The 40,413-nt window shown below is 48.4% G+C and carries 37 protein-coding genes, 1 other RNA gene and 2 other annotated features; of the genes, 19 read left to right on the forward strand and 19 right to left on the reverse strand.

The features are described from left to right. The first annotated feature begins 110 nt into the window (after nucleotides 1–110). From ffs to B9Y59_RS06205, 7 genes are all read left to right on the forward strand, one after another. Nucleotides 111–209, forward strand: an RNA gene (gene ffs / locus B9Y59_RS06175) — signal recognition particle sRNA small type. A gap of 197 nt (nucleotides 210–406) precedes the next feature. Next, entirely contained in the window at nucleotides 407–2,041 is a 1,635-nt protein-coding gene (dnaX, locus tag B9Y59_RS06180) for a DNA polymerase III subunit gamma/tau (RefSeq protein ID WP_054323019.1), read from the forward strand. A gap of 99 nt (nucleotides 2,042–2,140) precedes the next feature. Further along, nucleotides 2,141–2,491 carry a YbaB/EbfC family nucleoid-associated protein gene (locus tag B9Y59_RS06185; protein ID WP_054323018.1) on the forward strand — a complete coding sequence of 117 codons (351 nt, stop codon included), beginning with the start codon at nucleotides 2,141–2,143 and terminating at the stop codon, nucleotides 2,489–2,491. A gap of 3 nt (nucleotides 2,492–2,494) precedes the next feature. Continuing rightward, nucleotides 2,495–3,097: a recombination mediator RecR gene (gene recR, locus B9Y59_RS06190; protein WP_054323017.1), complete on the forward strand. Its 603-nt coding sequence runs from the start codon at nucleotides 2,495–2,497 to the stop codon at nucleotides 3,095–3,097. 200 nt (nucleotides 3,098–3,297) lie between these two features. Beyond that, on the forward strand, nucleotides 3,298–3,792 hold the full coding sequence (locus tag B9Y59_RS06195) for an RNA polymerase sigma factor (protein ID WP_054323016.1): 495 nt from the start codon (nucleotides 3,298–3,300) through the stop codon (nucleotides 3,790–3,792). Then, nucleotides 3,789–4,667: an RsiV family protein gene (locus tag B9Y59_RS06200; protein ID WP_082402041.1), complete on the forward strand. Its 879-nt coding sequence runs from the start codon at nucleotides 3,789–3,791 to the stop codon at nucleotides 4,665–4,667. Before B9Y59_RS06195 ends, B9Y59_RS06200 begins: the two co-directional genes overlap by 4 nt. Before the next feature lie 108 nt (nucleotides 4,668–4,775). Further along, entirely contained in the window at nucleotides 4,776–5,453 is a 678-nt protein-coding gene (locus B9Y59_RS06205) for a Crp/Fnr family transcriptional regulator (protein ID WP_054323015.1), read from the forward strand. 3 nt (nucleotides 5,454–5,456) lie between these two features. On the opposite strand, the gene trxA is transcribed toward B9Y59_RS06205, so the two are convergent. From trxA to nth, 11 genes are all read right to left on the reverse strand, one after another. After that, a complete protein-coding gene (trxA, locus tag B9Y59_RS06210) occupies nucleotides 5,457–5,771 on the reverse strand; it encodes a thioredoxin (RefSeq protein WP_054323014.1) in 315 nt (104 codons plus the stop codon). 263 nt (nucleotides 5,772–6,034) lie between these two features. After that, nucleotides 6,035–6,499, reverse strand: a complete 465-nt coding sequence (locus B9Y59_RS06215) for a metallopeptidase family protein (protein ID WP_085532411.1) — start codon at nucleotides 6,497–6,499, stop codon at nucleotides 6,035–6,037. 25 nt (nucleotides 6,500–6,524) lie between these two features. Further along, nucleotides 6,525–7,211 carry a precorrin-2 C(20)-methyltransferase gene (gene cobI, locus B9Y59_RS06220; protein WP_085532413.1) on the reverse strand — a complete coding sequence of 229 codons (687 nt, stop codon included), beginning with the start codon at nucleotides 7,209–7,211 and terminating at the stop codon, nucleotides 6,525–6,527. Nucleotides 7,212–7,284: 73 nt separating this feature from the next. Further along, a complete protein-coding gene (trpA, locus tag B9Y59_RS06225) occupies nucleotides 7,285–8,073 on the reverse strand; it encodes a tryptophan synthase subunit alpha (protein WP_143255246.1) in 789 nt (262 codons plus the stop codon). Next, entirely contained in the window at nucleotides 8,060–9,253 is a 1,194-nt protein-coding gene (trpB, locus tag B9Y59_RS06230; protein WP_054323012.1) for a tryptophan synthase subunit beta, read from the reverse strand. Before trpB ends, trpA begins: the two co-directional genes overlap by 14 nt. Further along, nucleotides 9,250–9,903 carry a phosphoribosylanthranilate isomerase gene (locus B9Y59_RS06235; protein WP_085532417.1) on the reverse strand — a complete coding sequence of 218 codons (654 nt, stop codon included), beginning with the start codon at nucleotides 9,901–9,903 and terminating at the stop codon, nucleotides 9,250–9,252. Before B9Y59_RS06235 ends, trpB begins: the two co-directional genes overlap by 4 nt. Beyond that, nucleotides 9,900–10,679: an indole-3-glycerol phosphate synthase TrpC gene (trpC, locus tag B9Y59_RS06240; protein WP_085532419.1), complete on the reverse strand. Its 780-nt coding sequence runs from the start codon at nucleotides 10,677–10,679 to the stop codon at nucleotides 9,900–9,902. Before trpC ends, B9Y59_RS06235 begins: the two co-directional genes overlap by 4 nt. 12 nt (nucleotides 10,680–10,691) lie before the next feature. After that, nucleotides 10,692–12,377, reverse strand: a complete 1,686-nt coding sequence (locus tag B9Y59_RS06245; RefSeq protein WP_330395893.1) for a bifunctional anthranilate synthase component II/anthranilate phosphoribosyltransferase — start codon at nucleotides 12,375–12,377, stop codon at nucleotides 10,692–10,694. Then, a complete protein-coding gene (gene trpE / locus B9Y59_RS06250; RefSeq protein ID WP_085532421.1) occupies nucleotides 12,349–13,815 on the reverse strand; it encodes an anthranilate synthase component I in 1,467 nt (488 codons plus the stop codon). The genes B9Y59_RS06245 and trpE overlap by 29 nt, the downstream gene beginning before the upstream one ends. Before the next feature lie 56 nt (nucleotides 13,816–13,871). Beyond that, nucleotides 13,872–14,144: a binding site (T-box leader), on the reverse strand. Nucleotides 14,145–14,233: 89 nt separating this feature from the next. Beyond that, complete coding sequence (locus B9Y59_RS06255) at nucleotides 14,234–14,758, reverse strand: cysteine hydrolase family protein (protein WP_085532423.1); 525 nt, start codon at nucleotides 14,756–14,758, stop codon at nucleotides 14,234–14,236. Further along, on the reverse strand, nucleotides 14,755–15,417 hold the full coding sequence (gene nth, locus B9Y59_RS06260) for an endonuclease III (RefSeq protein ID WP_054323006.1): 663 nt from the start codon (nucleotides 15,415–15,417) through the stop codon (nucleotides 14,755–14,757). The genes B9Y59_RS06255 and nth overlap by 4 nt, the downstream gene beginning before the upstream one ends. Before the next feature lie 182 nt (nucleotides 15,418–15,599). On the opposite strand from nth, the gene B9Y59_RS06265 reads away from it, so the two are divergent. The 5 genes from B9Y59_RS06265 to uraA all read left to right on the forward strand — a co-directional run bounded on the left by B9Y59_RS06265 (nucleotide 15,600) and on the right by uraA (nucleotide 21,624). Continuing rightward, nucleotides 15,600–16,259, forward strand: a complete 660-nt coding sequence (locus B9Y59_RS06265; RefSeq protein WP_085532425.1) for a TraX family protein — start codon at nucleotides 15,600–15,602, stop codon at nucleotides 16,257–16,259. A 178-nt stretch (nucleotides 16,260–16,437) separates the two neighbouring features. Continuing rightward, entirely contained in the window at nucleotides 16,438–17,691 is a 1,254-nt protein-coding gene (gene glyA / locus B9Y59_RS06270) for a serine hydroxymethyltransferase (RefSeq protein WP_054323004.1), read from the forward strand. Nucleotides 17,692–17,880: 189 nt separating this feature from the next. Further along, on the forward strand, nucleotides 17,881–19,155 hold the full coding sequence (locus tag B9Y59_RS06275) for a replication-associated recombination protein A (protein ID WP_085532427.1): 1,275 nt from the start codon (nucleotides 17,881–17,883) through the stop codon (nucleotides 19,153–19,155). Nucleotides 19,156–19,303: 148 nt separating this feature from the next. Continuing rightward, nucleotides 19,304–19,960: a flavin reductase gene (locus tag B9Y59_RS06280; protein ID WP_054323002.1), complete on the forward strand. Its 657-nt coding sequence runs from the start codon at nucleotides 19,304–19,306 to the stop codon at nucleotides 19,958–19,960. Between the two features lie 356 nt (nucleotides 19,961–20,316). Then, nucleotides 20,317–21,624: a uracil permease gene (uraA, locus tag B9Y59_RS06285; protein WP_054323000.1), complete on the forward strand. Its 1,308-nt coding sequence runs from the start codon at nucleotides 20,317–20,319 to the stop codon at nucleotides 21,622–21,624. 201 nt (nucleotides 21,625–21,825) lie between these two features. Here the strand turns inward: uraA and B9Y59_RS06290 are convergent, their stop codons facing one another. Then, the gene (locus B9Y59_RS06290) at nucleotides 21,826–22,575 is read right to left on the reverse strand and encodes a hypothetical protein (RefSeq protein ID WP_054322999.1); all 750 of its coding nucleotides are present in this window, start codon (nucleotides 22,573–22,575) and stop codon (nucleotides 21,826–21,828) included. Nucleotides 22,576–22,703: 128 nt separating this feature from the next. After that, nucleotides 22,704–23,753 carry a threonine aldolase family protein gene (locus B9Y59_RS06295; protein WP_242967266.1) on the reverse strand — a complete coding sequence of 350 codons (1,050 nt, stop codon included), beginning with the start codon at nucleotides 23,751–23,753 and terminating at the stop codon, nucleotides 22,704–22,706. 176 nt (nucleotides 23,754–23,929) lie between these two features. Here B9Y59_RS06295 and B9Y59_RS06300 point away from each other — a divergent pair, with 176 nt between their 5' ends. The 4 genes from B9Y59_RS06300 to B9Y59_RS06315 all read left to right on the forward strand — a co-directional run bounded on the left by B9Y59_RS06300 (nucleotide 23,930) and on the right by B9Y59_RS06315 (nucleotide 28,486). After that, nucleotides 23,930–24,373, forward strand: coding sequence for a YaiI/YqxD family protein (locus tag B9Y59_RS06300; RefSeq protein WP_054322998.1), 444 nt, complete (start codon nucleotides 23,930–23,932; stop codon nucleotides 24,371–24,373). Between the two features lie 12 nt (nucleotides 24,374–24,385). Then, nucleotides 24,386–25,774, forward strand: coding sequence for an MATE family efflux transporter (locus tag B9Y59_RS06305; RefSeq protein WP_085532431.1), 1,389 nt, complete (start codon nucleotides 24,386–24,388; stop codon nucleotides 25,772–25,774). A 197-nt stretch (nucleotides 25,775–25,971) separates the two neighbouring features. Then, nucleotides 25,972–27,393: an NAD(P)/FAD-dependent oxidoreductase gene (locus tag B9Y59_RS06310; RefSeq protein WP_085532433.1), complete on the forward strand. Its 1,422-nt coding sequence runs from the start codon at nucleotides 25,972–25,974 to the stop codon at nucleotides 27,391–27,393. Between the two features lie 79 nt (nucleotides 27,394–27,472). Next, the gene (locus B9Y59_RS06315; RefSeq protein ID WP_054322996.1) at nucleotides 27,473–28,486 is read left to right on the forward strand and encodes a hypothetical protein; all 1,014 of its coding nucleotides are present in this window, start codon (nucleotides 27,473–27,475) and stop codon (nucleotides 28,484–28,486) included. 138 nt (nucleotides 28,487–28,624) lie between these two features. On the opposite strand, the gene B9Y59_RS06320 is transcribed toward B9Y59_RS06315, so the two are convergent. Further along, complete coding sequence (locus B9Y59_RS06320) at nucleotides 28,625–29,455, reverse strand: MerR family transcriptional regulator (protein ID WP_085532436.1); 831 nt, start codon at nucleotides 29,453–29,455, stop codon at nucleotides 28,625–28,627. A 91-nt stretch (nucleotides 29,456–29,546) separates the two neighbouring features. Between B9Y59_RS06320 and B9Y59_RS06325 the strand changes: the two genes are divergently transcribed. Then, nucleotides 29,547–30,950, forward strand: coding sequence for an MATE family efflux transporter (locus tag B9Y59_RS06325; RefSeq protein WP_085532438.1), 1,404 nt, complete (start codon nucleotides 29,547–29,549; stop codon nucleotides 30,948–30,950). A 70-nt stretch (nucleotides 30,951–31,020) separates the two neighbouring features. Here the strand turns inward: B9Y59_RS06325 and B9Y59_RS06330 are convergent, their stop codons facing one another. From B9Y59_RS06330 to B9Y59_RS06350, 5 genes are all read right to left on the reverse strand, one after another. Continuing rightward, entirely contained in the window at nucleotides 31,021–31,317 is a 297-nt protein-coding gene (locus B9Y59_RS06330; RefSeq protein WP_175055197.1) for a hypothetical protein, read from the reverse strand. A 49-nt stretch (nucleotides 31,318–31,366) separates the two neighbouring features. Continuing rightward, nucleotides 31,367–31,615 (reverse strand): IreB family regulatory phosphoprotein, encoded by a 249-nt coding sequence (locus tag B9Y59_RS06335; protein WP_054322992.1) that lies wholly within the window; start codon nucleotides 31,613–31,615, stop codon nucleotides 31,367–31,369. 298 nt (nucleotides 31,616–31,913) lie between these two features. Beyond that, nucleotides 31,914–34,298 carry a phenylalanine--tRNA ligase subunit beta gene (gene pheT / locus B9Y59_RS06340; protein WP_085534539.1) on the reverse strand — a complete coding sequence of 795 codons (2,385 nt, stop codon included), beginning with the start codon at nucleotides 34,296–34,298 and terminating at the stop codon, nucleotides 31,914–31,916. A gap of 37 nt (nucleotides 34,299–34,335) precedes the next feature. Beyond that, nucleotides 34,336–35,358, reverse strand: a complete 1,023-nt coding sequence (pheS, locus tag B9Y59_RS06345; RefSeq protein ID WP_054322991.1) for a phenylalanine--tRNA ligase subunit alpha — start codon at nucleotides 35,356–35,358, stop codon at nucleotides 34,336–34,338. 69 nt (nucleotides 35,359–35,427) lie between these two features. Next, nucleotides 35,428–35,663 (reverse strand) — a binding site (T-box leader). A gap of 60 nt (nucleotides 35,664–35,723) precedes the next feature. Further along, nucleotides 35,724–36,716: a LacI family DNA-binding transcriptional regulator gene (locus tag B9Y59_RS06350; protein WP_054322990.1), complete on the reverse strand. Its 993-nt coding sequence runs from the start codon at nucleotides 36,714–36,716 to the stop codon at nucleotides 35,724–35,726. A 309-nt stretch (nucleotides 36,717–37,025) separates the two neighbouring features. Here B9Y59_RS06350 and malQ point away from each other — a divergent pair, with 309 nt between their 5' ends. Both malQ and glgP read left to right on the forward strand, forming a co-directional pair. Next, nucleotides 37,026–38,522 (forward strand): 4-alpha-glucanotransferase, encoded by a 1,497-nt coding sequence (gene malQ / locus B9Y59_RS06355; protein ID WP_085534541.1) that lies wholly within the window; start codon nucleotides 37,026–37,028, stop codon nucleotides 38,520–38,522. Between the two features lie 16 nt (nucleotides 38,523–38,538). Next, the coding region (gene glgP / locus B9Y59_RS06360; RefSeq protein WP_085532440.1) for a glycogen/starch/alpha-glucan family phosphorylase at nucleotides 38,539–40,413 on the forward strand (1,875 nt) is incomplete at its 3' end.

Here is a 40,413-nt window from a genome sequence, read left to right on the forward strand (position 1 = left end):
AGGATATAAGGAAGGCCTTGCGTTTTTGCGTAGAATAAGCTATAATATCTCAAGTCAGGGACAATCCCTGGAGAAGCAAGGCAGGAATGCGTGTAACAGGATATGCAGGCGGGCGGGCTCTGTGCGACGGAGCGCCGTGAACCATGTCAGGCGGGGAACCGAGCAGCATTAAGCGGAAGGGCCCGTGCGATGCAGGTGGTCTGTTCGTCTGCATATCCCGTTACACGATACCGTCGCAAGGCGGCTGTCCTTGCTTTCCGTTTGTTTACGGACTGTCTTGAGATGCGGGAGAATAATTGTGTTTTTCAAGAGAATGCGAGTATTCCATGGAAGAAAGCAGATGAACAGAAATACAATTATTTGAAAGGAAACTCCCATTCGCGATCATTCAGAGGGAGGTGCGCATATGTATAAGGTTTTGTACCGAAAGTGGCGGCCCCAGGTTTTTGCAGATGTGGTGGGACAGCCGCAGGTCACCATAACGCTCAAAAATGAGTTGATGGCAGGCCGAATTGCACATGCGTATCTGTTTACTGGGTCGCGTGGAACAGGAAAGACCACCTGCGCAAAAATACTAGCAAAAGCAGTCAACTGCCTTGATCTGCACGACGGCGACCCGTGTGGGAACTGTGAGATATGCCGCGGAATCGAAAGTGGTTCTGTGATGGATATTGTGGAGATCGATGCGGCCAGTAACAACGGTGTGGACAATATCCGTATGCTGCGAGAAGAGGCCAATTTTACTCCTGCCGCAGCCAAATATCGCGTTTATATCATCGACGAAGTGCACATGCTTTCTACGGGTGCATTTAATGCGCTTTTAAAGACGTTGGAGGAACCGCCAGAGCATGTTATCTTCATTTTAGCAACTACGGAAGTACACAAGCTCCCTGCGACCATCTTGTCCCGGTGCCAGCGGTTTGACTTCCGGCGCATTCCCCCACAGGAAATTGCTGGACGTTTGACCTATGTAGCGGAGCAGGAAAACGCGGTTTTGGAAGAACAAGCGGGACTCTTGCTTGCCCGTTTAGCGGATGGCGCTTTGCGGGATGCGCTTTCGCTCTTAGATCAATGTCTGGGACGAAGCAAACAGGTCACCTTGGAGGTCGTTCAGGAGACGGTGGGGCTGGTTGGCAGAGATCACCTCTTTGCACTGTCTGAGGCTGTGCGTGGACACGACTCTTCTTCCGCCTTGGAGACGATTGACCGACTGTACAACGCGTCCAAGGATATGGCCCGCCTTTGTGAGGAGCTTTCTGCGCACTACCGCGGGTTAATGCTGATTAAAACGATGAAGGATGCGCGGGGAATTCTTGCCGTGCCGGATGACGAATTTGCTCGGATGACAAAGCAGGCGCTTTCAACTCCTCTCCCGGAGATTTTGCACAGTTTGGACACCTTACAGGGTGCGTTGGACAAGATGTATCGTGGCGGTGACCGCCGTGTCGAAATGGAAATGGCTTTGATTAAGCTGTGTTCCCCAGAGTTGGATGATTCGAATGCAGCGTTGGTTCGGCGCATTGAAGCACTAGAACGCGGAATTCATCGGCCGGGTGTTTCAGCCCTAAAGCAGGCAATACCGGTTGCGGAGGAACCGACCGAGCCAGTCCTGAAAGAAACTTCCGAGGAAAGTTCTTTGCAGGAAGTGGTTTCGGAACAGGTTGCGCAAGCTTCTATCGCTCCACCGGAGATTTCCCAAACCAAAAAGCCGTTGGAAGAGGGCGCAAAGCGTTTGGCAGAATGGCCGGAAATTCTGCGAATCTTAAAGGAGTATTCCGTAGCAATTTCTGCGGCGTTTACTGGGTCTTCTGCTTATGTAAATGGGGATTATGTGTTGATCGACGCCAAGGAGATGGCTTTTGAGTTGCTTCGAAAATCCGCACAGCGCGATAAGATGCGCGAAGCAATCCAACAGGTGACGGGACGGGTGTACAAGCTCGGTCCTTATCGCGCCAGAAAAGAGGAAGAGGCTGAAGTCGATCCCCTGCTGAAATTAGCTGGTGAAGCTGAAGAGGCGGGAATTCCAGTGACACGGACATAAATCGTGTAAGTAGACGGAACAAACAAAGCAGTTCTCATGAATTTGATGTTATAGAAAGCCTGCAAGGGCAAAGAATATTTTGAAAAGGAGTTTTGACTTATGAAGGCAAGATTACCACAGGGATACGGCGGGGGCGGTGCTGCAAATATTCAGCAGTTGGCTCGTCAGGCCCAGAAAATTCAGGAGGAGATGGACGCAGCCAGCGCAGAGCTGGATAAGAAGTTATATACGGCGACTTCCGGCGGAGATGCTGTTAAGGCAACGGTCACCGGCAGTTTGGAAGTGCAGTCCATCGAGATCAAACCCGAAGTGGTTGATCCAGAGGATGTAGAAATGTTGGCGGACTTGGTCCGTGCAGCGGTCAACGAAGCGCTTCGCTCTGCTTCAGAGGAAAAGGCGGAAAAGATGGAGAAGATTTCCGGCGGTTTTAACATGCCGGGACTCCTGTAAAATATGCCCTCTTATAACGTTGCACCGCTGTCGCGTCTGATCGAGCAGTTTGAGAAATTGCCCGGCATTGGACACAAAAGTGCCCAGCGGTTGGCCTATTATGTGTTAGGCTTATCCAAGGATGGGGCGGAAGCTTTTGCTAATGCCATATTGGATGCACATGAGAAAATTCACTACTGCAAAATCTGTTGTAACTTGACCGACCAAGAGTTGTGCCCCGTTTGCCGAAACGAAGCGAGGGATCGATCCATCATTTGTGTGGTGGAAGACCCCCGCGACGTAATTGCTTTGGAGCGCACGAATGAATTCAATGCCACTTACCATGTCCTACACGGGGTAATTTCCCCGCTCAGTGGGGTAGGGCCGGATCAGCTCTGTATTAAGGAACTGTTGGCTCGCGTCCATGGAGGTGGGGTGAAGGAGGTCATTATGGCTACCAATCCTACAGTGGAAGGAGAAGCGACGGCGATGTATATCTCCCGTCTTCTCAAGCCGCTCGGTGTACGAGTGACGCGTTTGGCTTATGGAATTCCGGTTGGCGGCGATTTAGAGTATGCAGATGAAGTGACCCTTTCTCGTGCAATCGAAGGGCGCAGTGAGATTTAAACCAAATAAGCAATCCCCGGTGTGAATGGAGAAATCCATCCGTACCGGGGATTTTCTTTGTTATACATTTACCAAAAGAGTGTTTTTCTTTTAAAGTATTGGCTCGGGGCTCTGTGGGGAAAATTTTGTGCCGGGCTGACTTTTGCCGAGTTCCATTGGTCTAAAGATTAGAACGGAAACAAGACGAAGGAGGGTCTTTTATGAAAGATCCATTGCGTGAAGAGATCATCGGGTATTTATTGACGAATCAGGAAAAATTTTACCGGCTTGCATTTTCCTACGTCCATAACCCGGATGCCGCGCTCGATGTTGTACAAAATGCGATTGTTAAAGCTTTGGAACATTACAACTCCATTCGAAACATCAAATACATAAAGACTTGGTTTTATAGGGTGCTGGTCAATGAGTGTTTGACCGCACTTCAAAAGGGAAAAAGAGAGTGTGCTTATGAACCGGAAGATCTACAGCGCATACAGGACCAGCCGGTCGAGGAAAACCATCAGGCAATGGAGATCTATGAGCAGGTGCAAAAACTGCCTGAGGAGATGAAAACAGTGGTGATTCTCCGTTTTTATGAGGATTTCTCTTTGGCAGAGATTGCTGAAGTTACAGGGGCAAAGCTCAGTACGGTCAAATACCGTCTCTATGCTGGACTAAAAAATATTAAAGCTACTTTTGAGGAGGGATTGGCATGAACAAAGAAGATCGTATCCGTGACTCAAAGAAAATATATGATGCGACGGAAATTCCAAATGGACTTTCAGAGGTGGTTCAAAAGGCAATCCAACAGACCAATAAAAAGGGAAAGGTGATTCAGATGAAACGATATGGGAAACGAATCGCTGCTACGGCGGCATGCCTGGTGATTGGATTTATCGCAGCGCTGAATATCAGCGAACCCTTTGCCGCAGCAGTTGCCAAGGTACCAGTGGTGGGAGAACTCGTTCAGGTTGTAACGTGGAGAAGCTATGTTTATCAGGATGACGATAAAACAGTTCAGGTAGAAGTCCCACAGATCGAAGGACAAGAGAATAACAGCGCGGTAACCGATGTCAATGCGCAGATTCAGAAGATCGTAGCAGACTATGAGAAACAAGCGGAACAAAATATTGCAGAATACAAAGAAGCATTTTTGGCGACCGGGGGCACCGAAGAAGAATTTACAGAGAAGGGAATACAAGTAGATGTACAATACAATGTGAAATATCAATCGGACACACGTTTATCTCTAGAACTTATTGCAAATGAGAACTGGTGCAATGCGTATAATGTGCAATATTTCTACAATATCGATTTGAAGAACGAAAAAACGTTGACGCTTGAAGACATTCTTGGAGAGGATTACATTTCAATAGCCAATGAAAGCATTCGTGAACAGATGCAGAAACGGATGGAAGACGATGAAAATCTTGTCTATTGGGATGGCAGCGATGGGATAGAGGGATTTACAACAGTGGATGAAAACACCAAATTCTATTTAAATGAAAAAGGCAATCCGGTTGTTGTATTCGCTCCTTATGAGATTGCCCCTGGTGCGTTTGGAGCACAGGAGTTTGAGATTATTCTATAAATAAACCTCCGATGGAAATTTCCCATCGGAGGTTTTTCCATACTTTTTCCTTTTTCTCTGACAATTATGATATACTGAATAAAAGGTGCAGAGCAAGGAGGGTTGGATATGGAACCGCTGGACCAAAACTTCTATACAGAAGTTTTTCCATTTTGGAAAGGACTAACGCTTGTGGAGCAACAAAAAATCATATCACATACAAAGCGCTATGTGTATGAAAAAGGGCACCGCATCCACAGTGGACTAAAGGAATGTACGGGTGTACTCGCAGTGAAACGAGGGCAACTGCGGGCGTACCTGATGTCCGATGAGGGAAAGGAAATCACTTTATACCGCTTGATCGACGGAGACGTTTGTTTTCTCTCAGCGTCGTGTATTTTAAAAAATATCTCCTTTGAGATTTATGTGGATACAGAATGTGAAACGGAACTGTATCTCATACAAGCTTCTGCATATGACGCCCTGGGGAAAACGAATCTGGCAGTGCAAACCTTTTTACAGGAAACGATTTCTGCGCGATTTTCGGATGTGATGTGGGTGGTTGAACAGATTGTTTTCATGAAGTTTGATCGCCGGCTCGCTATTTTTTTGCTGGAACAAGCTGCACTGGAAGGTGGGGACACGATCACACTTACGCACGAACAGATCGCACGCCATATGGGAAGTGCTCGAGAGGTCATTTCACGCATGTTGAAATATTTCCAAAGCGAAGGTTTGGTAAAGGGGTATCGTGGGGGGATCCGTCTACTGGATCGGAAAAGGTTGAATATTCTGGCGAATGAATAAGGTTTAAACAGGAAGCATCTGTTTGATTTGCTCCTTGGCTTTTAAGCCAACGGATTGATCGACCACTTTGCCTTCTTGAATCACCAGAAGCGTAGGGATGCTCATTACGCCAAAAGCTGAAGCCAACTCGGGTTCTTCGTCGATATTGATCTTACAGACCTTAGCAGAGTCCTTTAACTCCTGCGCAATTTGATCGATCATGGGGGATACCATCCGGCATGGACCACACCAAGGAGCCCAGAAATCGATTAAGACCGGAAGCGAGGTGTTTAGCACCTCCTGTGCAAAAGTTTCTTTTGTCAGGTGAAGAACAGACATAAGTACGTCTCCTTTCGTGTTGTTTGATTTGTTCTTAGTATATGAAAAATGCGCTCAAAGTTCTGTGATCAAATCACCAAAGGCAAAGTCCGCTGTGTACCAGTTCTAAAGTACACAGCGGACTTTTGTAGATTCTGTATGTTGTCGCGGGAAATATATCGAACAGGGAACCAAAACGCCTACCAAACGGGCAGGACAATAGCGATCACTTGGGAAGGGCGAAATGGATTCCAACGAAATAGTAGCATTCCTTCAGCAGATCCCTATTTGTGAGGCCATGACCACCAGTGGAAATGTTTTCCCTCCGAACGCCCTTTTTTATAGGCCCTCTGCCTAGACTCCTCTGGGGTTTTGTGTGCCTGCATTTCTTCCAAATAATCTGCAAGCCAAGCTTCATCCTCCAGATCAAGCCCGTTTTCGCCAGCCAATGCCTCCACATGATGACGGAATTCATGTCGGAGCGTATCGCGCAATTCACGGCGCAACTCCAACGGGGATAAATCTCCGCATACAGGTTCAATGGAACCATAATAGATCACGATGCTTCTGCCCAAGTAAGGATCTTCGCAGTACTCGCCCAAAATGTAGAGGTCTTCCCCTGGGAAATCGGGGTCTTGTTTGGCTTCGGGAAGCAAGCAGACACCGCCATTGAGTTCTTGAAAAAAGGCATCCGGGAGTTCGTCCATCAATTCCGCCAGTATTTGTTCTGCTTTTTCAATGGGAACCATGTTGCGTCTTCTCCTTTCCTGGATATTATGATTCTTTGACGATCAGCAAAGTGAAGTATCCTGCCGTATCTTCGGATTCGATCAAGGTGGGAAAGATGGTTTCCCCTGGCAACCCACAGTTTTGCACAACGCGGGTGCGCTCTGCAACCCCCTTTTTGAGCAAAAGCTGTTTCACTTGCCCAAATTGCTTTCCACTTTTCATCAGCACTTTCACACCCGGGGCATCTAGCTCCGGTTCGGTACAGGGATAAGAGGCGGGGAGAATCCGCAGGGGTTGATCTGCTTCGGTCAGACTTTCCCCGAGGGATGCCGCGGCCGCACAAAAGGATGGTACCCCGGCTACCATCTGATACGAAAACCCCATTGCACGAATTTGGTTCTGTATGTACATACAGGTGGAATAGATCGATGGATCGCCTAGTGTGAGAAGCGCAATATCCTGATTTTTTTTCAACTCTTCTGCAACTTGTCCGGCCGCTACCCGATGGCTTTCCTGTAAGATCTCCGGATCGCGTGTCATGGGAAGGTGCAAGGAAAGGCACGGTTTCCCAGCTATTTCTGGAATAGCTTGTTCGGCGATGCGATAGGATGTACTATCCCGTCCGCCGGGGGCTGCAAGGATCGGGCAACTGCGAATGAGGCGCTCTGCTTTGCGTGTAAGAAGTTCTGGATCACCTGGACCAACGCCAATGCTATATAAAACTCCCGCCATGGTTTTCATTCCTCCAATGTTGTCTAAGAATTCGGAGTTTATGATACCATGGCGGGCGAGAAATTGTAAAGGATTATTGATCCAACGCTGCACGAAGAGAAGCGGCGAAACTTCCGACGGGCTCAACACAGTCCTTCCCATATTGTGCCACCATTTTTACAATAGCGCTGCCGACGATCACACCGTCGCAATAAGCGCTCATCTTTTTTGCCTGCTCCGGCCCGGAAATTCCAAATCCCACCGCATAGGGAACCCGTGCATATTGACTAATCGTACCGAAAAAGGCGTCAAAATCGGTGGTAAACGTTTTGCGCGTGCCAGTGACGCCAGTGGAAGAGACACAGTATAGGAAACCTTGTGCAGAACTAGCAATTGCGGCAATGCGTTCGTGCGATGTGGGCGCTACCATACGGATAGAGTAAACGCCTGCACGGTCTGCGAAGGCCTGAATTTCATCTCTTTCTTCGAAAGGCATGTCGGGAACAATGACACCGTCGACCCCGCATTCAGCACACAGCTGAAAAAAGCGCTCTGTACCAAATCCGAAGATGCTGTTGATATAGAGCATCAACAAAAGGGGAATCTGTGTCTTTTTCCGAAGACGTTTGACCAAATGAAAGATGTCCACCAGCTTGGTTCCATTTTTTAGGGAACGGACACTGGCCTCTTGAATAACGGGTCCCTCAGCGATTGGATCGGAAAACGGAACCCCCAATTCAATGATATTAGCTCCGGCGGATTCCAATTGCAGGACCAGCTGTTCAGTAGTATCCAATCCCGCATCGCCGGCCGTTACAAATGGAATCAGCGCTTTGCGGCCCTGCTTTTTGAGTCCCTGAAATGTTGCGTCAATCCTGTTCATTGAGCTGTACCCCCCTGTATCTTGCCACTTGGTAGACATCCTTGTCGCCTCGTCCGGATAGGCAGATAATGATGCTTTGATCGTTACGCATAGTCGGAGCAACCTTGCATGCCAATGCAACGGCATGTGCGGACTCAATCGCCGGGATAATTCCCTCCATTCGGGAGAGATATTCAAAGGCGCGGACGGCCTCCTCATCGGTGATGGCAAAGTATTCACCGCGCCCGGTTTTAGCCAGTTGGGCATGTTCCGGTCCAATACCCGGATAATCCAGACCAGCGGAGAGGGAATAGACCGGTGCAATCTGGCCTTCCTCATTTTGTAAGAAGATCGATTTCATGCCGTGAAAGATTCCCGTACGGCCTCTGGTGATGGTTGCTGCAGTACGGTCGGTGTCAACCCCTTCGCCAGCTGCCTCGGCGCCGAGTAGCCGTACCGATGTGTCCGGAATAAAGTCGTAAAACATCCCCATCGCATTGGAGCCGCCGCCCACACAGGCGCAAACAGCGTCCGGCAGCTTGCCCTCACGTTCCATTAGCTGGCGCTTGGCCTCCACACCGATGATTTTTTGAAAATCGCGCACCATTTGTGGATAGGGATGGGGGCCCATCACAGAACCGATCAAATAATACGTGGTGTCGATATTAGTCGTCCAGTCCCGCATGGCCTCGTTAATTGCATCTTTCAGGGTCGCAGTTCCACTGTTGACCGGCGTTACCTTTGCACCAAGCAATTCCATCCGATAAACATTGAGCGACTGGCGTTCCACGTCGGTTGCTCCCATGTAGACTTCGCATTCCATGCCAAACAACGCGGCAGCGGTCGCTGTTGCAACGCCGTGTTGGCCAGCGCCGGTTTCTGCGATGATGCGTTTTTTCCCCATACGTTTTGCCAGCAAGATCTGCCCCAACACATTGTTGATTTTATGGGAACCGGTATGATTGAGGTCTTCTCGTTTGATATAAATCTTTGCCCCGCAAAGATCCTTGGTCATTTTCTCCGCGTAGTAAAGCATGGAGGGGCGGCCGGCGTAATTCTGGTAATACCAGGAGAGCTCCCTCTGAAAATCCGGGTCATCCTTATATTTTGTATAAGCGGCTTCCAGTTCATGGACGGCATTCATCACCGTTTCGGGTACATACTGACCGCCATATTCGCCATATCTTCCGATCTTGTTCATGTTGTCCTTCCTTCCTGATTGATCCCCTGTCTGTGCTGAAGCGCCCGAAATTGCGCGACCACGGCACGGATTTTTTCCCTGTCTTTGCAGCCATCTGTTTCAATACCGCCGGAAAGATCGACGCCGGCCGGCTGAACCGCCTGTATTGCCTCGCAGAGGTTATCGATCGTCAATCCACCCGCGAGAAAAAAGGGCTTTTGCGGGTGGGCCTCTCGTATGGCATTCCAATCGGCTATCTGTCCACTTCCTCCGTAGACAGCGGGGGAAAAGCTGTCCAACAGGAGTAGATCCGCCGGGAGTTTCTCCGCACGGCGAATGCTCTCTGCATTGGTAACACGGACGGCTTTCCAAATAGGACATTTTGTCCGTTGGCGCAACGCGTGAATATAGGATGCATCCTCGTCCCCGTGGAGCTGCAATATATCCAGTCTAACACGTTCTGCAGTTTGGAGCAAGTGTTCTAAAGGAGCGTTGACAAATACACCCACCGTCTGAATCCCCGGATGGAGGGACTGGGCAAGCGTCGCGGCCTGTTCTACAGAAACCTGCCGCTTACTTTCCGCAAAGACAAAACCAATATAGTCCGGCGGAAATTCATTGATATAGCCGATGTCCTCCAGCCTGCGAATACCACAGAGCTTTAGTTTCATACGCCATCCCTCAATTCTCGAAGAGAACGTCCAATATCACCACTGCGCATCAATGTTTCTCCAATCAGAACAGCATCTGCACCGTGCTTGCGCACAATTTTCATATCGCCGTTGTTGCGTATTCCGCTCTCCGATACCAAAACACGCCCATCGGGAACCTGAGAAGCCAAACGTTCCGTGACAGACAAGTTGACTTCGAAGGTCTTGAGATTGCGATTATTGATTCCAAGGAGATCGCAGCCAGCGTCTAAGGCGGAAGAGAGTTCCTCTTCGTTATGAACCTCTGTGAGGCATGCAAGCCCCAGTCTGTGTGCGATTGCGGCAAATTCCTGCATGGTTTTTGTGTCCAACAGGGCGGCAATCAGCAAGATGGCATCCGCGCCCATGGCGCGGGCTTCATAGATTTGGTAGGGATCGATAAAGAAATCCTTGCGCAGGATCGGAAGGGAGACCGCCGCACGAATCGCACGCAGGTAGTCGCTCTTTCCCTGGAAATAATGCTCTTCCGTCAGTACGGACAATGCATTTGCTCCATTTTGTTCATAGGCCTTTGCAATCTCCACCGGATGAAAGTCTGCGCAGATCAGCCCCTTTGAGGGGGATGCTTTTTTTACTTCAGCGATCACAGCTAACCGGCCGCCTTTTAGAGCCGAAGCAAAATCCCGTGTTGGTTCCTGCCGTTTTTGCGCTTCCTTTTGAACGGCTTCAAGCGGCGTACGAGCCATTTCCTGCGCAAGCTGTTCCCTTCGTTTACAAACAATATCATCCAAAATCATCGGGGTCTCTCCTTACGAAATGGAATGGGTAAAGGCCTGAAATGCATGGAGTTTTTCCATTGCTTTTCCAGAATCGATGGAATCTTTTGCAAGTGCGATTCCCTCTTCGATGGAATCCGCCCTGCGGATGGTATAAAGCGCACAGCCGGCGTTCAAAAGGACAATGTCCCGACAGGGGCCGGGCTTCCCTTCGAGTACGCCAAGCGTAATCTGGGCATTCTCCTGGGCGGTGCCCCCGATGACTTGAGAGAGGTCTGAGAGCTCTATACCATAATCGCGCGGGTCCAGATCATATTTGATCAGCTTTCCATCGCGAATTTCACACACGCGCGTGGTGCTGGAAATGGTGATTTCATCCAGGCCGTCGTTTCCATGTACGAGCATTGCCCCTCGAATGCCCAGATTCATCAAGACACGCGCCATAGGTTCCATCAGGTCTTCATCGTATACTCCAAGCAGAATATAATCTGCTTGTGCGGGATTGGCGAGCGGACCGAGAATATTAAACACAGAGCGCACGCCGATCTCTTTGCGGGGGGCAGCAGCAAAACGCATGGACCCATGGAATGATTGGGCGAAGAGGAAAGAAAGGCCGCAACCATTCAAACACTGTGCCGCCTGGTCGGGAGTCATGGCGATCTTTACCCCTAGCGCTTCTAGGACATCCGCTGCACCGCTCTTACTGGAGACACTGCGGTTGCCGTGTTTTGCGACGCGTGCCCCCGCGCCAGCTACGACAAAAGCGCTGGTAGTGGAGATATTAAAGGTGCCCACCATGTCGCCGCCTGTGCCAACAATATCGATGGAATCAGAACATCCCGGCATGGGCTGCGCCTTCTGGCGCATGACGCGGGCAAATCCGGTAATCTCTGGAATGGTTTCACCCTTCATACGCAACGCGGTCACAAACGAGCCAATTTGAGCGTTCGTAGCGCCGCCGGACATGATACAATCCATTGCTTCAACGGCTTCTTCCTCGGTCAGATCGTCCCCTTCAATGATTTTAAAGATATAGGGCTTTAAAAGGTTCCGTTGTGCAGGTGGGACGGCAGATTCGGTGTGGCCTGTGATGGGAAGGTGTGCGATTCGGTCGCAAAAGTTTTCCAGAATTTTGGGGCCGCACTCGGTCAAGATGGATTCCGGATGAAACTGTACGCCATAGGTGGGATGCTCCTTATGAGCAAATGCCATGATTTCGCCTTCCTCATCCGCAGCGATGATTTCTAAGCACGCAGGAAGGGAGTCACGGTCAGAGATTAAGGAATGATAGCGTCCGACGACCACTTTTTCCGGCAGGCCGGAGAAAAGAGGATTCTTATTTTGAACCGAGATCTCGCTGGCTTTGCCGTGCATCAAGGTTTTTGCATGTACGGTTTTTCCGCCGAAAGCTTCACCGATGGCCTGATGCCCCAAGCAGACGCCAAGAATTGGAATGGTCCCGCTGAATTTTTGGATAACGGCGATGGAAATACCGGCGCTTGCCGGGTAACCGGGACCGGGGGAGATGACAATTGCCTGCGGAGCAAGCGACTCGATTTCTTCCAACGTGATTTCATCGTTTCGTTTCACCATAATGTCCGAATAAAATTTGCCAATATATTGATAGAGGTTATACGTAAACGAATCGTAGTTGTCGATCATTAAAATCATGGCTGTTTCCCTGCCTTTCTCAAAGGTTACATGCTTGCTCAATGGCATTGATTACTGCGCGGGCTTTGTTTTCACTCTCTTCGAATTCTTTTTCCGGTATTGAGTCCGCAACAATACCACCGCCTGCCTGCACATAAGCACGATTGTTTTTGAACAGGACTGTACGAATGGCAATGCAGGTGTCGATGTTACCGTCAAAGCCGAGATAGCCCACAGTGCCACCGTAAAGACCGCGCTTGGTGGGCTCCAATTCGTCGATGATCTCCATGGCGCGGACCTTTGGCGCGCCAGAGAGTGTGCCGGCAGGCAGAACAGAGAGCAATGCGTCCAACGCGGTTTTGTCCTCTCGAAGCATCCCTTTTACATCGCTGACAATGTGCATGACTTGAGAATAACGTTCTACCTTCATAAAGCTAGTGACTTCGACCGTACCAAACTTGGAAACCTTTCCGACGTCATTGCGGCCCAGGTCTACCAACATGGTGTGCTCCGCCTTTTCCTTTGGATCTTTGAGCAGGTCGCGCTCCAATTCTTTATCCTGTGCTTCGGTCAAGCCGCGCTTGGAAGTGCCTGCGATTGGTTTGGTGGAGACAATCCCTTTCGTCACATTCACGAGCATTTCCGGGGAAGCGCCAACAATTTCATAATCTTTGAGCTTAAAATAGTAGAGATAGGGAGAAGGGTTGGCAGAACGCAAACAACGGTAGACGTCAAATGCATCTGGCGGGTTGGGAACTTCCAACCGGCGGGAAAGAACCACTTGAAAAATGTCGCCGTTGCGGATATATTCCTGTGCTTTGCGAATATTTTCCAGATGTTGCTCTTTGGTGATGTTTGTTTCGACCACAGGGGACGGGTGCTTTTTTGAAGCGTGAGGGAGTGGGGAAAATTCGGTCAGGTAAGCTCCCAGCTGTTCCGCTTCGGCCGCACATGCGGTATATGCGGTTTCGGTGTCTCCCAGGCGTGAGATGTTTTGGATAATCACTGTCTTATTCGAAAGATGGTCGAATGCTACCAGCTGATCGTAAAGGAAGAGGTGGCAATCCGGCAGATTCAGATCGTCTTTCGGCGGATGGATCAGTGTTTTTTCCATATAGCGGATGGTATCATAGCCAAAATATCCGACTAGGCCGCCAGTCAATTTGGGGCGGTTGGGAAAACTGGGGGATTTGTAATGATCCATAAGTTCGGTCAGGAAGGAAATTGGATTGTCGATTGCAGAGGAAGATTCGGTTCCGTCTTTCACAACCGTTGCCAATCCGTTTTTGATACGGATCTCCATCTTTGGATGAATGCCGATAAAGGAGTAGCGGCCCCACTGTGTATTGTCGACACTTTCTAGAATAAAACAGGTGTCGCTTTTCTCCTTGAGGGCATTGAAAATGTGGATAGGGGTCATAGAATCGGACAGGACCTCGTAAAACACGGGAACAACGTCATATTCCTTTAAAAGCTCCTGTACTTCCGTCAAGGTGGGGTACAACATATGCGCATCTCCTTTAACAAGATTATAAATTTGCAAACAAAAAGAGCCTATCATCCGCATGGGACGATAGACTCGTGGTGCCACCCAAATTCCGAAACCAACTGGTTCCGCTTGTCACAGGTACACGGCAAAATCAATGCAGGTACGCAGCTTTTGCCTCAATACCCTTTCCTTTAACGCGGGAACCACGGCGATGGTTACTCAGAAATTCCTTTCTCCACGCTCCTCACAAACCCATTCGCCTGTATCGTATGCCCCGGCTTTTCACCAGCCGCCGGTTCTCTGTGCCACCGTTTTACAGGGTACTTACTTTTGCTCGTTGGATTTTAAACTGTTTTATTTTGGTGCCATTATACGCCGGACAAGAGAAATCTGTCAAGGGTTTTTTCGAATTTTTTGTTTCTTTTGATTGGCTTTTTCAGCGATTTAGGACATCAATATGCAGATTCTCTAGCATGTCGAACGCTTTTTCCTGCATAACGGAATCGTGGCTGGCGACGCACTGTGCATCAACGATGATTTGCGCTTCCGGTTGCGCAGCCTTTGCCAATACAGCATTCGAAATTACACAGATATTGCTGACGACTCCGACAAACTCAATAACATCATAGCGCTTTTCTTCCAAATAGTGCAACAGATCGAGGCTTCCAAAGGTGTTTTTCTCGAAATAGGGGCAATAAGCCAGTTGGTAGCGCAAGCGGCCATGGAGCTGCCAGCCCTCTGAACCACATATGCAGTGGGGAATAGGGAGCTTTTTGCCTTCCTGTGTTTCAAGATAGTTTTCCCCATGGGTATCCATGGTGTAGACGACGTCATCCTTTGCGTCAAGATAGGCTTGCACTTTGTCATGTAACTTTGGTTCCAATGCCGCCGCTTCAGGGAATCCAAGGGAACCGGTTACAAAGTCATTTTGATAATCTACCACAATCAACAGTTTTTTCATTTCTTACCCTCCTTTGCTGCTTCCACAACGGTTTCTTTCGCAAATTTGCAAAACGTACGCATACAACAGATGTCGCACTTGGGTTTACGTGCATCGCAGACAGCGCGTCCATGTAAAACCAGCCGATGGCAAAAGTCATTGGCTTCTTCCATTGGCAGGACTTCGCGGAGTTGCTTTTCGACCTTTAGTGGATCTTTCCCTTCGCTCAACCCCAAGCGTCCACAGATGCGGATACAATGGGTATCTGTCACAACAGCGGGTTTGTGATAAATATCGCCCACGACAAGATTGGCTGTTTTGCGTCCTACGCCGGGGAGTTTGGTGAGCTCTTCCACGGTATCCGGGACAACGCCATGATAGTCACTGCGGAGTTTATTGCACATCGCGTAAATATCACGCGCTTTGGTCTTGTACAGCCCGCAGGAGCGAATGATCTCTTCAATGTCCTCCACAGGGCCGTCGCAAAAGGCGTCCAAAGTCGGAAAACGCTCGAAGAGCGCAGGCGTTACCAGATTGACACGGGCATCGGTGCATTGTGCGGATAGGCGTGTAGCGATCAATAATTGAAGTGGTTCCGTATATGTTAATGAACAAATCGCATCGGGGTATTCTTTCTTTAAAGCTTCTACCGCCCAAACGGCTTGTTGCTTTTTGGTCATTCCGTAACATCTCCTTTATCCAGTCTCATTCCTTCCAAAATCGCTTCCGTCTCCCCAAATTTTTGGTTCGACAACATTCGATTATGGCTTTATTGTATACGAAAACGGGCGAAAGCACAAGTTGACAAACAGCGTAAATTTCCCTATGATGAAGAAAATCTCTGATAAAGGAGGAAATTGCTTTGTCCGGCCTTTGGCTGAAGTTCTTGGCACTGTTGTCCATGATGGTGGATCACACTGGGATGGCCTTGTTTCCACAGATACAGAGCCTTCGGCTGGTGGGCCGGCTGGCATTTCCTCTGTACGGTTTTCTTCTGGCAGAAGGAGCCGCACATACAGAAAACAGCAACCGTTATCTGGGGCGCCTGCTGCTTTTTGCACTGTTGTCTGAGGTACCGTTTGATCTGGCTTGTCGAAATGTGTTCGTTTATCCGCAAGCGCAGAATGTATTCTTCACCCTATTTTTGGGATTGGCCGCTTGCGAAATCTTGAAGCGTTTCATGCAGAGTAAACCGGTTTGGAGTTTTGCAGGGATAGCCGTACTTGCCTTGCTTGCGGAGGGAATACAGGCCGATTACGGAGCTTTTGGCGTGATGACAGTGGTGGCCTTTTTTGTTTGCCGGATCTATCCTTCCAGGGGCACGGCCCTCTTTACTGTGATGAATACAGGGTTTTCTCTGCTCAACCATACGATGCTGCAATTGGCGGCGCCAGCCGCGGCGGTCCCCATTTTGCTGTACAATGGCCAGAGAGGAAGGCCGGTCAACAGGTATGTATTCTACCTGTTTTATCCGGCCCATCTTCTGCTTTTGTATCTGTTGCGCCAGTGGTTTATAGGGTGATGCAGAAAAAGAAATTGCATGTTATGTCCAATTCCTGCATAAAATGGAAACCCTGGTCGGAAGGTGTTGCGTTTTATCGGCAGAAAGGATATAATGGATAACAAGATACAGGCGAGAGTCGTGCCCGGGACCGGGACGGCTGGCGGCCAATACCAACCAAGGAGAGGAACGAGCGAAAATGTACAAAGATATGATGGATACGATTGGATTCGTGTCCCAGGCAGATCCCGAAGTCGGCGCGGCCATGCAGGATGAATTTAAGCGTCAGCAGCGAAATTTGGAAATGATCGCTTCCGAAAATATGGTTTCCCCGGCGGTGCTCGCCGCGATGGGCAGTGTACTGACCAATAAGTATGCAGAGGGGTATCCGGGAAAGCGGTACTACGGCGGTTGCGAATATGTGGACGTCGTTGAAAATATTGCGCGTGACCGTGCATGCAAGTTGTTCGGTGCAGAACATGCGAATGTGCAGCCGCATGCGGGTGCACAGGCGAACTTGGCGGTTTATTTTGCGTTGCTCAAGCCCGGTGATACGGTTATGGGCATGAACTTAGCGGAAGGCGGCCATCTGACGCATGGTTCCCCGGTCAATATGTCGGGAAGTTATTTCAATTTTGTCGCATACGGCGTCAGTCCGGAGACAGGCCGAATCGACTACAACCAGCTTTATGAGCAGGCTATGCAGGTAAAGCCAAAGCTGATTGTCGCGGGCGCCAGCGCCTACCCGAGAGTGATTGACTTCGCAAAATTCCGTGAGATCTGCGATGCCTGTGGCGCGCTCTTCATGGTCGATATGGCGCATATTGCCGGCCTGGTGGCGGGCGGCGATCATCCCAACCCGGTCCCGTATGCAGATGTAGTGACAACAACTACCCATAAGACCCTGCGCGGTCCGCGCGGCGGTATGATCCTTTGCAAAGAAGCGTATGCGAAGGCGATCGACAAGGCAATTTTCCCCGGCACCCAGGGAGGTCCTTTGATGCACATCATTGCAGGCAAGGCGGTTTGCTTTGGGGAAGCTTTGAAGCCGGAGTTCAAACAGTATTCGCATGACATTGTAGCGAATGCCTCTGCCTTGGCGGATGGACTTCTCAAGCGCGGTGTGAAGCTCGTTTCCGGTGGTACCGATAATCACCTCATGTTGGTGGACCTCAGCGGCCAGGAACTGACAGGCAAGGAGTTGGAACATCGTTTGGATGAGGTGTATATCACTGCAAACAAGAATACGGTTCCGAATGAGCAGCGCAGCCCCTTTACCACAAGTGGCCTGCGTCTGGGAACAGCAGCTATCACGACCCGTGGTTTGACGGTAGCGGATATGGACACCATCGCAGAATGTATCGCATTGGCAATCAATGACTTCGACAACAGCAAAGAAAAGATCCGCAGCATGGTCAGTGAGATTTGTGCGCGGTATCCGCTTTATGCGTAAGCTTGTTTCCATTCCATCGAATAGTGAATCAAAAAGAGGGTGTCCCAAAACTACGAATCTTTCGATTCATAGGAAAGGGGCATCCTCTTTCTGTTTGAAAAAATATCTGCGTTTCTAAAAAAACGAGGGTATCCTGAAGGCATTTCATGACTTTTGGGACACCCTCTTCCGGTAAAGGAGGAAGGTAGGATGCGCCCATTGGCGGATCGTATTCGCCCGCAATCCCTGGATGAAATTGTAGGCCAGCGTCACCTGCTTGGAGAGGGAAAGCCTCTGCGGAGAATCATTGCGTCCGGTGAAATTCCCAACATGATTTTTTATGGCCCCTCCGGTGTAGGAAAAACGACATTGGCTTCCATCATTGCAAGGCAGACCCATCGGAAGCTTTGTAAATTGAATGGAACCACAGCTTCCACCGCCGATATTCGCGAAGTGGTTGCCAGCTTGGACCGGCTGGACGCGGTGAACGGCGTATTGCTCTACTTAGATGAGATCCAGTACTTTAATAAGAAACAACAGCAGACACTTTTGGAGTTTATCGAGAATGGGCAGATTACATTGATCGCATCCACGACAGAAAATCCATACTTTTATGTGTACAATGCAATCCTAAGCCGTTCCACGGTATTTGAGTTTAAGCCTGTACAGCCGGAGGAAGTCTGCCGCGCGGTTGAGCGGGCGTTCCGCCTGATGGAAGACGACCTGCACAGTACATTACAGCTGGAGGATGGAGTTGTAAAGCATATTGCTGCCGCCTGCGGTGGAGATGTACGCAAAGCAATGAATGCAGTAGAACTCTGTGCATTGTCTGCACAAGAGAGGAATGGCGACAGCCGTTTTGTCTCTCTGGAGAGCGCTAGGGAGTTGACGCAACGCAGTGCAATGAAATACGACCGCGAAGGGGATGAACACTACGACATTCTTTCCGCATACCAAAAGTCAATGCGCGGCTCCGACCCGGATGCGGCGATTCACTATTTGGCGCGACTGTTGGAAGCAGGAGATCTCCCGTCAGCGTGTAGGAGATTGTTGGTATGCGCGAGTGAAGATGTAGGGTTGGCTTATCCGCAGATCATCCCCATTGTAAAGGCTGCGGTGGATACGGCCCTGATGGTTGGATTGCCAGAAGCGCGGTTTCCTTTGGCGGATGCGGTTCTTTTGGTGTGCAACGCACCAAAATCCAATAGCGGGCACGATGCGATACTCGCTGCGGCTGAAGATGTACGTGCGGGAAAGGCGGGGCCGATTCCCCGTCAACTGCAAAACAATCATTACGATGGAGCGGATAATCCCAATAAAGGGCAATTCTACAAGTATCCGCACGATTATCCGAACAGTTGGGTTGCCCAGCAATATCTCCCCGACAATTTGCAAGGGGTTCATTATTATCATTATGGGGAGAATAAGACGGAGCAGGCTTATCGTGCGTATTGGGAGCGCATTAAGAAATCTGGGAATATGTAGCAGTTTGCTGTCCAAAAAAGCGGAGCCCGACGTGGTTTTATAAAATAATTTGTTGGAAAACAGCAAATTTACCTTGTATCTGTCCGCTCTTCGTGGTAACATAGATAGGAATAGGGGCAATGAATGCTCACCGGAGGTGTTTGTTTTCATGAAGGACGAGACACTTTTCAATCTCTCGTACGGAATGTATGCCATTGGTGTAAAAAATGATAAGCGAGTATCCGCCTGTATTGTGAATACGGTGTTTCAGGTGACGAATACACCCAACCAAATTGCAATCAGTATGAATCGCAACAATTACAGCCACGAATGCATTGAAAAGGAAGGTATTTTTACGGTTTCAGTGCTTTCGGAGGATACCTCGGGAGCGGTGATCGGCGCATTGGGATTTAATTCCGGCCGGGATACAGACAAGCTTAAAAATATCCGCCATAAGATACTGGTGGAAGGGTTGCCTGTGGTCAAGGAGAATATTTGTTGCTGGTTCTTGTGTAAGGTGGTCAACCGTGTAGAGACAGCGACCCATACCGTTTTTATTGCAGAAGTGATGGCGGGAAGCGACACCTCTAAGGGGAAGCCAATGACTTATGATTATTATCATAAAGTAATCAAAGGAACAGCGCCCAAAAATGCTCCTACTTACCGTGCAACAGAGGCTGTGGATGACCGCAACGATGGGGAAGAGTTTATCTGTACCATCTGTGGATATGTATACGATGATCCGGATCTTTCTTTTGAGGAGCTTCCGGATGATTGGGTGTGCCCGATCTGCGGCGCACCGAAGAGCGCATTTAAGCGCCAATAAAATAGAATCCCTTAGAAGCTGTGAACAATTTGTCTCTCTGTAGAATCAGTAGAACGGTGAATCGGCCGGTCGCGGCTTCTAAAAGGCTCACTCCGAAGTGATTTTTCTCTTCGGGCGGGCCTTTTTTTTCGGTGAATCCGGTGGTGCAGGGGTTTTGGAAGAGAAGTGTACCGCAAAATAGGGGAAGAGAATCCATCGTTTGTGAAGAGACCGACAAACATTGGAATTCAAAAAGCACCCCACATTTTGGGGGGATTTTGCCAAAAATTCTCCTGTCGCCGTTTCATAAAATATGAAGGCCCAGTTCGTTGGGGAATCCCCGAACGAGTGGGTTGAAAGGAAATGAGGAGAGTACCATGTCAAGCAAGATCATCCAGGTTAACGAGCGGCCGCCTCTTCGGCAAGCCATCCCCCTGAGCATCCAGCACATGTTCGCCATGTTTGGCGCCTCGGTGTTGGTCCCATCCGTCTTTGGCATCGACCCGGCCATTGTACTGTTTATGAATGGTGTGGGAACCCTGCTGTTCATTCTCATTACGAAAGGCCGCGCGCCGGCATACCTTGGCTCCAGTTTTGCCTTCCTAGCGGCAGGAGGGGTTGTGATCCAAAAGTATGGCTTTGAATATGCCCAAGGCGGCTTTGTTGCAGTGGGTATATGCGGCTGTATTTTAGCGTTGATTGTGTATAAGTTTGGAACCAATTGGATCGACTGCATTCTTCCTCCGGCAGCGATGGGGCCGGTTGTGGCGTTGATCGGGTTGGAGTTGGCTTCCAATGCAGCCAGCAATGCGGGCCTGTTGGACGAGAGCATTGATATGAAAAATGTCCTGGTCTTTTTGGTGACACTCTGTGTAGCGGTATTCGGTTCGGTATTGTTCCGTAAATTCCTGGCGGTTATCCCCATCTTGGTCGCAATCATTGCAGGATATATCACTGCCTGTATCGTAGGGATTGTAGAGTTTCAACCTGTCGTGGATGCGTCGCTGTTCTCTTTGCCCCATTTCCAGATGGCAAAGTTTAACATGGAAGCCGTTCTTACCATGTTGCCCGTCCTACTGGTAATCGCATCTGAGCACATCGGCCATCAGATTGTCACCAGCAAGGTGGTTGGCCGCGATCTGTTGAAAGATCCGGGGTTGCACCGCTCTTTGTTTGCGGATAATTTCTCTACAGCCCTCTCTGGCTTGATTGGTTCGGTTCCCACGACAACCTATGGGGAAAATATCGGCGTTATGGCGATGACCAAGGTATACAGCGTTTGGGTTATTGGCGGCGCGGCGGTATTCTCGATCGTTTGCGCATTTATTGGCAAGCTATCTGCACTCATCAGCAGCATTCCGGGGCCAGTCATCGGTGGAATCTCGTTTTTGTTGTATGGGATGATTGGCGCTTCTGGCCTGCGGATTTTGGTGGATGCTAAGGTGGACTACGGCAAGGCGCGCAACCAGGCGTTGACCGCAGTGGTGTTTGTGGTCGGGTTATCCGGTATTGCATGGAACATCGGCGGCGTACAGCTCAAAGGAATGGTACTCGCTTGTGTCGTTGGTATGGTGATGGGCCTCCTATTCTATATCTTTGACAAACTTCACTGGACCAACGATCAGGAAGAAGAGCCAAAGACGACGGCAGAAGCGGCAGATGCCCCGGTTGTTCCGAAAAAGTAACCAATCATATTGTAAAGGCCAATAGAAGTAGAGCCTTTGTATTTCAAATCTAGGAATAAAAACAGAAGAGACGCTCTGTGTCCAGCCAATGGCTATATACAGGGCGCCTCTTATTTTCATACATGGATGGTTTTTTGTAGAGATTCTGTCGGCCTTTCTTGCACAATACGTTCTCTCGTACGTTTCTATGTTTTTTCTCGCTTAGGAAATCTTTTCAATCTTTGTTACTGTGACCTCGGTCGTGTCAGAACCATTGATTGTCCCATCATAATAGATACGCAGCCGGTCGCCGATCACCAATCCGTCCGGTTCGTTGACTTCTGCACCTTCTTTGTTGAAGAGAAGTTCCTTGCCGTCGCTGGTTTCGATTGTGATGGTATTCATTGTTCCGTCTGTGAGCGTTCCATCGATATAGGCGGTTTCAGAACTGGAGGAAGATGTATTGACGACAGTGAACCCTGCTTTGACTTCGTCCAATTGAATGGCCATTTCGCTGTAAAGAACAGCATCCTCTTCGTCGGAAACGGGGTTTTCCGCTGGAATATCCGCCAAATAGACGGTATCCCCGCTCTCTTGAATCAGGGAGGGAAGCTCCGCGCCCACCGTATTTTGGTCATCCCACCACGTTTTAGGAGCTGCCCAAATGGAAAGCAGTGGAGTGTCTGTATTTCCCTTGAACAAGAAATCTACATGGCTATATTCTACGTCTTGGGTACTCATCACATCGTCTTTCGTAACTTTGACGGTATAGTGCTCTTTATTCCAACGGGAAGGAACAGTAAAAGTAAAATCCATTCCATCAAAGCTGAGTGTTTGCGGAACACTAGCCTCAGAGGACGATGGAGCCTCGCTTGAAGGCAGAGTTGAAGATGATTCTTCGCTGCCGTTTGTACAAGCGCAGACAGAAATCGCCAAGATCACAGCCAACAGCAATCCAACGGTTTTTTTCATAAAATATGCCTCCTTAAACAAGAGGGAAAGTGGTCGTAGAAACCCTTTCCCAAAAGGATTGATATGCTTTTTGACGCAATCATTTTACCGCGAATCCATCCGAAAAGAAAGAAACAGTTTGTTAACTTTCATAACAATTTTGTTGGATTCTCACTGGCTGTATAGTTGTGCAGATCTTGAATAAATTCCTGAACAATCTCCTCTGGAGTGGCCCACGAAGTTACGAAACGGACTGCTTGGTGACCGGCATCAACACGTCCCCAGGCTTCAAAGGCATAATCCTTAGAAAGCTGCTCCAATAAGGCGTCAGAAAGAATGGGAAATACCTGATTGGTCGGAGAATCAGAAAAGAATCGAAATCCTAAAGCGCGAAATGCTTCACGCAACAGATCTGCCATATGGTTGGCATGTTTGGCGAGTGCGTAGTAGAGACCGTCTTCAAAGAATGCTTCAAACTGTGCCCCAAGGACAAAACCCTTTGCCAACATACCGCCACGCTGTTTCAAGATATAACGAAAATCCGGTTTGAGGGTTTCATTGCAGATGACCAATGCTTCACCCAACAGAGCGCCGTTTTTCGTGCCACCCACATAAAAGGCATCGGTTAATGCGCCGATGTCCTGCATGGTGAGATCACTTGCACACAAGGCGCTTCCCAGACGGGCGCCATCCATGTAGAGGTAAAGACGATTTTCTCGGCAGCACCGATGAAGTGCGTTCAATTCCTCTTTTGAGTAGACCGTTCCGCATTCAGATGAGTTGGAGAGATAAGCCAATTTGGGTTTTACCATGTGCTCATCCGGATGGGCAGCCAATACACGCAGAATTCCCTCCGGCGTCAGTTTACCGTTTACGCCCGGCGTGATGCATACCTTGTGTCCGGTGGCCTCAATAGAACCGCTTTCATGTCCTGCAATATGGCCGGTTTCCGCTGCAATGGCGGCTTCGTGAGGACGCAGGAAGGCGGTTAAGGCGGTCAAATTGACCTGTGTGCCGCCTTCCAGAAAGTGGATGTCCACATCTTTACGGCCAATTTCTTTGCGTAGCAAGTCGGCTGCGCGTTTACAGTGTCCATCGTTTCCATAGGCTGTATTCTGTTTGCTTCCGGCCAGATTTAGGGCCTTTAAAAGCTTTGGATGTGCGCCTTCGCTGTAATCATTTTGAAAACTGTACTTCAATCGGATTCCCGCCTTTTTGTCAAATTCATTGCGACCATTGTCGTATAAAAGATAGTATAACATATTTCTTAGGACAAGAGAAGAGATTGCCCGAAACAGCTTTCCATCCTCTCCCAATTGGTATATAATGAATAGGTGACAAGAATGGGAACAGGAGTGGATCAAAGAAAACGCCTATGAAAATTTTGGTGGATGCGGACGCTTGTCCGGTGAAGGAGATCATTGTAAAGCATGCCAAAACCTGTCGATTGCCCGTTGTAATGCTTTTGGATACCAGCCATATTCTGAACGATGGGTACAGTACCGTCATCACTGTAGATAAGGGACATGACAGTGCAGACCTTCGGTTGGCAAATCTTTTGGAGGCAGGAGACCTGGTAGTGACGCAAGACTTTGGTGTGGCAGCGTTGGCACTGGGAAAGCGTGCAAGAGCGATAAACCAAAACGGGATGATTTATAACGACAGCAATATGGATCAACTTTTGTTCGAACGTCATCTGGGGCAGAAGGTCCGGCGGGCAGGGGGAAGAACGACTGGAGCCAAAAAACGTACACGCCAGGACGATGTGGATTTTGAGAGAGCGTTTGTGCGCCTATTACAAGAAATGGGAAATGAATAAGGGGGATGCTTTTTGGCACAGTCGCAGACAAACCGGTTGGGAGAGGAGCGCGTCGGCAAGTTGTTATTTCAGCTTGCTGTTCCCGCCATTACAGCGCAAATCATCAACGCACTTTATAATATTGTAGATCGAATTTATATAGGACATATTCCAGACATCGGCGCAACAGCTTTGACAGGGGTGGGAATCACATTTCCTATTATCTTGTTGATTGCCGCGTTTAGTTCATTGATTGGTATGGGCGGAGGCCCACGCGCATCGATCAAAATGGGAGAAGGCGATTATGCAGGGGCAGAACGTATTATGGGAAACTGCTTTGCCCTGCTGCTGGGAATTTCGGTTGTATTGACAGCGTTTTTCCTGCTTTTTCAGAGGCCGTTGCTCTTGCTATTCGGCGCTAGTGCGGACTCCTTGCCATACGCCATGCAATACATGACCATTTATGTCAGTGGGACGATCTTTGTTCAGTTGGCTTTGGGGCTGAACAGTTTTATTACAACCCAAGGATTTGCAAAGACCAGTATGTTTACGGTTATAATCGGCGCTGGTCTGAACATTGTATTGGACCCGGTTTTTATTTTTGTGTTTCAAATGGGAGTACAAGGGGCCGCTGTTGCGACGGTTCTGTCACAGGCTATTTCTTCGATTTGGGTTTTATGGTTTCTATTTGGAAAACGTACGATTCTAAAGCTTCGCCCCAAAAATTTTCGTCTTAACCATAAGATTGTCCTTCCGGTTTTGGCGCTAGGGCTTTCTCCATTTATTATGCAGGCAACAGAAAGTGCAGTTAATATCGTTTTAAATTCCTCGTTACAGCGTTATGGCGGCGATACAGCGGTTGGTGCGATGACCATATGTAGCAGTGTTATGCAGGTAGCGTTTATGCCGTTGACGGGTCTGGCGCAGGGCGCACAGCCGATTGTCAGTTTTAATTTTGGAGCTAAACAGAACGACCGTGTAAAGAAGGCATTTCATCTATTGTTCCTATCTTCCATTGCTTTTTCTATGTTGTTCTGGTTGGCGCTCATGCTTTTTCCAAATGCATTTGTCCGCCTGTTTACCCCTGAGATGGATTTGGCATCTTTTACCGCTTGGGCACTGCGTATTTATATGTCAATGTGTTTGGTCCTTGGGGTGCAGTGCTCTTGCCAGCAAACTTTTGTAGCGATTGGGCAGGCAAAGACATCGCTTTTCTTGGCATTGTTGCGCAAGGTATTCTTATTAATTCCCCTCATTCTGTTCCTTCCTCACTTTTTTGCAGACAAAGTATTAGGCGTATTTCTTGCTGAGCCAATTGCGGATTTTTTGGCAGCTACTACGACAGGACTGATCTTTTTTATTCGCTTTCGAAGGTTGTTGGCCAAGAACCAGACAAAATCTACTGCAATTGAATCAATTTGATCGATTTGAGAACTCCACTTGCCACAGGGCCGGTGGAGTTTTTGTATAAGAACATCTGTTATAAAAGAAAAAATCTTTTCACTTTTTGGGGATTTTATAGGAATAATAGTCGAAACACTTGACAGAATGATGAAAACGAGCCTATAATACATTGTTTTGCCCACACATCGTCTGAACAAGAGTGAGGTTGATAAAAAATGTTTGATTATGATTTATTGATTATTGGCGCCGGCCCTGCAGGTATTTTTACTGCGTTAGAGATGAACCGCCTGATGCCGGAAAAAAGGGTTCTGGTTGTCGATTCTGGGAGTAGTATTGACCGCCGGGCCTGTCCGGCGCGCACCAGTGGACAGTGTGCACACTGTAAGACCTGTAGCATTATGAATGGTTGGGCGGGAGCTGGAGCATTTTCGGATGGAAAGCTCTCTCTGTCAGAAGAAGTGGGGGGAAACCTAACAGACTATCTTCCGGTGGAGACGGTGCGCAACCTGATTCATTATGCGGATGAAATGTATCTGCATTTTGGAGCACCGAAAAAAATCTATGGAAAAAGCGACAAGTTTGCAGAAGAGCTTGCTTATGAAGCGCATAAGGAAAATATCCAGTTGATTCCCTGCCCTGTTCGGCATATGGGAACAGAATATTCCTTTGAAGTGCTGCGTGCCATGTATCAATATCTTTCTGCCTGTCCAAATTTCACATTCTGGGAACATACGACAGCGGATACCCTGTTGGTAGAAGGAGAAACGGTTCAGGGAGCCTGGTTGAATATGCCCGATGGAGAGCGCAAGTTAATTCGTGCGCCCTATGTGATTGCCGCCCCGGGGCGCGGGGGAGCAGAGTGGTTACATGGAATTGCACAGCAGAATGGCCTTTCTACTAAGAATAATGCAGTGGACATCGGTGTGCGGGTCGAAGTACCAAATGCAGTCATGGACCGTCTTACAAAGCATCTATACGAAGCGAAACTTGTCTACTACTCGGACACCTTTGAAAACAAGGTGAGAACCTTCTGCATGAACCCTGGAGGGATTGTCAGCGAGGAACACTATGACGGGGAGGATGGTGGAATCGCTGTGGTGAATGGCCATTCATATGCGGATGAAGATAAACGCACCGAAAATACCAATTTTGCGATGTTGGTTTCTACTGAATTTACAGAACCGTTTCACCAGCCGATTGAGTATGGCCGTTATATTGCTCAACTTGGAAATATGCTGACCGGTGGGGGAATTATGGTACAGCGGTTGGGAGATCTGCTCAAAGGGCGCAGAACCGATGCCTCGCGCCTAAAAAAATCAACTACGGTTCCAACTTTAAAGAACGCGGTGCCTGGAGATCTTTCCTTTGTTTTACCGCACCGGCATCTTACCAGCATTGTAGAGGCGCTACAAGCATTTGACAAGCTGGCTCCGGGACTATACTCAAAAAATACGCTGCTGTATGGCGTAGAGGTCAAATTCTATTCTTCTAAGATTGCGGTAAACACCCATTTTGAGACGGAGGTTAAAAATCTATATGCTATTGGCGACGGTGCTGGAATTACTCGCGGGTTAATGCAAGCCTCCGTGAGCGGTGTTGTGGTGGCGCGCGATATAGCATCCAAAGGAAAGGTTTAAAAGATGGATATTTCCTTTTTTCGGACCATACAATAGAAAGTGGAAAAAATACAATATATGGTGGGAAAGGGGAATCTTTATGCAAAGGCAGGCAATTCATTACTTTGTAAATAGCAATAGTTCGCGTGGATATGTCAGTTTTTATGAATCAAATTTTGGAGGATTGGATCGGGTGGTTCCCCTGCATGGTTACCCGCAAAAGCCGCTGCAGGAGCTCTTGGAGGATATTTGCAATTATGCGGCAGAGCAGAAGCAACGGACAGAGCTCATTCACAACTGTTTGGACAATACCTTGGAAGGTGTGATTTTGCCAGACCTTTCTGCCGGTGTAATTCATATTCCATTCTATGCAGAAAACAATGGGCTGAATCTGCTGGAGGACTATAATATTCGTCAGATGCGAGAGGCACTGGGGGAGGCTCATGGGTATTTTGCTGCAGCATTACGCATACACGATGCGTGGGAAAAGGTTTACATCGAAAAAATGGACTTTCAAGCAGCTGATGAACTCGCGAAGAAGACAGAGGATCGTCTGATCGGTGACCGTCATACAGAAAAGAAGGGGCATGCTGTAGACCGCTATTTTGGTGCGGCTACGATCAATGGTTCCTTTGACTATATTGCCAATCTCACACAATGTCTAGGGAAGCGATATTTTATCAAGGGGCGGCCGGGGACAGGCAAATCTACCTTGTTGAAAAGATTGGTAAAAAAAGCCGTGTGTGCAGGTTTTGAAGTAGAAGTATATCATTGTGCGTTTGATCCACAGAGCCTGGATATGTTAGTTGTTCGGGAATTGGACTTCTGTATTTTTGACAGCACCTCACCGCATGAATATTTTCCTTCTCTACCGACAGATGAGATTATTGATGTCTATGAGGTGGCTGTAGAGCCGGGGACGGATGAACAGAATGCCGGCAAATTAACTCAGTTCCGGCATGACTATAAAGAACAGGTGGGAATGGCAACAGAAAAATTACGCTTGGCAAAGGAATCTTACGATCGTGCACAGCAGACCCATCTTTCACGCTTGGATGAGGCTGTCTGTAAAAAGACCATCGAGGAGATTCGCTCAGCTTTATTTCAAAAATAATATTTCGAACATAAAAAGCGATACGCCCTATTGCCAGGGCGTATCGCTTTTTTAATCTGCTTTAGCGAAACGAGAACCCCCGGCAAATGAACTGTACCGAACGAAAAGGACAGTTCATTTGCCGGGGGTTCTGACGATCTAATCGGCAATGGGAATAGAGATCTTTGTAAGAAAATCGCGGCAATCTGGACTGGTGATTTCATCCAATAAGTTGTCCTCGTAGGAATACGGCTGAATCAAAAGTCCATTCTGTCGAATAAACAAGGTTAAGCGCTCATATGCCTCTGTAATCGTATCGTAGTCCCCTTTATGGTAAGCAACAACATAGGTTCCAGCGGTACGGCGATGCGTTGAAAGATGGGAAAGCTCGTGGGGAACCTGTGTGTAAAAAAAATAGGTACAGTCTGTATAATTACAATCTAAAAATGCTTCCCATTTTACCATTGTACCATTTGAGTGGCCTCGAAACAGTTTTTCGTTGTTGCACAGATTCAAATATTCGGTCAGAATGGGCAGATATTCCTGTTCTTCCCAACTCTTCATCGGTTGGCTTAGAACCAACTGTCCTTCTGTTTGTTGTTCCAGAGAAATCTTTTGGAAATCGACCTCTAGCGCATGACGTGTAATGGCGATCTTATTTTTCATCATCTGACGTATCTGTTCCAGATTTTGAAGCGTTTCTTCCAACTCTTCTTTTTGGCGTTCAAATAGACGAATGAACGTATGCGGGCTACGCCCATCTAAGTAGGATTTTATTTCTTGAATCGGGGTTCCCATCTCACGTAGAGTGGCAATCACATGGAATGTCTCCAACTGTGGATAGGTATAGACGCGATATCCGTTTTCTAAGATTCGTTCTGGTTTGAAAATTCCAACGCGATCGTAATAGAGGAGTGTCTGTTTACTTACCCCACAAAGCTTTGCAAATTCTCCGGTCGAAAAGACCCATTCTGTATTTTTTTCCATCATTTTAAAAAATCCTCTTGACTATATAGTTACTATATACTTTATCATAAAGAGTATCGGGTTGCAAATCAATAAGAAAGGAGATGTTTTTCAAATGAATTCATTGGCAAGGGAGTTTCGCTTTTTCTCCTTGCTTCGATTTGCACTGCCCACTATCGTAATGATGCTGGTCCTTTCCTTTTATACCATTGTGGATGGCATTTTTGTTGCGCGGTTTGTGGGTTCAAATGCATTGTCGTCGATTAATATTTCCATGCCGTTAATCAACATCATTGCGGGAATTGGAATTATGTTTGCGACAGGTGGTAGCGCAATTGTAGCAAAGGAGATGGGAGAGGGCAAGGAGGAACATGCACGGAAACATTTTACATTGATTGTTCTGGCTTCCACTTTTGTGGGCGTTCTATTTTTGCTTGTTGGCCTTTTCTTTACAGGCCCAATTGTCCGTGCACTTGGAGCGACAGAGGTGTTGTACGACGATTGTTACGTTTACTCGTATATCTGCCTGCTGTTTGCACCAGCCAACATTATAAAGTGCCTGTTTGATTATTTTATGGTGACAGCGGGCAAGCCGCAGTTGGGATTGTTAAACAGCGTGCTCGGCGGAATCATCAATATTGTTTTAGATTATGTTTTTATTGTACCCATGAATATGGGGGTGGCCGGGGCTGCCATCGCTACAGGCCTGGGACAGTTGTTGCCAGCGGTTATTGGGATTTTTTACTTTTTATTTGGAAAGAATACACTGCATTTTCAAAAGCCAGTATTTGCAGGGAAGATGTTGGCGCACTGTTGCGTCAATGGTGCTTCCGAGATGGTTACCAATTTATCCATGGGGATTACCACTTTCCTGTTTAATATGGCCATGCTGCATTACCTTGGAGAAAATGGTGTTGCCGCCATTACCATCGTCCTCTATGCGCAGTTCCTGATGGTTTCCATTTTTCTGGGCTTTACTTCGGGGGTGGCACCCATCATCAGCTTCCACTATGGGGCGCAGAACTGGAAACAGGAGCACCGGATCATTCGATATTGCTACGTCTTTATTGTCGTTTCCTCGGTGATCATTCTAGTGTTGTCCTATATCTTTGCACCGTTTTTGATGGGAATTTTTTCACCACAGGGTACAGAGGTCTACGAGATCGCTCTGCATGGATTTTATCTCTTTGCAGTGAGTTTCTTGCTAGTGGGGGTCAACATCTTTGCCTCCGGGATGTTTACTGCATTTTCCAACGGCGTGATTTCCGGCTTTCTGTCCCTTCTGCGCACACTGGTCTTTGTAGTACTTGGCATTGTTTTATTGCCATGGATATGGGATCTGGACGGCGTTTGGTTGACCATTCCGGCAGCCGAACTCGGCGCGATTCTTTTCTCTCTGTTCCTGACCTGGAAATACCGCTTCCGGTACGGCTACGGAAGTGGGGCGGAACGTTTCAAGAGGGAAGAACAGGAGAAAGAGTATCCGACTGGAAAGCTGGATAAATCGTACGATTCCTAGTTTTTGATTAAATATAAAGAAAAACCGGATGGAATCCAGAAGCATTCTGGTCCATCCGGCTTTTTTATCTTTATTCTGCCAACGCTCTGGTAAGCCAGGCATCCGCAATATCCATTGCGAGATACAAGCCTTCTTTCTCACTGGTCTTGACAATTTGCTTACGAGCGCGGATATTAGGGTCGGTATACATCAACTGTACCGTCACACGGTCCGCAACGTCCATATCTTGTACTTTTTTCTTGCTCTTAATTTCGAGTTTCACGACGTATTTATCCTTCATGCTGCCGTAATAAATCACATCGCCGCACCGAACAAGCGGTTTTCCCTTATAAGTCGGGAATTTCGGCTGATCCTTCTTTTCACTCATAGCTGCAACCATCCTCTTCGATTCGTATTAATATCATTCGTACGGTGATTTACTCGCCCAGATAGGATTTCAGCAATACCTGAAGCAGTTCATCGCGGTCAATTCTTCGAATCAAACTGCGTGCATTGTTGTGTGTGGTAATGTACGTAGGATCTTCTGATAAGATATAGCCGACTAACTGGCTGATCGGATTATATCCCTTTTCTTTAAGGGCGTCATATACGATCGTAAGAATTTGCTTGATGTCATCCTCGCGATTCTGGCCAAGAGAAAAGGTCATCGTCTTATCGTCAAACATGGAAACACCTCCAATGGTTCATACTTTCATCCTTGCATAAAACAGGGAATTTATGCAACGTGCACCGAAAACACAATGATATTTATAATATATAATACCGCATATAGCCCATGATTTCAAGAATTAATTTATGAACAATTGCTGAATCCTATATACACGATCAGGTTGGCATGTGGAAGGATTGCCGCATAGGAAAAAAACGCAGAAGCGTAAACCGGACAATTTTAACGAAAAAGTAGGGAAAAGGGCCCATGTGTATTTTACACATGGGCCCTTTGACTCTTTTTATCGCTAAGAATTAAGAACGTAAGACTGCACCAGCCTTTTCCAGCTCTGCCATGACTTTTTTCATGACATTGTTGGTCTGTTCGTCCGTTAAAGTACTGTCGCTGGAACGCAGAACAATATTGAAAGCCACGCTTTTTTTGCCCGCCTCAATCTGTGCGCCTTTGTAAACGTCAAACAGCTTAATCTTTTCCAAAAGATTTCCAGCGCCGCGGACAATAGCCCGTTCCAACTCCAGAACCGGGATAGAGTCTTCACACAGAAGGGCCAGGTCGCGCGTAACGGCTGGGAACTTCGGCAAGGGGGTATAGGTCTTGTCTGTTTTTGCATGGGCAAACATGAGGTCCACATCCAATGTAAAACAGTAGATCCGCCCGTCGATATCATAGCTTTCTGCCACTTCTGGGTGAATTTCGCCGATCACACCCAGGCGTTGCCCATCAATGGAGAGCACGGCGCAACGGCCGGGATGGTAGCTGTATTCCTCACTGGAGGCAACAATATCGTAATCCGTAACACAGAGCTTTTCCAAGAGCTGTTCAGCCATGCCCTTGATGGTGAAGAAATCGGCATCGCTGCCATACATGCCTACCACCAGGGTGGATTTCTCCTCCGGAAGCGAATCCTCGGTGGTGGGGATATATTCGCTGGCCAATTCAAAGAGGCATGCAGCCTCATTGCGATTGTTGTAGTTGCGCGAGAGGACTTCCAACATGGACGGCAATGCGACTGTGCGCATGATGCTGGTATCCTCGCCAAGCGGATTAGAAATGACAATGGACTTGCGCAGTGGATCATCTGCGGGCATACGAATTTTGTCGTAATATTTGGGACTGATGAAGGAATACGTCATGATCTCGCTGGCGCCCAGTGCAAACATGGTATTGCTGATCGTGGAAAGGAACTTTTGACGCGGCGTGTATTTTCCCTGTGCACCACCGTCCAAGGAGGTGCCGGGGACCTTATTATAGCCATAGAAGCGTACAATTTCTTCTGCAATATCCGCCTTATGCGCAAGATCGGGCCGGAAGGTGGGAATCAGAATATCTTTGCCGTCAAACTGGCAGTCGAGTTTGGTTAAAATCGCCTTCATTGCGTCTTCAGAAAGATCGGTGTCCAGGAAACGATTGATCCAATCCACGTCCAGATGAATTCTATGGCGCTCGCTGGAGGAGTGGTCATCTACGATGACCCCATCCATCACATCGCCGGCATCAAGAAGCTCGACGAGTTCACAGGCACGCTCAAGTGCCGGCAGGCAATTGTTGGGGTCCAATCCCTTTTCATAACGTGCAGATGCATCGGTACGCATGCCCTGGTCGCGCGCTGTGGTGCGGACAGAAGCACCGTTGAAGCAAGCCGACTCAAAAACGATCGTCGTGGTGTCATCCATGATGCCACTATATTCGCCTCCCATAACGCCTGCAATGGCAATTGGCTTGTGTGCATCTGCAATGACAAGTTGCTTTTCGGTAAGGGTACGGTCAACGCCATCCAGGGTCGTGATCGTCTCACCTGCCTTTGCACGGCGTACACGGATGGTCGCTTCATCCACATAGCGCAGGTCAAACGCGTGCATTGGCTGACCATATTCCAGCATCACGTAATTTGTGATATCGACAATGTTGTTGATGGGGCGAACACCCATTGCCCGCAGACGCTCACGCATCCAGCGGGGAGAAGGTTTTACCCGCACATTTTTGACCACTTTAGCGGAGTAAATATAACACAGGTTCGGTTCTTCCACTTTGACATCCAAAAGCGGAGTGCAGTCACCATGGCCACCTTTTACCACCGGTGTGTGCAGATGCAACTCCTTGCCAAAGGTTGCGGCAGCCTCGCGCGCCAGACCGATCACAGAGAAACAGTCCGGGCGGTTGGAAGTGATTTCAAATTCGACCTTTGTGTCGTCGAAACCGATTGCCTGGCAAACCGGCATCCCGAGGGTATGGTCACAGTCGTCGCCCAATACAAAGATACCGTCCTCAATGGCATTCGGAAAATCGTGCTGTGTCAACCCTAGCTCACCCAGAGAGCAGAGCATACCGTTGCTTTCTACGCCGCGCAGCTTGCCCTTTTTGATTTTTTTCCCGCCCGGCAGGAGAGAGTTGTGCAGTGCCACCGGGACAAAATCCTGTTCCTGTAAATTCTGTGCACCGGTGACAATTTGCAGCGGTTCTCCTGTACCCACGTCAATCTGACAGATCCAAAGGTGATCGGAGTCCGGATGCTTTTCCAGTTTGAGAACCTGACCAACCACGACATTCTCAATTTCGCTGCCTTCTTTTTCCCAGCCTTCTACCTTAGAACCGCTCATTGTGATTGCTTCTGTGAATGCACGCATGGGCATTTCATCGAGCGTTACAAATTCTTTCAGCCATCTCATCGAAAGATTCATCGTCATTTACCACGCTTTCTATATCATCATCTAGTCATCAACCGAACTGCTTGAGGAACCGTACGTCGTTCTCATAGAACAGGCGCAGGTCGTCGATGTTATAACGCCGCATCACGACGCGTTCCAAACCCATTCCCAGGGCGAAACCGCTATAAATCTCCGGATCGATATCGCAATTGGAGAGCACCTTTGGATGCACCATGCCGCAGCCGAGAATTTCAATCCAACCTTCTCCTTTGCAGAGACGGCACCCCTCTCCATGGCAGTTGAAGCACTGCACGTCCACTTCGGCACTCGGTTCCGTGAATGGGAAGTGGTGTGGACGGAAACGGACAACCGAGTCTTCTCCGTACAGACGTTTTACAAAGGTCTCAAGAGTTCCCTTCAGATCTGCAAAGGTAATCCCTTTGTCCACTACGAGGCCCTCGATCTGATGGAAAAGAGGGGAGTGGGTTGCATCCACCGCATCCGAGCGATACACACGTCCGGGAGAGATGATGCGGATCGGCGGCTTTTGTTTTTCCATAACACGCACCTGTACCGGGGAAGTCTGGGTGCGCAGGACGATGTTTTCATTGATATAGAAGGTATCCTGCGTGTCGCGCGCCGGATGGTCCTTTGGAATATTCAACGCTTCAAAATTATAGTAATCGTATTCGACTTCGGGGCCCTCTACAATGTCAAATCCCATACCCACGAAGATTTCCTTAATCTCATCCAGGACAATGGAGAGCGGATGTTTGACGCCCAATGTGCGGTGTTTGCCCGGCAGAGTGACATCGATACGCTCCTCTTCCAGACGCTTCTGAGTCGCTTGCGCCTTTAATTCCGCTGCGCGTTTGGTCAAATCGTCTTCGATAAAGGCACGGACTTTGTTGGCCAATTCACCGATGACGGGACGTTCTTCAGGAGAGAGTTTGCCCATCTGTTTGAGGATAGCAGTTACCTCGCCTTTTTTTCCAAGGTACTTGACGCGCAGGCTCTCCAGTGCTTGAGCATCGCTTGCTTCCGCCAGTTCCTGCGCGGCATTTGCGCGGATTTCCTCCAGCTTCTGCTTCATTGCGTAATCATTCCTTTCAAAACGATAAAGTATTGGGACGATAAACAAAAAGCCTTCGTCCCTCTTCAATAAAGGGACGAAGGCGTAAAACGCTCCGCGGTACCACCCTGATTCACACCGTTTTCGTGCGATGTGCAGCTTTTTGACCGATAACGGGGTCCACCGTCGCGGTCTACCAGAACTCCTTCAACCGCGCCGCTCCAAAGGGAACTTCTCTTTTCTCATGCACAAGCACGCTTACAGCCGGTGGCGCGCCCTCTCTGTCTGCTGGGGGAAAAGCTACTTTCCTTTTTCCTTGCGTTATTTTTTAATATAGCATCTTTTTTGAAAAAATACAAGCTTTTTTGTGGAATTTTCAGCGCTTCTTATTCTGGACATGGCCCGGTCGATTCCCGAATAATCAGCTCTGGGCGCAAAAGAAGCTTGCCAATACTGACCCCTCCGATGAGTTCCTCTAAAAGCATAAACGCGCTTTTACCAAGAGAGACCCGATCTTGCCGGATCGTGGTGAGGGCTGGACACAGATGTTGCGCAATGGGTAAATCGTCAAATCCGGTGACACTGACATCTTCCGGCACACGTTTTCCAAGGCGCTTCAGTTCCGCAATCACCCCGGACGCGATTAAGTCGCTGGCACAGACAATCGCGGTTGCTCCTTGTTCGAGAAAATGGGCGACATGCTGTTTGGCGCAGTCTGCGACGAACCATCCATTTTGTACGAGAGAAGGGTCTACTGTCAGTTTATGGCGTTCCATCGATTCTAGGAAGGCCTCCTGCCGCTCTTGTGTAACCATACTGTTCTTGGCGCCGTTTAGAAGTGCGATACGCTTATGTCCACCAGCTGCCAAAAGGCGGACAGCCAACTCGATTCCCTCGTAGCCATCCGTACCAACACTTCCCACATGCCGGTTTTGGATGATGTTGTCGAAGAGGACTGTCGGAACGCTGGTTTTATGGATCTGTGAGATGTAATCATCATGTAGGGCGAATCCGAGCAAAAAGGCGCCGCTGAAACCATTTTTTAGCATGAAGGAGTCATATTTTTCCTCTACTTGCATATTGAGATTGGTGGGGAGTACTGTGACATCATAGTGACGGCGTGCTGCTGCCAACTTAAATCCGACAATAATCTCATAGCCAAATTGGTCGATGCTGTTGTACTCCATATTTTCAATTAAAATACAGACCTTGTGTGTCCCTTTTCGTTGGACGCGCTTGACAGCATATCCCATCTCCACAGCGGTATCCAGCACCAATTGACGGGTTTCCTCGCTGATGTCCTTGGCTCCATTTAACCCTTTGGAAACTGTACTGGTTGCAATACCGAGTTTTTTTGCAATGTCTTTGATCGTCGCCACGGCATCACCTCCCTGACAAATCAATGATTTCAATAAAAACAGCAGAAAGCCGCATCGTTTCTTTTTGGTATGGTTGGAAAAAACTTCTTTTAGTATATCGTGCCTAAAGCGGGGTTGCAAGAGCTTTTTCCATGGATTGCCGGATGGTGATCTGGTTGCGGAAGAGTATTCAATCCTATATCAAAAAAACAGCTATATTTCACAACAAATTCCCAACGAAGAGATAGTGCATTGGTTGACATTGCCAAGAAGATTTGCTATCATATTTTCTGGCAAGATTTCGAATATTTTCGTGATTTAGGTGATTTTATGCCAAATAAAAGCAAACAATTACCCCGAGGAGCGGGTATTTTATTGCCGGTCAGCAGTTTACCGTCCCCGTATGGGATTGGTACGTTGGGCAAAGCGGCATTTACATTTCTGGATTTCTTAAAGGCGGCGCGGCAAAAGTACTGGCAGGTGCTCCCAGTAGGGCCGACCAGCTTCGGCGATAGTCCCTATCAGTCGTTTTCTGCATTTGCGGGAAATCCATATTTCATTGATTTGGATACACTCTGTGAAGAAGGACTGCTGCAAGAGGAAGAGATCAAGGAGCTTGATTGGGGGAAAGCCCCGGATGATGTGGACTATGCAAAGCTCTACCAATCGCGTTTTCAAGTTCTGCGGTTGGCATTTCAAAGGAGCAAGCACATCGGAACACCGGCCTACGAAGCGTTTTGTGAGGAGCAAGCCCTGTGGCTGGAGGACTATGCCCTTTACATGGCGTTGAAGGACTCGTTCCACGGACAAGAATGGCTTCTCTGGCCCGAGCGGATTCGTATGCGGGATGCGGAAGAGGTGGAAATTTGGTCTGCACTTTTGGAAGAGGAGCGGAATTTTTGGAAATTCTGCCAATTCCAGTTTTATCAGCAGTGGGATCGTGTTCGCGCCTATGCGAAGGCGTGCGGTGTACAGATTATCGGGGACATCCCCATCTACGTCGCATTGGACAGTGCAGACGTATGGGTTCACGGAGAATTATTCCAGCTCGATGCGCAACACAGGCCAACATGTGTAGCAGGTGTTCCCCCGGACGCTTTTTCTGAAACCGGTCAACTCTGGGGAAATCCTCTTTATGATTGGGAGGAGATGGAACATACAGACTTTGCCTGGTGGAAAGCGCGCATGGCCCACTCAGCGCGCCTGTATGATGTCATTCGCATTGACCATTTCATTGGGACGGTACGCTACTATGCCATCCCTTACGGCGCAGAGACAGCCGCACGGGGAGAGTGGCGGCAAGGGCCGGGAATCAAGCTGGTCAAGGCGATCGATTCGGCGGTGGGAACGTCCAAGATTATTGCAGAGGATTTGGGCGCCTTGGTTCCAGAGGTGCGCAAGGTACTGAAGCAGGCGGGGTACCCCAGTATGAAGGTGATGCAGTTTGGCTTTGATTCAGATGCCCAAAACGAGCACCTTCCGCACAATTATTCTCAGAATATGGCTATTTATGGCGGAACGCATGATAATGAGACATTGGTGGGGCATTATGTGGAAAAGAAGGGCAAGGATGCGCGCTATGCGATGCGCTATTTACAGGTCCACCGCCGTAAAGATATTCCAAAGGCAATGATCGTGGCGGGTTATGCGAGTGTGGCCAATACGGTTTTATACCAGATACAGGATCTTCTGTTCCTACCAAACAGTGCCCGGATGAACTTCCCATCTACGCTGGGAGGAAATTGGCGTTGGCGCTTGGTGGAAGGACAGCTGACCGACGAGCTTGCAGATTGGCTCTGCGGATTGGCGGAGATCTATGGAAGATAACCAGGAGGGGAAAGCAATGAACACCTTTAAAAACGATATATGCGAGGCGCTGGAATTGGACTATGGAAAGAACATCCAAGAGGCCAGTACCGTAGAACTGTATGATGCGGTTTCCAAAGCGGTTATGAAGGCGGTTGCCGCTGACTGGAGAAAGCCTTTGAAGGAGAAACGGGCGTGCTATTTTTCTGCCGAATTTTTGGTGGGCCGCTTGATCTACAACAATTTGTTGAACCTAGGATTGCTCGATCAGCTCGCAGAGCTATTCAATGAGAACGGAATCGAGCTTTCGATCTTTGAAGATATTGAGGACGCGGCGTTGGGAAACGGCGGCTTGGGCCGTTTGGCCGCGTGTTTTTTGGATTCAGCCGCAACGCAGAATCTCCCATTGGATGGGTATGGAATCCGCTACAGATACGGCCTGTTTAAGCAGTATTTTGAAAATGGATTCCAGAGGGAAACAGCGGATGACTGGCAGCGGTTTGGCGATCCTTGGTCCATCCGGAAAGAAAGCGAGAAGGTCCGGATCGACTTTAAAAATCAGCGGGTATATGCGGTTCCGTACGATACGCCTATTATTGGATACGGTGGAAAACGAATCAATACACTTCGCCTTTGGCAGTCTGAACCCATCCATGGCTTTGATTTTCAGCTGTTCAATGAACAGAAATATGACCGTGCCGTGCTTGAGCGAGATGAGGCTGAGGCGATCTCGAGCGTTTTGTATCCAAACGATGATACAGACAAGGGGAAGCGTCTGCGCTTAAAACAGCAGTACTTTTTCTCCAGTGCATCCCTTCAAGATCTTCTGCGAAAATACCAGGCAAAGCATGGCGAGGATTTCTCTGCGTTTCCGGAGGAATACGCCATTCAGCTGAATGATACCCATCCGGTGATCTCCATTGCAGAATTGGTACGTCTATTATCAGAGAGAGGGGTCCCCTTTGCACGCGCTCTAAAGATTGTACGGCAGACTTTTGCCTACACCAACCACACCATTATGGCGGAAGCGTTGGAAAAGTGGGATGTACGTCTGTTTAAGTCGGTGATTCCTCAGGTGTATCGTTATGTGGTGCTGATTGACAAGGCTCTACAGAAGGAGCTCGATCATCGAGGAATCCGTGGAGAGGATCAAAAGCCTTATCGCATTTTGGACGGTGGCATGATTCATATGGCCCGGATGGCGATTTTTGCCACGCACTCCACCAATGGCGTGGCGAAAATTCACACGGAAATTCTCAAAAATACTGCTCTTAATGAGTGGTATCGTCTATATCCGGAACGCTTTAACAACAAGACCAATGGAATTACCCAGCGCCGCTGGTTGGCCCTGTGTAACCAGGAACTTTCCGGTTTTATCACGGATAAAATCGGAGGCAGTTGGGTGACAGATCTTTCAAAGTTGAAGGGGTTGGAAGCGTTTTGGGATAATCCGGAGACCTTACAGCAGTTTGCTGAAATTAAGCAGCTGAAAAAGCAGCAGTTGGCTGATTATATAGAAAAACATGAGGGGGTTCGCCTGGACCCGCGTTTTCTCTTTGATATTCAGGCGAAACGTCTTCATGAGTATAAGCGGCAGCTGTTGAATGCATTTTCCATTCTCGACATCTATTTTGGCCTTAAGGATGGAAGAATTTCGAATTTTTATCCAACGGTTTTTCTGTTCGGGGCAAAGGCTGCTCCGGGATATTACCGTGCAAAAGGGGTAATTAAATATATCCATGAGATTGCGAAACTGGTCAACCACGATGAAGAGACAAAGGATCGGCTCCAAGTCTTGTTTGTGGCCAATTACAATGTCTCCTATGCAGAAAAATTAGTTCCAGCTGCGGATGTTTCGGAACAGATTTCAACGGCTGGGACCGAGGCCTCCGGTACTGGGAATATGAAGTTT

Origin of the sequence: Anaeromassilibacillus sp. Marseille-P3371 (assembly GCF_900169665.1) — a bacterium.
Taxonomy (GTDB): Bacteria; Bacillota; Clostridia; order Oscillospirales; family Acutalibacteraceae; genus Anaeromassilibacillus.

Coding starts and splice junctions, on each gene's coding strand:
- dnaX (WP_054323019.1), top strand. CDS start 407: ATGTATAAGGTTTTGTACCGAAAGTGGCGGCCCCAGGTTTTTGCAGAT.
- B9Y59_RS06185 (WP_054323018.1), top strand. CDS start 2,141: ATGAAGGCAAGATTACCACAGGGATACGGCGGGGGCGGTGCTGCAAAT.
- recR (WP_054323017.1), top strand. CDS start 2,495: ATGCCCTCTTATAACGTTGCACCGCTGTCGCGTCTGATCGAGCAGTTT.
- B9Y59_RS06195 (WP_054323016.1), top strand. CDS start 3,298: ATGAAAGATCCATTGCGTGAAGAGATCATCGGGTATTTATTGACGAAT.
- B9Y59_RS06200 (WP_082402041.1), top strand. CDS start 3,789: ATGAACAAAGAAGATCGTATCCGTGACTCAAAGAAAATATATGATGCG.
- B9Y59_RS06205 (WP_054323015.1), top strand. CDS start 4,776: ATGGAACCGCTGGACCAAAACTTCTATACAGAAGTTTTTCCATTTTGG.
- trxA (WP_054323014.1), bottom strand. CDS start 5,771: ATGTCTGTTCTTCACCTGACAAAAGAAACTTTTGCACAGGAGGTGCTA.
- B9Y59_RS06215 (WP_085532411.1), bottom strand. CDS start 6,499: ATGGTTCCCATTGAAAAAGCAGAACAAATACTGGCGGAATTGATGGAC.
- cobI (WP_085532413.1), bottom strand. CDS start 7,211: ATGGCGGGAGTTTTATATAGCATTGGCGTTGGTCCAGGTGATCCAGAA.
- trpA (WP_143255246.1), bottom strand. CDS start 8,073: ATGAACAGGATTGACGCAACATTTCAGGGACTCAAAAAGCAGGGCCGC.
- trpB (WP_054323012.1), bottom strand. CDS start 9,253: ATGAACAAGATCGGAAGATATGGCGAATATGGCGGTCAGTATGTACCC.
- B9Y59_RS06235 (WP_085532417.1), bottom strand. CDS start 9,903: ATGAAACTAAAGCTCTGTGGTATTCGCAGGCTGGAGGACATCGGCTAT.
- trpC (WP_085532419.1), bottom strand. CDS start 10,679: ATGATTTTGGATGATATTGTTTGTAAACGAAGGGAACAGCTTGCGCAG.
- B9Y59_RS06245 (WP_330395893.1), bottom strand. CDS start 12,377: ATGCCATTGAGCAAGCATGTAACCTTTGAGAAAGGCAGGGAAACAGCC.
- trpE (WP_085532421.1), bottom strand. CDS start 13,815: ATGTTGTACCCCACCTTGACGGAAGTACAGGAGCTTTTAAAGGAATAT.
- B9Y59_RS06255 (WP_085532423.1), bottom strand. CDS start 14,758: ATGAAAAAACTGTTGATTGTGGTAGATTATCAAAATGACTTTGTAACC.
- nth (WP_054323006.1), bottom strand. CDS start 15,417: ATGACCAAAAAGCAACAAGCCGTTTGGGCGGTAGAAGCTTTAAAGAAA.
- glyA (WP_054323004.1), top strand. CDS start 16,438: ATGTACAAAGATATGATGGATACGATTGGATTCGTGTCCCAGGCAGAT.
- B9Y59_RS06275 (WP_085532427.1), top strand. CDS start 17,881: ATGCGCCCATTGGCGGATCGTATTCGCCCGCAATCCCTGGATGAAATT.
- B9Y59_RS06280 (WP_054323002.1), top strand. CDS start 19,304: ATGAAGGACGAGACACTTTTCAATCTCTCGTACGGAATGTATGCCATT.
- uraA (WP_054323000.1), top strand. CDS start 20,317: ATGTCAAGCAAGATCATCCAGGTTAACGAGCGGCCGCCTCTTCGGCAA.
- B9Y59_RS06290 (WP_054322999.1), bottom strand. CDS start 22,575: ATGAAAAAAACCGTTGGATTGCTGTTGGCTGTGATCTTGGCGATTTCT.
- B9Y59_RS06300 (WP_054322998.1), top strand. CDS start 23,930: ATGAAAATTTTGGTGGATGCGGACGCTTGTCCGGTGAAGGAGATCATT.
- B9Y59_RS06310 (WP_085532433.1), top strand. CDS start 25,972: ATGTTTGATTATGATTTATTGATTATTGGCGCCGGCCCTGCAGGTATT.
- B9Y59_RS06315 (WP_054322996.1), top strand. CDS start 27,473: ATGCAAAGGCAGGCAATTCATTACTTTGTAAATAGCAATAGTTCGCGT.
- B9Y59_RS06320 (WP_085532436.1), bottom strand. CDS start 29,455: ATGATGGAAAAAAATACAGAATGGGTCTTTTCGACCGGAGAATTTGCA.
- B9Y59_RS06325 (WP_085532438.1), top strand. CDS start 29,547: ATGAATTCATTGGCAAGGGAGTTTCGCTTTTTCTCCTTGCTTCGATTT.
- B9Y59_RS06330 (WP_175055197.1), bottom strand. CDS start 31,317: ATGAGTGAAAAGAAGGATCAGCCGAAATTCCCGACTTATAAGGGAAAA.
- B9Y59_RS06335 (WP_054322992.1), bottom strand. CDS start 31,615: ATGTTTGACGATAAGACGATGACCTTTTCTCTTGGCCAGAATCGCGAG.
- pheT (WP_085534539.1), bottom strand. CDS start 34,298: ATGAATCTTTCGATGAGATGGCTGAAAGAATTTGTAACGCTCGATGAA.
- pheS (WP_054322991.1), bottom strand. CDS start 35,358: ATGAAGCAGAAGCTGGAGGAAATCCGCGCAAATGCCGCGCAGGAACTG.
- malQ (WP_085534541.1), top strand. CDS start 37,026: ATGCCAAATAAAAGCAAACAATTACCCCGAGGAGCGGGTATTTTATTG.